The sequence below is a fragment of the Azorhizobium sp. AG788 genome (genome assembly GCF_004364705.1).
In the GTDB taxonomy this organism is placed as follows: Bacteria; Pseudomonadota; Alphaproteobacteria; order Rhizobiales; family Xanthobacteraceae; genus Azorhizobium; species Azorhizobium caulinodans.
Window position 1 is genome coordinate 277,531 of the sequence record NZ_SOBM01000001.1, and the last position, 57,671, is coordinate 335,201.

General features: G+C 69.2%; 46 protein-coding genes, 2 tRNA genes and 1 riboswitch (2 of these 49 only partly in view). Of the genes, 33 read left to right on the forward strand and 15 right to left on the reverse strand.

Annotated elements, in window-relative coordinates; all coding sequences use genetic code 11:
* A protein-coding gene (cbiE, locus tag DFO45_RS01310; protein WP_133863827.1) for a precorrin-6y C5,15-methyltransferase (decarboxylating) subunit CbiE crosses the window boundary here: on the reverse strand, positions 1-59 show its 5' end (the start). It extends 1,183 nt beyond the left edge of the window; only the first 59 of its 1,242 coding nucleotides appear in the window; it begins with the start codon at positions 57-59; its stop codon lies off the left edge, out of view.
* Positions 60-90: 31 nt separating this feature from the next.
* On the opposite strand from cbiE, the gene DFO45_RS01315 reads away from it, so the two are divergent.
* Positions 91-873: a cobalt-precorrin-6A reductase gene (locus DFO45_RS01315; protein WP_133863450.1), complete on the forward strand. Its 783-nt coding sequence runs from the start codon at positions 91-93 to the stop codon at positions 871-873.
* Here the strand turns inward: DFO45_RS01315 and map are convergent.
* From map to DFO45_RS01355, 8 genes are all read right to left on the reverse strand, one after another.
* On the reverse strand, positions 870-1,625 hold the full coding sequence (gene map / locus DFO45_RS01320; RefSeq protein ID WP_133863451.1) for a type I methionyl aminopeptidase: 756 nt from the start codon (positions 1,623-1,625) through the stop codon (positions 870-872). The two genes, DFO45_RS01315 and map, sit on opposite strands and share 4 nt — an antisense overlap.
* Before the next feature lie 27 nt (positions 1,626-1,652).
* The gene (locus tag DFO45_RS01325; protein ID WP_133863452.1) at positions 1,653-2,405 is read right to left on the reverse strand and encodes a precorrin-3B C(17)-methyltransferase; all 753 of its coding nucleotides are present in this window, start codon (positions 2,403-2,405) and stop codon (positions 1,653-1,655) included.
* Complete coding sequence (locus tag DFO45_RS01330) at positions 2,402-3,136, reverse strand: precorrin-2 C(20)-methyltransferase (protein ID WP_133863453.1); 735 nt, start codon at positions 3,134-3,136, stop codon at positions 2,402-2,404. Before DFO45_RS01330 ends, DFO45_RS01325 begins: the two co-directional genes overlap by 4 nt.
* Positions 3,133-3,771, reverse strand: a complete 639-nt coding sequence (locus tag DFO45_RS01335) for a precorrin-8X methylmutase (protein WP_133863454.1) — start codon at positions 3,769-3,771, stop codon at positions 3,133-3,135. The genes DFO45_RS01330 and DFO45_RS01335 overlap by 4 nt, the downstream gene beginning before the upstream one ends.
* Positions 3,768-5,111, reverse strand: a complete 1,344-nt coding sequence (cobG, locus tag DFO45_RS01340) for a precorrin-3B synthase (protein ID WP_133863455.1) — start codon at positions 5,109-5,111, stop codon at positions 3,768-3,770. The genes DFO45_RS01335 and cobG overlap by 4 nt, the downstream gene beginning before the upstream one ends.
* Before the next feature lie 393 nt (positions 5,112-5,504).
* Positions 5,505-9,335, reverse strand: coding sequence for a cobaltochelatase subunit CobN (gene cobN / locus DFO45_RS01345; RefSeq protein ID WP_133863456.1), 3,831 nt, complete (start codon positions 9,333-9,335; stop codon positions 5,505-5,507).
* 3 nt (positions 9,336-9,338) lie between these two features.
* On the reverse strand, positions 9,339-10,367 hold the full coding sequence (gene cobW, locus DFO45_RS01350) for a cobalamin biosynthesis protein CobW (protein WP_133863457.1): 1,029 nt from the start codon (positions 10,365-10,367) through the stop codon (positions 9,339-9,341).
* A 21-nt stretch (positions 10,368-10,388) separates the two neighbouring features.
* A complete protein-coding gene (locus tag DFO45_RS01355; protein ID WP_133863458.1) occupies positions 10,389-10,778 on the reverse strand; it encodes a DUF1636 domain-containing protein in 390 nt (129 codons plus the stop codon).
* Between the two features lie 92 nt (positions 10,779-10,870).
* Positions 10,871-11,109: riboswitch (cobalamin riboswitch) on the reverse strand.
* 155 nt (positions 11,110-11,264) lie between these two features.
* On the opposite strand from DFO45_RS01355, the gene DFO45_RS01360 reads away from it, so the two are divergent.
* Complete coding sequence (locus DFO45_RS01360) at positions 11,265-11,513, forward strand: type II toxin-antitoxin system Phd/YefM family antitoxin (protein WP_133863459.1); 249 nt, start codon at positions 11,265-11,267, stop codon at positions 11,511-11,513.
* Between the two features lie 5 nt (positions 11,514-11,518).
* Positions 11,519-11,977 (forward strand): PIN domain-containing protein, encoded by a 459-nt coding sequence (locus DFO45_RS01365; RefSeq protein WP_133863460.1) that lies wholly within the window; start codon positions 11,519-11,521, stop codon positions 11,975-11,977.
* Between the two features lie 21 nt (positions 11,978-11,998).
* On the opposite strand, the gene cmk is transcribed toward DFO45_RS01365, so the two are convergent.
* Both cmk and aroA read right to left on the reverse strand, forming a co-directional pair.
* Positions 11,999-12,619 carry a (d)CMP kinase gene (gene cmk, locus DFO45_RS01370; RefSeq protein ID WP_133863461.1) on the reverse strand — a complete coding sequence of 207 codons (621 nt, stop codon included), beginning with the start codon at positions 12,617-12,619 and terminating at the stop codon, positions 11,999-12,001.
* 10 nt (positions 12,620-12,629) lie between these two features.
* A complete protein-coding gene (gene aroA, locus DFO45_RS01375; protein WP_133863462.1) occupies positions 12,630-14,003 on the reverse strand; it encodes a 3-phosphoshikimate 1-carboxyvinyltransferase in 1,374 nt (457 codons plus the stop codon).
* A 169-nt stretch (positions 14,004-14,172) separates the two neighbouring features.
* Between aroA and DFO45_RS01380 the strand changes: the two genes are divergently transcribed.
* From DFO45_RS01380 to DFO45_RS01450, 15 genes are all read left to right on the forward strand, one after another.
* The gene (locus tag DFO45_RS01380) at positions 14,173-14,577 is read left to right on the forward strand and encodes a TIGR02300 family protein (protein ID WP_012172450.1); all 405 of its coding nucleotides are present in this window, start codon (positions 14,173-14,175) and stop codon (positions 14,575-14,577) included.
* Positions 14,578-14,718: 141 nt separating this feature from the next.
* A tRNA-Ala gene (locus DFO45_RS01385) sits at positions 14,719-14,794 on the forward strand.
* Positions 14,795-15,009: 215 nt separating this feature from the next.
* Positions 15,010-15,085, forward strand: a tRNA-Ala gene (locus DFO45_RS01390).
* 158 nt (positions 15,086-15,243) lie between these two features.
* Entirely contained in the window at positions 15,244-15,864 is a 621-nt protein-coding gene (locus tag DFO45_RS01395) for a ribonuclease D (RefSeq protein ID WP_012172449.1), read from the forward strand.
* A gap of 207 nt (positions 15,865-16,071) precedes the next feature.
* Positions 16,072-16,794, forward strand: coding sequence for an LPS export ABC transporter periplasmic protein LptC (gene lptC / locus DFO45_RS01400; protein ID WP_012172448.1), 723 nt, complete (start codon positions 16,072-16,074; stop codon positions 16,792-16,794).
* On the forward strand, positions 16,791-17,387 hold the full coding sequence (locus tag DFO45_RS01405) for an LptA/OstA family protein (protein WP_012172447.1): 597 nt from the start codon (positions 16,791-16,793) through the stop codon (positions 17,385-17,387). The genes lptC and DFO45_RS01405 overlap by 4 nt, the downstream gene beginning before the upstream one ends.
* 167 nt (positions 17,388-17,554) lie before the next feature.
* A complete protein-coding gene (lptB, locus tag DFO45_RS01410) occupies positions 17,555-18,400 on the forward strand; it encodes an LPS export ABC transporter ATP-binding protein (protein ID WP_012172446.1) in 846 nt (281 codons plus the stop codon).
* A gap of 63 nt (positions 18,401-18,463) precedes the next feature.
* Positions 18,464-20,008 carry an RNA polymerase factor sigma-54 gene (rpoN, locus tag DFO45_RS01415; RefSeq protein WP_133863463.1) on the forward strand — a complete coding sequence of 515 codons (1,545 nt, stop codon included), beginning with the start codon at positions 18,464-18,466 and terminating at the stop codon, positions 20,006-20,008.
* A gap of 364 nt (positions 20,009-20,372) precedes the next feature.
* The gene (locus DFO45_RS01420) at positions 20,373-23,876 is read left to right on the forward strand and encodes a hybrid sensor histidine kinase/response regulator (RefSeq protein WP_133863464.1); all 3,504 of its coding nucleotides are present in this window, start codon (positions 20,373-20,375) and stop codon (positions 23,874-23,876) included.
* Between the two features lie 286 nt (positions 23,877-24,162).
* On the forward strand, positions 24,163-24,390 hold the full coding sequence (locus tag DFO45_RS01425; RefSeq protein WP_012172442.1) for a hypothetical protein: 228 nt from the start codon (positions 24,163-24,165) through the stop codon (positions 24,388-24,390).
* Positions 24,391-24,718: 328 nt separating this feature from the next.
* Entirely contained in the window at positions 24,719-25,513 is a 795-nt protein-coding gene (locus tag DFO45_RS01430; RefSeq protein ID WP_133863465.1) for a CPBP family intramembrane glutamic endopeptidase, read from the forward strand.
* Positions 25,514-25,632: 119 nt separating this feature from the next.
* Positions 25,633-26,403, forward strand: coding sequence for a CPBP family intramembrane glutamic endopeptidase (locus DFO45_RS01435; protein ID WP_133863466.1), 771 nt, complete (start codon positions 25,633-25,635; stop codon positions 26,401-26,403).
* A gap of 73 nt (positions 26,404-26,476) precedes the next feature.
* Positions 26,477-27,247: a bifunctional demethylmenaquinone methyltransferase/2-methoxy-6-polyprenyl-1,4-benzoquinol methylase UbiE gene (gene ubiE, locus DFO45_RS01440; RefSeq protein ID WP_012172439.1), complete on the forward strand. Its 771-nt coding sequence runs from the start codon at positions 26,477-26,479 to the stop codon at positions 27,245-27,247.
* 34 nt (positions 27,248-27,281) lie between these two features.
* Positions 27,282-28,850, forward strand: coding sequence for a 2-polyprenylphenol 6-hydroxylase (ubiB, locus tag DFO45_RS01445; RefSeq protein ID WP_245517916.1), 1,569 nt, complete (start codon positions 27,282-27,284; stop codon positions 28,848-28,850).
* 89 nt (positions 28,851-28,939) lie between these two features.
* Positions 28,940-29,869 carry a hypothetical protein gene (locus DFO45_RS01450; protein WP_245517917.1) on the forward strand — a complete coding sequence of 310 codons (930 nt, stop codon included), beginning with the start codon at positions 28,940-28,942 and terminating at the stop codon, positions 29,867-29,869.
* A 95-nt stretch (positions 29,870-29,964) separates the two neighbouring features.
* On the opposite strand, the gene DFO45_RS01455 is transcribed toward DFO45_RS01450, so the two are convergent.
* On the reverse strand, positions 29,965-31,539 hold the full coding sequence (locus tag DFO45_RS01455; protein ID WP_166657023.1) for an adenosine deaminase: 1,575 nt from the start codon (positions 31,537-31,539) through the stop codon (positions 29,965-29,967).
* A gap of 483 nt (positions 31,540-32,022) precedes the next feature.
* Here DFO45_RS01455 and DFO45_RS01460 point away from each other — a divergent pair, with 483 nt between their 5' ends.
* The 6 genes from DFO45_RS01460 (at position 32,023) to cobT (ending at position 41,540) form a co-directional block, all read left to right on the forward strand.
* Positions 32,023-32,943, forward strand: a complete 921-nt coding sequence (locus tag DFO45_RS01460; protein WP_133863468.1) for a GGDEF domain-containing protein — start codon at positions 32,023-32,025, stop codon at positions 32,941-32,943.
* Positions 32,944-33,053: 110 nt separating this feature from the next.
* Positions 33,054-34,256, forward strand: a complete 1,203-nt coding sequence (coaBC, locus tag DFO45_RS01465) for a bifunctional phosphopantothenoylcysteine decarboxylase/phosphopantothenate--cysteine ligase CoaBC (RefSeq protein WP_133863469.1) — start codon at positions 33,054-33,056, stop codon at positions 34,254-34,256.
* Positions 34,257-34,357: 101 nt separating this feature from the next.
* The gene (gene murJ / locus DFO45_RS01470) at positions 34,358-35,896 is read left to right on the forward strand and encodes a murein biosynthesis integral membrane protein MurJ (protein WP_133863470.1); all 1,539 of its coding nucleotides are present in this window, start codon (positions 34,358-34,360) and stop codon (positions 35,894-35,896) included.
* Positions 35,897-36,049: 153 nt separating this feature from the next.
* Positions 36,050-37,243: an efflux RND transporter periplasmic adaptor subunit gene (locus DFO45_RS01475; protein ID WP_208299721.1), complete on the forward strand. Its 1,194-nt coding sequence runs from the start codon at positions 36,050-36,052 to the stop codon at positions 37,241-37,243.
* Positions 37,244-37,256: 13 nt separating this feature from the next.
* The gene (locus DFO45_RS01480; RefSeq protein WP_012172430.1) at positions 37,257-40,436 is read left to right on the forward strand and encodes a multidrug efflux RND transporter permease subunit; all 3,180 of its coding nucleotides are present in this window, start codon (positions 37,257-37,259) and stop codon (positions 40,434-40,436) included.
* A 75-nt stretch (positions 40,437-40,511) separates the two neighbouring features.
* A complete protein-coding gene (cobT, locus tag DFO45_RS01485; protein WP_133863472.1) occupies positions 40,512-41,540 on the forward strand; it encodes a nicotinate-nucleotide--dimethylbenzimidazole phosphoribosyltransferase in 1,029 nt (342 codons plus the stop codon).
* Positions 41,541-41,591: 51 nt separating this feature from the next.
* Here the strand turns inward: cobT and DFO45_RS01490 are convergent, their stop codons facing one another.
* Positions 41,592-42,650, reverse strand: coding sequence for a HAMP domain-containing sensor histidine kinase (locus tag DFO45_RS01490; protein ID WP_133863473.1), 1,059 nt, complete (start codon positions 42,648-42,650; stop codon positions 41,592-41,594).
* 146 nt (positions 42,651-42,796) lie between these two features.
* Here DFO45_RS01490 and DFO45_RS01495 point away from each other — a divergent pair, with 146 nt between their 5' ends.
* The 5 genes from DFO45_RS01495 to DFO45_RS01515 all read left to right on the forward strand — a co-directional run bounded on the left by DFO45_RS01495 (position 42,797) and on the right by DFO45_RS01515 (position 51,315).
* On the forward strand, positions 42,797-43,333 hold the full coding sequence (locus tag DFO45_RS01495; RefSeq protein ID WP_133863474.1) for a thermonuclease family protein: 537 nt from the start codon (positions 42,797-42,799) through the stop codon (positions 43,331-43,333).
* A gap of 207 nt (positions 43,334-43,540) precedes the next feature.
* Positions 43,541-44,347 (forward strand): hypothetical protein, encoded by an 807-nt coding sequence (locus DFO45_RS01500; RefSeq protein WP_133863475.1) that lies wholly within the window; start codon positions 43,541-43,543, stop codon positions 44,345-44,347.
* Positions 44,292-45,797 (forward strand): DNA polymerase Y family protein, encoded by a 1,506-nt coding sequence (locus tag DFO45_RS01505; RefSeq protein WP_133863830.1) that lies wholly within the window; start codon positions 44,292-44,294, stop codon positions 45,795-45,797. Before DFO45_RS01500 ends, DFO45_RS01505 begins: the two co-directional genes overlap by 56 nt.
* A gap of 369 nt (positions 45,798-46,166) precedes the next feature.
* Positions 46,167-49,622 (forward strand): error-prone DNA polymerase, encoded by a 3,456-nt coding sequence (locus tag DFO45_RS01510; protein WP_133863476.1) that lies wholly within the window; start codon positions 46,167-46,169, stop codon positions 49,620-49,622.
* A gap of 511 nt (positions 49,623-50,133) precedes the next feature.
* The gene (locus DFO45_RS01515; protein WP_133863477.1) at positions 50,134-51,315 is read left to right on the forward strand and encodes a thiolase family protein; all 1,182 of its coding nucleotides are present in this window, start codon (positions 50,134-50,136) and stop codon (positions 51,313-51,315) included.
* A 21-nt stretch (positions 51,316-51,336) separates the two neighbouring features.
* Here DFO45_RS01515 and DFO45_RS01520 read toward each other — a convergent pair whose 3' ends face one another.
* Entirely contained in the window at positions 51,337-52,599 is a 1,263-nt protein-coding gene (locus tag DFO45_RS01520) for an EAL domain-containing protein (protein WP_166657024.1), read from the reverse strand.
* Positions 52,600-53,023: 424 nt separating this feature from the next.
* Positions 53,024-53,938: a LysR substrate-binding domain-containing protein gene (locus DFO45_RS01525; protein ID WP_133863479.1), complete on the reverse strand. Its 915-nt coding sequence runs from the start codon at positions 53,936-53,938 to the stop codon at positions 53,024-53,026.
* 132 nt (positions 53,939-54,070) lie between these two features.
* Here DFO45_RS01525 and DFO45_RS01530 point away from each other — a divergent pair, with 132 nt between their 5' ends.
* The 4 genes from DFO45_RS01530 to allB all read left to right on the forward strand — a co-directional run.
* Complete coding sequence (locus DFO45_RS01530; RefSeq protein WP_133863480.1) at positions 54,071-54,826, forward strand: cysteine hydrolase family protein; 756 nt, start codon at positions 54,071-54,073, stop codon at positions 54,824-54,826.
* On the forward strand, positions 54,823-55,896 hold the full coding sequence (locus DFO45_RS01535; protein ID WP_245517918.1) for an ABC transporter substrate-binding protein: 1,074 nt from the start codon (positions 54,823-54,825) through the stop codon (positions 55,894-55,896). The genes DFO45_RS01530 and DFO45_RS01535 overlap by 4 nt, the downstream gene beginning before the upstream one ends.
* A 63-nt stretch (positions 55,897-55,959) precedes the next feature.
* Positions 55,960-56,751: an SDR family NAD(P)-dependent oxidoreductase gene (locus DFO45_RS01540; protein ID WP_133863481.1), complete on the forward strand. Its 792-nt coding sequence runs from the start codon at positions 55,960-55,962 to the stop codon at positions 56,749-56,751.
* Positions 56,752-56,761: 10 nt separating this feature from the next.
* Positions 56,762-57,671 carry the 5' portion of an allantoinase AllB gene (gene allB, locus DFO45_RS01545; RefSeq protein WP_133863482.1) on the forward strand. Its footprint extends 527 nt past the window's final position, so 910 of the gene's 1,437 nt are visible here — the first part of the coding sequence; its start codon is at positions 56,762-56,764; the stop codon falls past the right edge of the window.

A 57,671-nucleotide genomic window follows, 5' to 3' on the forward strand; every position in this document is an offset into this window, starting at 1 on the left:
TCCTCACCGATGCCGACGATGGACAGCCAGGGCCGTGCTGCGGCAGTGTCGCCCGCCATGTCAGGTCCCTCGCTCAGCCAAGCCGCATCCATGCCGCGTCACATCCTCATCCTTGGGGGGACAGGGGAGGCCCGGCGTCTCGCCGCGCGACTCGCAGGCGAGAAGAACCTCCATCCCATTGTGTCGTTTGCGGGCCGCACCGAAAACCCCGCGCAGATGCCTGTCCCCGTCCGCGTGGGCGGCTTCGGCGGTATCGAGGGGCTGCGCGCCTATCTCGCCGCCGAGCGTATCGCGGCGGTGATCGACGCCACCCATCCTTATGCGGCTCAGATGTCCCGCCACGCTGCGGCGGTCTGCGCGTCTTTGGGCGTGCCGCTCCTCGCCCTTCGGCGGCAGCCCTGGACGCCGGTCGCCGGCGATCGCTGGCGAGAGGTGGAGGACGTCGCGGGCGCCCTTGCGGCGCTGGGTGAGACACCCCGCCGCGTCTTCCTCGCGCTGGGCCGCAACGAGGTGCGCGCCTTCGAGGCGGCGCCGCAAAATGCCTATCTGGTGCGCAGCGTCGATCCGGTGGAGCCGCCGCTGGCGGTGCCCCACGCCGATTATGTGGTGGCGCGGGGCCCCTTCACCGTCGAGGGCGATCTGGACCTGCTGCGCGACCATCGCATCGAGATCATCGTCGCCAAGAACAGCGGCGGCCCTGCCACCTACGGCAAGATGGAAGCCGCCCGCGCGTTGGGCCTCGAGGTGATCCTGCTGCGCCGGCCGGACGTGCCCGATGTGCCGGCGGTGGAGACGGTGGAAGAGGTGGCGCACTGGCTCGCGACGATGAACACGCCCGACGCCTGGAGCCGCACCCATCGACGCGCGCGCTAGTGCCCCGGCATGGTCAGCACCAGCGGGCCGTTGCGGGTGGCGACCACCGTGTGCTCGTACTGGACCGTGAGCGCGCGAGGCTCGCTATAGAGCGTCCACGGATCGTCCTCGACATTTTCGGCGAGGGTCGCGCCGAGCGACAGGAAGGGCTCCACCGTGAACACCAGCCCTTCCGTGATAATACGGCGATCGGAGGCATCCGGCCAGGTGGCGATTTCGGTGGGCTCCTCGTGCAGCGAGAGGCCGACGCCGTGGCTCGCGAGGTTGCGCACCAGCGTATAGCCGTTCTTCTTGGCAAAGGCGCCCACAGCCTGGCCGATGCCCGCCAGCGGGCGGCCCGGCGCCACCTGCCGCAGGCCCGCCCACATGGCGCGGCGTCCGTCGCGGCAAAGCTTCTCCACCGCCCGCGTCACCGGTGGCACGGCGAAGGAGGCGCCGGTGTCGGCGAAATAGCCGTTCTTGTGCGCGGAGACGTCGATGTTCACGAGATCGCCGGGCCGGATGGCGCGGTCGCCGGGAATGCCGTGGGCGACTTCCTCATTGATGCTGATGCAGGTGGCGCCGGGAAAATCATAGACCGTCTCGGGCGCCGACTGCGCGCCGGCGGCCTCCAGAAAGGTCCGGCCGATCCCGTCCAGCTCGCGGGTGGTGATGCCGGGCTCGATCGCCTTGCTCATCGCCTCCAGCGCCTCGGCGCAGATGCGGCCGATCTCCTGCATTGCCTTCAGCTCGTCGTCATTCGACAGCGTCATGGCCTGTCCTTTCGCATCAGCCCTGCATCATCGCGCCGAACGCGGCGAATAGACGAGGGGGGACAATCCCGGCCGTGTCACCACCCGCGTTTCGGTCGAGCCGATGATGACGCAGGTGGCCATGTCCGCGATGCTCGCGTCGGCATCCGCGAGCGTGGCGAGGGTGGTGCGCTCGTCCGGCCGGCCGGCGGCGCGGCCGAAGATGACGGGCACGGTTCCCGGCAGCACTTCGCGCAGCAGGTCGAAGGCGGCGCCGAGCTGCCAGGGGCGGGCCTTGCTGATGGGGTTGTAGAGCGCGATCACGAAGCCCGCCTGCGCCGCCGCCTTGAGGCGGGCGGTGACAAGCTCCCACGGCTTCAGATTGTCGGAGAGCGAGATGGCGCAGAAATCGTGGCCCAGCGGCGCGCCGATGCGCGCGGCCACCGCCAGCATGGCGGTGACGCCCGGCACCACGGAAAGCTCCACGGCCCGATAGGCGTCCGGCCCCTTTTCCACCGCCTCGCAGACCGCCGCCGCCATGGCGAAGACGCCGGCATCCCCGCCGGACACCATCGCCACCTGCGCGCCGGCCACTGCCCGGTCGAGGGCCGCGCGGGCGCGGTCCAGTTCCTCGCGATTGTCGGAGGCATGGCGCACCTGCCCCGGCCGCTCCGGCGCGCGGGCGAGATAGGGGCCGTAGCCGAAGAGTTCGTCCGCCGCCTCCAGCGCGGCCACGGCCTCCGGTGTCATCTGCTGGGCGGCGCCGGGGCCGAGGCCCACCACGGTGAGCGACCCGCTCACGCGGCGCGCTCCCAGCCCGGCACCAGCACGATGGCGAAATAGGGCGCGCGGTCGTCATTGCGCTCGGCGAGCGGCACCACATAGCTCTCCGCCATGGTGCCCCGCTCCACATAGAGCGCGCGGGGCAGGCGGCCCGCGGCGGCGAGCGCGCGGCGGATCTTCGGCAGGTTGCGGCCCACCTTCATGATGACGGCGGCATCCGCCTCGCTGAGGCGGCGGGCCAGCTCCGGCTCGTCCAGCGTGCCGGGCAGCACCATGAGCACATCATCGCCCTGCGCGATGGGCGCCCCCGCCTGCGACCAGCAGCCGGACATGCCGGTGACGCCGGGAATGACCCGCGTGGGAAAGCGGTGGGCGAGGCGCACATGCAGATGCATGTAGGAGCCGTAGAAGAGCGGATCGCCCTCGCTCAGCACCGCCACATTGAGCCCGGCCATGAGGCGCTCGGCCACGCGGGCGGCGGATTCGTCATAGAAGGCGCCGATGGCGAGCTTGTAGGCCTCGTCATGCCGGTGAATTTCCGTGGTCACCGGATAGAGCAGGGGCAGTTCTTCCGCCCCTAGGCGGAAGTGGGCGCCGGCAATGGCGCGGGCGTGGCTGTTGTTGCCCGCCTTGGCGAAGTGGGCGATCACGTCCGCCTGCTCCAGCGCGCGCACGGCCTTGAGCGTCATGAGTTCGGGATCGCCGGGGCCGACGCCGACGCCGATGAGCTGTCCGATGGCGGCGTTCACAGCCCGGCCCTCGCGAGTGCGTTGATGGCGGCGGCGGTGATGGCGCTACCGCCGAGCCGCCCGCGCACGATGGCGAAGGGCACGCCGCGCGGGTTCTCCGCCAGCGCATCCTTCGATTCCGCCGCGCCCACGAAGCCCACCGGCATGCCGAGGATGGCGGCGGGCTTCGGCGCGCCGGCATCCAGCATCTCGAACAGGCGGAAGAGGGCGGTGGGCGCATTGCCGATGGCCACCACCGCGCCCTCCATCCGATCGCGCCAGAGTTCCAGCGCGGCGGCGGAGCGCGTGTTGCCGATCTCGGCGGCGAGCGCCGGCACCCGTTCGTCACGCAGGGTGCAGATGACCTCGTTGTTCGCCGGCAGCCGGGCGCGGGTCACGCCATGCGCCACCATCTGGGCGTCGCACAGGATGGGCGCGCCCGCCTGAAGCGCCGCGCGGGCGGCAGCCACGAAGCCGGGGCCGAAGACGAAATCGCGCGCCGCTTCCACAAGGCCGCAGGCATGGATCATGCGCACGGCCACGTCCGCCTCGTCGTCCGAGAAGCGGGAGAGGTCGGCCTCGGCGCGGATGATGGCGAAGGAGCGTTCGTAGATGGCCGTGCCGTCGCGCTCATAATCGAGAGGCGAGGGGCTCACGGGGTGGACTCCAGCACGGCGGGTGACAACAGCAACGGCTCCAGCGACGAGGACGGCAGGCCCGCCAGCGTCTCGACCATGCGCGCACCGGGCGTGTGAGCCGCGTCGAGCGCGCCGGCGAGGCGGGCGAGCGTGGGAAGAAGCGCCTCGACCGTGATCTGCGGCCGGATTGCATCCCCCGCTCTGCCCTCTCGCACGAGCGCCACCCGATTGTCCATGGCGTCGGCGGGCAGGCCGACGAGGGTGAGGTTGGCCGGCGCAGGATGCGCGCACCCTTTGGTACAGGCGGAGATGTGCACCTGGAGCGAGCCATCCAGCGCCTTGCCGAGCACGTGCGCCACCTCGCCCGCAATGGCGCGGGCGGGAATGTAAGCGGAGGCGCAGGCTGGCGCTCCAGGGCACGCGGCGACGAAACGGCGGGGATCATCCGCCTGGATCAGGCAGCCGAGGCGTTCGGCGGCCGCGCTGAAGGTGTCCACGCCCTCGGCCGACAGGCCGGTGGCGATGAGGCCATGGTCGGGTGCAGGCCGCAGGTCGCGGGCGCCCGCCGCCTCGGCGGCAGCGGTGAGCCGTTCGATATCGTCCGCGTGCAGCGCGCCGAAGGGCAGGCCGATGCAGCAGGCTGTCGAGCCGTCCTTCAGCGCGAAGAGGCCGATGGGGCTCGTCTCGCGCATGGGGCGGGGCGGAGCATCGGTGGCCGGGGGCAGGGCATCGGCCATGCGCGCGGCGGGGCCAAGCGCCGCGAGGCGCTCCAGCAGGCCGCGCACGAGGTCCGGCGCATCGCGTCCCCGCACGCTGCCGAAGGGGAGCGCGCGCGCTGCATCTCCCGCAAGGGAAACGTCCCACATCTTCTCGCCCTTGCCGGGACGGGCCACCAGCCGCACGTCGGTCTTGAAGGCATCGAGGCTCAGCGCCCCGCCGCCATCCACCACCACGGAGACCTTGGCGCCAAGCCGGGGCATGAGGTCCGCCGCCATCTCATGCAGCCGGGCCGCCATCAGCCGGGCATCGACTGCCTCCGTGGCGTCGATGCCGGAGAGGGGTGAGACATCCACCGGCAGGCCGGTGCGGGGCGTAATGCCGAGCCGGTCCACGGCGGCATTGAGGGGGCCGACGCTGTCCTCGGTCAGGCCACGCAACTGCACGCTGCCCTTGGCGGTGATCTCGATGATGCCATTGCCATACGCGCGGGCGGCGGAGGCCAGCCCGCGCATCTGGGCGAGCGTGAGCCAGCCCTCCGCCGGCACGAGCCTCACCAGCAGGCCGTCGCCGGTGGCCATGGGTGCCGTGAGAGCCGGGCAGATGCCCCGCCGGGTCGGGGGCCTAGGAGATGTGGACATGGTCACCTGCCCTGCCGCCGGGCGGTGCGGCCTGAGGAACTGTCATGGGCCGCGTACGGGGGCCGCGCGGTGGGATGGCTGAATCCCTCCGCACGGTGTTTGCGGGCGATGTCAGGTTGAAATGCGAACGCGCATCCGGCGCCGTGCGGGAGAACCCTCCCCCCTTGCGGGGGAGGGCAGGGAGGGGGGTAATGCCCTCTCCGCTGCGAGTCTTTCGTGCTGGAACGCGCCGCGTGAGGGCACCGCGCGGGCCGCCTTCCGATGTGCGGGCGCATCTGCCCCCGCCGTCATACCCCCCTCCCCAGCCCTCCCCCGCAAGGGGGGATGGGGCTGGGTGCGCGGGGGGGAGAGGGCGCGAGGTTGGCGTGCGGTGAGGCGAGGCGAGGTCGTGCATCATTCCGCCGCCTCCGCTCTCAGCGCATCGAGATCGGCGTCGATGTCGTTGCGCCGGGGGTGCCAGAGGCCGCGACGGCGGGCGTCGGCGAAGCGGCGAGCCATGGAGGTGGCGGCGGCCGGGTTCTGCGCCAGGAGGAAGGCGCGCACCTTTTCGTCCCGCAGATAGGCGCCGTGGAGCGCGTCGATGAGCCGGTCGGGCACGCGGCCGGTGGTTTCGGCGAAGGCGATGAGGCGGTCCACCGTCTCCAGAAGCTCGGTGGCGCCGCGCGGACCGTGGCGCATCTGGCCGGCGATGAAGACCTGCGACACCCGTCCATGGACGATGCGCGAGAGCGCGGTGGCGAGGTCGCGCGCCTTGGGACGGGCGGGATCGCTGGTGTCCAGCACGATGAGGTCCACCGCGCGGCCGAGCTTTTCCGCCGCCGCCGCGAAGCCGCCGATGAAGGCCGAATCCGCGCCGCCATCCAGCAGATCGCGGGCCGGATCGTCCGCCCCATGGAGCAGGCCGTCGGCGGCGGCGACCCGCGCGGCGAAGGCGCCGGGGGCGGGGCGGGCGGTGCCGTCCGGCCCGCCATAGGCATAAGAGGCGTGGTCGAGATAGGCGGCGCCGAGATCGGCGCGGTCGGAGAAGGCGCCGCGCGCCAGCTGGTCCTCCATGCCCGCGCCATAGGCGCCCGGCGCGGCGCCGAAGATGCGCGGGGCTTCGCCCGAGGCGGCGAGCGGATTGTCGTCGCCCTCGTCCGTGCGGGCGGCCACCGCGCGGGTGGCGGCGTCAAGCAGGGCCACCTGCGCGGGGAAGATGTCGCGAAACAGGCCGGAGATGCGCCACGTCACATCCACGCGCGGCCGCCCCAGTACGGCGGGGGGCAGCACCTCGATGCCGGTGACGCGCCCGGTGGCGCCATCCCATTGCGGACGGCAGCCCATGAGCGCGAGCCCTTGCGCGATTTCCTCGCCCCCGGTGCGCAGGGTGGCGCTGCCCCAGAGGTCGATGACGAGCGCACGGGGATAATCCCCGTGCTCCTGCAGGAAGGCGCGCACCACCTCATCCGCCGCGAGGCGGCCGAGGTCCATGGCGGTGGGGGTGGGAATGGCGCGCGGATCGGCCGTCGAGAGATTGCGCCCCGTGGGCAGCACGTCACGCCGCCCCCGGCTGGGCGATCCGGCCGGACCGGCGAGCACATGGCGGCCATCGAGGGCCGTGAGGAGCGCGGCCCGCTCCGCCGCGCCGCTTGCCGCGCGGGCGGCGTCCGCATCGTCCTGACCGAAGATGTGGAGCCCGTCCTTCACGGCGAGATCCTTCACATCGCACAGCCAGGCGTCGATCTGGCGCAGCGCCGCATCGGGGTCCGCATCCGCCGGCACGCCGGCCATGGCGGAAAGGCCGGTCTCGGCGGCAGTTTCGACGATCAGGCGGGCGAGACGTTCCCTGCGGCGGCGGTCGAGGCCGTCCGCCTGCGCATATTCATCCACCAGCCGCTCCAGCCGCTGCTCGGCCTCGGAGAGGCTCGCGCTGGCGAGGGGCGGGGGCAGGTGGCCGAGGGTGACGCCGGCGATCCGCCGCTTGGCCTGTGCCGCCTCGCCGGGATTGCTGACGATGAAGGGATAGATGACCGGCAGCGGCCCCAGCAGGGCCTGAGGGAAGCAGGCGGGGGTGAGGGCCACGGTCTTGCCCGGCAGCCATTCCAGCGTGCCATGGGCGCCCATATGGACCAGCGCATGGGCCCCGAAGCGCTGCCGCAGCCAGAGGCCGAAGGCAAGCAGCGCGTGGCGGGGCGGCAGTGCCGGATCGTGATAATCCGCCCGCCGGTCCAGCGACGCGCCCCGCTCCGGCGCCAGGGCCACGAGCGCGTTGCCGAAACGCGCGGCGCGGAAGACGAAGGCGCCGTCCCGCACGTCCGCATCCGCCTCGGGCGGCCCCCAGGCGGCATGAATTGCGGCCTGCGTCTCAGCGGGCAGGGCGGCGAGGGCGGTGGCGTAGTCCGAGAGGACGTAGGTCTCGCGGGCTTCCTCCAGCCGATGCAGCAGGGCTGCGGCATCGGCGGGGGCTTCGGATACGGCGTAGCTCTCGGCGCGGAGCGTCTCGATGAGGCGGCGGGCGCTCTCGGGCACGTCGAGCCCCACCGCATAGCCGGTGCGGCCGGGCACGCCGGGATAATCGGGCATGAGCAGCGCCAGCCGCCGCTCCGCGCGCGGCGTGCGGGCGAGGCGCACCAGTGCCGCCGCCCGGTCCGCGGCGTGCGCGATGCCGGCCGCATTGGGGGCATTGCGGGCGGCGGCGAAGGCGAGATCGTCGGCGGGCGGGGTGAGCGACTTGAAGGAGATGGCCCCCGCCAGCACGCGCCCGTCCAGCTCGGGCAGCACCACATGCATGGCAAGGTCCGCCGCCGCGAGGCCGCGCGCGCTCTCCGCCCACGCTTCCTCGGCGGTGGTGGCGGGAATGACCTGAAGCACCGGCGGGCCGCCGGGGGCAAAGAGATCATCCGCATCCCCAGCCGCGAAGGCGGTGGCGGTGAGGATGACATCCGGCCGCGTGTCGGCGATGGCCTGCCGCACGAAGGCGCGGGCGGCGGGGTCCTTCAGGCTGGAGAGAAAGAGTGGGACGGGCGTCACCCCCCGCGCGCACAGCGCCCCCGCCAGCGCGTCGATGGGGGCGACGTCTCCGGCGAGCCACATGGAGCGGTAGAACAGCAGCAGGGCGCGGGGGCGCGCGCCATGTTGGGGCGAGGGCTCGTCGGTTGTGAGATGCTCGGCGTTGTATGGGGGGGCGGGCGTTCTACCCCCCTCCCCAGCCCTCCCCCGCAAGGGGGGAGGGGGTGGGGTGTGCGAGGACGAGAGGGCGTTCTTTGAGTCGCAAGCAACATCCGCAGCGCCCGGCATGTCGGCGGCGGCGGCCTCTCCCATTTCACCCTCTCCCGCTTGCGGGGGAGGGCAGGGAAGGGGCGACGCGCGCAGCGCGGCGGTGGGTGCGAGGCTTGCGGGCGGTGTGTCGTCCGAGGGTGTGATGCCCCCTCCCCAACCCTCCCCCGCAAGCGGGAGAGGGGGCAGGTCGTGCGGGGAGGGAAGGGCGCGCCCAGAAACTGCCGGGGCAGGTGGAACGTTTCCCGCTTGGGCGCCGATAAATGCCGCAGCGCCCGTCATCTCGGCGGCGGTGCCCTCTCCCATTTTACCCTCTCCCGCCTGCGGGGGAGGGCAGGGAGGGGGCGACGCGCAGCGCGCGGCGGCGTGTGCGTCATCCACCGGCGCCCGTAGCACGCCCGCCAGATCCACGGCTCCGACGCCGGGCCGGTAGAAGGCGGCGGGGGGCACGGGCGTGGGCGCGGCGGGCTCGGGCAGGGCATGGCCGGCGATGCGGGCGAGGCGCGTGAGCACGCCGGCCATGTTGGCGGGGCCACCCTGGCGGAAGCCGGCGAGTATCACTGCCAGCTCGGCCGCATCGATGGTCGAGAGGGCGGCGAGGCGCGGGTCGTCCTGGTCCTCGCCGGGCAGCAGCGCCAGGGCGATGTTCTCGCGCCGGGCCAGTTCGGCGAGGCGTTCGGCGCCGTAACGCCACCAGTCGAGGCCGCCCAGCAGGCGCACGAGGATGACCTTGGCGTGCCGGGCCGTGCGGTCGATCCACAGATCCACCGACATGGGATGGCGCAGGTCCTTCAGCCGGGCGAGGCGCAGCGTGGGCAATCGCGCGCGGTCCTGCCGCCAGGCGGCGGCAAGGGCCAGAAGATCGCTGTCGGTGAAGGACAGCGCCACCACCTCGGCCGGAGGCAGGCGGAGATCCACGGGCTCCGCGAGGTCCTCGATGCTGGCCGATGTGGTGGCGAGGATATGCATGGATCAGCCGAGCAGCGCCCGCTCCACCGCCGCGCGGTCGAAGCCCTTGAGGCCGATCACCACGAGGGCGCCGCGCCGGGCTTCCTCCGCCTTCCACGGACGGTCGAAATGGTGCGACACGCGCGGGCCAACGCCCTGCACCAGCAGGCGCAGGGGCTTGCCAGCGACCGCCGCGAAGCCCTTCACCCGCAGCACGTCGGGGGCTTCGGCAGCGGCGGTGACGCGGGCGGCCAGCGCCGCCGGATCGGTGATCTCGGGAATGGCCACGACGAAGCTGTCGAAATCGTCGTGATCGTGGTCCAGTTCGTCGTCGTGATGGGTCTTGCGGTTCTCGATCTCGTTCTCCACCGCAAGGCCGAGGCCGAGCATCACGCTCGGGTCCACCTTGCCGCCGGCGGCCCGCACCACGCTCACCGCGCGGGGGAGCGCGGCGGAGACGCGCGCGCCCGCGGTCTCGGCGGCGGCGGCGTCCAGCAGGTCGGATTTGGAGATGATGACGAGATCGGCGCAGGCGATCTGGTCCTCGAACACCTCTTCCACCGGGTCGTCATGGTCGAGGCTGTCGTCGGCGGCGCGCTGGGCGTCGAGGGCGTCCATGTCATGGGCGACGCGACCTTCCGCCAGCGCCGGGCCATCCACCACCGCCACGACGCCGTCCACCGTCACCCGGCTCTTGATGGCCGGCCACTGGAAGGCCTGCACGAGCGGCTTGGGAAGCGCGAGGCCAGAGGTCTCGATGAGGATATGGTCCACCTCGCGGGCGAGGATCTGGTCCAGCGCCGGCACGAAGTCGTCCGCCACCGTGCAGCACAGGCAGCCGTTGGAGAGCTCGACGATATTGTCCTCCGGGCAGGCCTCGATGCCGCAGCCTTTGAGGATTTCGCCGTCAATGCCCACATCGCCGAACTCGTTGACGATGACGGCCAGCTTCCGGCCGCCGGCATTCTCCAGCAGGTGGCGGATGAGCGTGGTCTTACCGGCGCCGAGGAAGCCGGTGACGATGGTGCAGGGAACGCGGGTGAGCGAGGTCATGAAAGCTCCGAAAACATGAGATCAGGCGGCGGGCGGCGCCAGCGGCGGGATGCGGGCCACCATGCCGCGCTTCAGCGCGTCGGGCCGGCCCCGCCACGGCAGCAGGCCGTCGGTGGAGGTGAGGAAGAGGCGGGCCCCGGCGAGAAGATCATCCGCCGCTTCGGCGGAGAGGTCGCCGAAGACATAGGACCAGCCGTCGCGATGGGTGAGGGCGGCGCTCAGCGCGCGTTTGCAGTTGGCGAGGCACTTCACCTCGCGCACCACGATGTCGGTCTCCCCTGCGGCGCGCACCTGCGCCAGCAGGTCGGCGCCGGCGGGCGTCGCGTCGGCCGGGGCATCGGGGAGGCGGCAGGTGGAACAGACGTAGAGCGTCACGGCCGGCGGTCCGGAGCCGGCGGCCCGTTCGGGCATTAGAGTATCGTGCTGCTGCAAGGCACGGGGTCCATGGGTGCAGCTGGCCCGCGAGGGCCTTTTAAAGGGCGCATGGCCAGGGCACCCCGCCCGGCGCGTTCCTCATCAATGGCAGGTCTCCTGGCTTGCGGGTCACGGTCCTGTGCCGCCTTCCCGGCGCCGGATGTCTCCGGGCGTCCAGTGGCTCGTGGCACCGACTCACCGCCTACAGTTGCGGGGGCAGCTGCGGTTGACGGACCTTGGCGCCTGAAGGCGCCGGGCCGCTTCGCATTCCCTTTTCACCCGGCAGGGCAGCACGCGCCCGACCGGGACCATCGATGGGGCCACTAAAGGGCCGGGGGGCGGGGAAGTCAAATGGGGGAGGCCGGGCGCGTCCGTCTCGGGACTGAGGCTTGGGCTTGTCCCGGCTTTGCGTCAGGGGCGCTCGGTCGTAATATGACTACCAGTGGTCATATTGCGGAACCTGGACGCGGGAGGCATCGAGCCATGGACGAGATCCAGTTGCGGACGGCCAAGGAGAACTTGTCCCAGTTCGTCGATCAGGCGGTGGCTGGAGAGCCGGTGGTCATCACCCGCCACGGAAAGCCGCAGGTGGTGCTGGTGTCGTGGGAGGAATGGAACCGGGTCAGCCGGTCCGTCCCGTCCTTCGGCTGGCTGCTGGCCCATCCTCCGGCGGGCATCGAGGACGTCCCCGTGCGCACGGGGCGGCGGTCGCGGCGCCTGCCGGACCTCTAGCCGCCATGACCGCGACCCGTGCCGCCGGCTATCTGCTCGACACGAACGTCATCTCCGCAGCCTCGCCCCGGCAGGCCCCGCATCACGCGGATCTGGTCGCATGGCTGGTGGCGAACGGGGATCGCCTGTGGTTGTCCAGCATCTCCGTCATCGAGATCGTCGCTGGCATTGCGGCGGCCGAGCGCAAGGCCACGACCCGGCAGGTACCGGAACTGAAGGTCTGGCTCTCGGCCATCGAGGCCTATTATGCGGATCGCATCCTGACCATTGATCCGGCGGCGGCCCATGAGATCGGGCGCTTGCTCGAACACGCAACAGCCACGGGCCATAATTGCGATTTCGAGGACATTGCCATTGCCGGCATCGCCCGTTCGCGCGGGCTCATCGTCCTCACCCGCAACGTTCGAGATTTTGCGCCCCTGGGGGTCGACATCCACGACCCGTTCGCCGCGCTGCCGGATTAAGTTGCCTGAGCCTTCAGCCCCTCACCCCCGCGCGCGCTCCACGATGGCGAGGGCCGCCGCGAAGCTGTCCTCGATGCCGAGGTGCGAGGTGTCGAGCAGCACCGCATCGCTTGCCATCACTAGCGGGGCGGCGGCGCGGGTGCTGTCGCGTTCGTCACGTTTGTGAATGTCGGCGAGCACCGCTTCATAGGAGGCGAGGGGATCGCGGGCGGCGAGTTCCTTGAAGCGCCGCTCGGCGCGAACCTCGGGCGAGGCGGTGACGAAGAGCTTCACCGTGGCATCGGGGCAGATGACGGAGCCGATGTCGCGTCCGTCCAGCACCGCGCCTTCCGGCCGGGCGGCGAAGCGCCGCTGGAGGTCGACGAGGGCTGCCCGCACACCAGGCCGCGCGGCGACCACGGAGGCCGCCTCCCCGATGGCCCCGGTGCGCAGGCTTTCGGGATCGAGCGTCGTCACGTCGAGGGTGCGCGCGGCTTCCACGGAGGCGGCTTCATCCTCGAGCTTGCCCGCAGCGAGGCAGATGGCGCCGACGGCGCGATAGAGCAGGCCGGTGTCCAGATGCGCAAGGCCCAGATGCCCGGCAATACGCTTGCCGAGCGTGCCCTTGCCGGAGGCGGCGGGGCCGTCGATGGCGATGATCATGGCCGCCCCGTCACGCGATGATGGCGCCGAGGCCGGCCATCATGGGCATGAAGGTGGGGAAGGAGGTGGCGATGAAGCTCACGTCATCCACCTTCACGCCGGCGCGGGAGGCGAGGCCCAGCACGAGGAAGGACATGGCGATGCGGTGGTCCATGTGGGTGGCCACCGGGCCGCCGCCCTCCACGTCCGGCGCGCCGGTGACGATGAGGTCGTCGCCCTCGATGCGGTGGGTGACGCCGCAGGCGGCAAGCCCGTCCGCCACGGCCGCGAGGCGGTCGCTTTCCTTCACGCGCAGTTCCGCGAGGCCCTGCATCCGCGTCTCGCCCTCGGCAAACGCGGCGGCGACGGCGAGGATGGGATATTCGTCGATCATGGCCGGCGCGCGCTCCGGCGGCACCGCCACGCCCTTCAGCTTCGAATAGCGCACCCGCAGGTCCGCCACCGTCTCGCCACCCTCGGTGCGCTCAGCCAGCGTCTCGATGCTGGCGCCCATTTCCTTGAGCGTGGTGATGAGGCCGGTGCGCAGCGGGTTCATCATCACGTCGGTGATGACGATGTCGGAGCCGGGCACGATCACCGCCGCCACCAGCGGGAAGGCGGCGGAGGAGGGGTCGGAGGGCACGTCCACGGGGGCGGCCTTCAGCTCCGGGCGGCCCTTCAGCGTGATGCGGCGGCCGTGGGCACCGTGCGGTTCGACCGAAACGTCGGCGCCGAAATGGGCGAGCATCCGCTCGGTGTGGTCGCGGGTGGCCTCGCGCTCCACCACCACCGTCTCGCCCGAGGCGGCAAGGCCCGCCAGCAGCACGGCGGACTTCACCTGTGCGGAGGGGACCGGCGTCTCATAGGTGAAGGCCTTGAGATCGGTGACGCCTTCAAGGCGCATGGGCAGGCGGCCGCCCTCGGCTTCCTCCACCAGCTTCACGCCCATGGCGGCCAGCGGATCAAGCACGCGCTTCATCGGGCGCTTGCGCAGGCTGGCGTCGCCGTCGAACGTCGCCTGGATGGGATTTCCGGCCACCGCGCCCATCATGAGGCGCACGCCTGTGCCGGAATTGCCGAAATCGAGCGGCGCAGCCGGCGCCTTGAAGTTTCCGACGCCCACGCCTTCCACCCGCCACTGGCCGGGCCCCGTGCGCTCCACCGTGGCGCCCAGTGCGGCGCAGGCCTTGGCGGTGTTCAGCACGTCCTCGCCTTCGAGCAGGCCGGTGATGCGCGTCTCGCCACGGGCGAGGGCGCCGAAGATGAGGGCGCGGTGGGACACGGACTTGTCACCGGGCACGCGCACCTTGCCGGAGAGGCCGGGGGAGGGCAGGCCCGTCGCGGGCTTCGGGTCGGACCCGTGGCCGTGCGCGGAAAGGGACGGGGAGCTCTCGACCTGGGACATGGGGGCCTCATGCGGGCGCCGCTGGCGCGGCTGTTCGTTCATCCGGCGGCCCGTCTAACACAGGCCGGCGGGGGCTGCCACGCGGCCGAATCGGATTTCGCCTTGACAGGGCACGGCCCTTTCGCCAATGGAGCACCCTCCCTGTATATGAGCGCCGAGGATCTTTGCCGTGGCGAAGCCTGAACTCGGAACCAAGCGCGTCGATCCCGTGACCGGCCGCAAGTTCTATGACCTGAACAAGGATCCCATCGTCTCTCCCTTCACCGGCGAGACGTATCCCCGCTCTTACTTCGAGCCGCAGCCGCGCGCCGGCAGCCGCGCCGAATCGCGCGCTGCCGTGGCCGCCGACGATACCGACACCGATGATGTGGCGGACGTCGAGGTCATCAGCCTCGAGGAAGCCGACGAGGAGACCACGGGCGCCAAGGCCATTCCGGCCGCTGACGACGTGGATGTGGACGAAGACATCGACGCCGATGGCGACGACGATACCTTCCTCGAAGAAGATGAAGATGATGGGGATGACGTCTCCGATCTCATCGGAGAGGGCCTCGAGGACGACGAAGAGGCTTGATGTCGTCTGCGGCCTGTGCTTAAAGGCCGCTCTCGCTCGGGACGGGTTCTTGTCCCGGGCACCCGCCGCCGGCCATCCCGGCAGGCCAAGTTCTTGAGATCGATGATCTTTTGATCCTTGGTTTGCAGCCTGCGGCACAGTGGGGCCATAGCTCAGTTGGGAGAGCGCTTGAATGGCATTCAAGAGGTCGGCGGTTCGATTCCGCCTGGCTCCACCAAATCAAACCTGTGGGTTTCCCACAAAAGGTCTTCCGGTAAACATCGGATCGGCCTTATAGGAACCCGGCGCGAGCGAAACGCGCGGCTGTTGTTTCTGCGGATCTTTTCAAAGATCCGCCCGTAAGAACCAAAAGTTCTTGCGGTTCCCGTCCCGGGACTTCCCGGCGGTCTGATCGGTCTTCGGGCCCTGAATGATCGCATCCCGTGGCGCTGTGGGGTCATAGCTCAGTTGGGAGAGCGCTTGAATGGCATTCAAGAGGTCGGCGGTTCGATTCCGCCTGGCTCCACCAAATCTCCAGCCTTCCTGAAATTCCGACCGTTCTACAGATGCATCCATTCGGGTAGCAATTTTGCCCGTCGCGGTGCCCGCGCATCCGGCTCCATGTTGCCAGCCGGAGCCGCGCTCCATTACAAGCCGCGCAACCTTCCATTTCCGGAACCGCCGTCCATGACCATCCGCCTGCACCGCGGCGACCTGCCCGACAGCTTCCAGCCCGCCCCGGTGGTTGCCATCGACACCGAGACGCTCGGCCTGAAGCCTCACCGCGACCGCCTCTGCGTGGTTCAGCTCTCGAACGGCGACGGCACGGCCGATGTGGTGCAGATCCCAGCCGGCGCCACGGCGGAGAGCGCGCCCAATCTGGTGCGCATGCTGGCCGATCCCAATGTGGTGAAGCTGTTTCACTTCGGGCGATTCGACATCGCGGTGCTGCTGCACACCTTCGGCGTCACCACCGCTCCGGTGTTCTGCACCAAGATCGCCTCGCGCCTGACCCGCACCTACACCGACCGGCATGGCCTCAAGGATCTGGTGCGCGAGCTGCTCGGCGTCGATCTGTCGAAGCAGCAGCAGAGCTCCGACTGGGCGGCCAGCGAGCTCACCGACGCCCAGCTCGCCTATGCCGCGTCGGACGTGCTGCACTTGCACGCGTGCAAGGAAAAGCTGGAGGCCATGCTGGCCCGCGACGGCCGCACTGCGCTGGCCGCCGAATGCTTCAAGTTCCTGCCGGCGCGCGCCGCGCTTGATCTCGCGGGCTGGCCGGACGAGGACATCTTCGCTCATTCGTGAGCGCAAACGGTGGCCGGGTGCAGGCGCATCCGGAGGCCGCAGCCTTGCGCCGGGCCTGCCGCGGGCCATATGCCCGCAGTGGATGCGAAGCACAAAGTGTGGCATGCATCGCACTTGAGAAAGACTCCACGGTCGCGGGGGCGTGCGCGGCAGAGGGGTGGTCAGACCCACAGGGCGACGGCGGATGCCGGTGTCCCAGAGTGAGCCATGAACAGACACGTGCCGCCAGACGATTTCGAACGCCCGGATGTCGCGAGCTTCGCGGTGCGGGCTGCGCCGGACTTCCGCAAGGCGACGCGCCACAGCGCGCGCGTGCGGCTGGTGAAGCGCGTCCTGCCGGTGCTCATTGTCGTGGCGCTGGTGCTGATGGTCAGCATTCCGCTGCTGCGCAATCTCACCATGACGATGGAGCTGCCGTTCGATCTCGGCCGCCTCAGCCTCTCGGGCACCCGCCTCACCATGGAGGCGCCGAAGCTCTCCGGCTTCACCGACGACAACCGCGCCTACACCATCACTGCCGGTTCGGCGGTGCAGGATGTGACCAAGCCGGACCTCATCGGCCTCACCGATGTCTTCGCCAAGATGGAGCTGGCCAACAAGGGCTGGGCCACGGTGAAGTCGCGCACCGGCTCCCTCGATACCAAGACCCAGTTCATCACGCTCTCGGACGGTGTGGACCTCGCCACCAACAGCGGCTATGCCGGCCAGATGCAGGATGCGGGCGTGGACGTGAAGGCGGGAACCGTCACCACCGACCATCCGGTCGTGCTGACCTATATGGACGGGCGGCTTGTTGCGGATAAGCTGCAGATCACCGATCGCGGTGGCCGCGCCTTCTTCGATGGCCACGTCCAGCTCGATTTCCGCCTGTCCAGCCTGCCGAAGAGCGAGCCCGTTCCGCCCGCGCCAAAGCCGATTGTGAAGCAATGACCTTCCTGTCCCTCCGCCTTGCGGCGGCCGCCTGCGTCCTCTCCCTCGCCGTGCCTGCGCTTGCGCAGCAGCCGGCCGCCAACAGCGGCCCGCCGAACGCGCTTCAGGGCTTCGCCCGCAACCGCGACGAGCCCATCCGCATCAATTCCGACACGCTGGAAGTGAAGGACAAGGAGAAGCAGGCCACCTTCTCCGGCAAGGTGGTGGTGGTGCAGGGCGACACCACGCTCCACTGCCCGCAGCTTGTCGTTTATTACGACGGCGACGTGGCGGCCGGCGTCCAGGGCGGCGCTCCGTCGGATTCCAGCAAGATCCGCAAGCTCGAAGCCCTCGGCGGTGTCGTGGTTCAGACAAAGGACCAGACGGCGACCGGCGATACGGGCGTGTTCGAGATGAAGACCAACACCGTCACGCTCACCGGAAAGCCGGTGGTGCTCACCCAGGGCCCGAACGTGGTCCGCGGCCAGAAGCTGGTGGTGGACCTCACGACCGGCGTCTCGAAATTCGAGGGCGGGCGCGTGGATATGCTTCTGACTCCTGGCAGCATGAAGCAGCCGGGCGCCCCCGGGCAGCCGGCGCAGCCGAGCCGCTGAGGCCGGTCGGAGGCTGTCGTCCGTCTGTCATCGACGGTCTGCCGAGCCTCGTCCCAACTGACTTTGCGTGAATGGGCCGCATGTCGGCCCATTTTTTGCATGTTGCATTGCGCGGCGCCGTGGGAGGCATTACAACCGAGGACAGGGGCTGCAATCCGGAGCCCGGGATGAACGTCCTGTCCATGTTCGGTAGAAACGCCACGCGCGAAACATCCAGTCCCGCCGCCACCGCCGGCCGCTATGCGGACGAGGGCGACTGGGAGGGCGACGACCACCAGCCCGCCACTGCGGAGGGCTCGCTGGCCGCCTTCGGCCTCGCCAAGTCCTATGGCGGTCGCAAGGTGGTGCGCGATGTGAGCCTGGACGTGCGCCGGGGCGAGGCCGTCGGCCTCCTCGGCCCGAACGGCGCCGGCAAGACCACCGTCTTCTACATGATCACGGGCCTCGTGAAGGCCGATCAGGGCCGCATCGAGCTCGACGGCCATGACGTGACGCCCATGCCCATGTACCGGCGGGCGCGGCTCGGCATCGGCTATCTGCCGCAGGAAGCCTCGATCTTCCGCGGCCTGTCGGTGGAGGACAATATCGGTGCGGTGCTGGAGATCACCGAGCCGAACAGGAAGCGCCGCGCCGAGGAACTCGACGCGCTGCTCGAGGAATTCAAGATCACCCACGTGCGCAAGTCGCCCTCCATCGCCCTCTCGGGCGGCGAGCGCCGGCGCGTGGAGATCGCCCGCGCGCTGGCGAGCCGCCCGGCCTTCATGCTGCTGGACGAGCCCTTCGCGGGCATCGACCCCATCGCCGTGGGCGACATCCAGGCGCTGGTGCGCCATCTGACCACCCGCGGCATCGGGGTGCTCATCACCGACCATAATGTGCGCGAGACGCTGGGCCTGATCGACCGCGCCTACATCATCCATTCGGGCACCGTCCTCATGGAGGGCGACCCGGAGTCCATCGTCGCGAGCCCCGATGTGCGGCGGCTCTATCTCGGCGAAGAGTTCCGGCTGTGAGCACGGCGCTGCGCCTTCCCGCCTCGGCGAGGGCGCGGCGCGCGAGCGGGGAGGGCTGACGTCATGGCGATGAGCCCAAAGATGGAGTTCCGCCAGAGCCAGTCTCTGGTGATGACGCCGCAGCTGATGCAGGCCATCAAGCTGCTGCAGCTCTCCAATCTCGAACTGGTCGCCTATGTGGAGGCCGAGCTCGAACGCAATCCGCTGCTGGAGCGGGCGAGCGAGCCGGAGAGCCCCGAGCACGATCCGCCGAACCCGCAGGAAGAGGCACCCGCCCCGCCTGACAGTGGCGCGCCGGTGTCCGGCGACTGGATGGAAAGTGACATGGGTTCGAGCCGCGAGGCCATCGAGACCCGGCTGGACACTGACCTCGGCAATGTCTTTCCCGATGATGCGCCGGCCGAGCGCATCGGCGCGGGCAGCGGCAGCGGCTCGTCCATCGAATGGGGCTCGGGCGGCGACCGGGGCGAGGACTACAATCCGGAAGCCTTCCTCGCTGCCGAGACGACACTGGCCGACCATCTGGAAGCCCAGCTCTCCGTGGCGGAGCCCGATCCGGCGCGCCGCCTCATCGGCCTCAACCTCATCGGCCTCATCGACGAGACGGGCTATTTCTCCGGCGACCTCGATGCGGTGGCCGAGCAACTGGGCGCCACCCACGATCAGGTGGCCGATGTGCTGCGCGTCATCCAGACCTTCGAGCCGTCCGGCGTCGGCGCACGGTCGCTCAGCGAATGCCTGGCCCTGCAACTGCGGGACAAGGATCGCTGCGATCCCGCCATGCAGGCGCTGCTCGACAATCTGGAACTCCTCGCCCGCCACGACCGCAACGCGCTGAAGCGCATCTGCGGGGTGGACGCGGAAGACCTCGCGGACATGATCGGCGAGATCCGCCGCCTCGATCCGAAGCCCGGCCTTGCCTATGGCGGCGGCGTGGTCCATCCGCTGGTGCCGGACGTGTTTGTGCGCGAGGGCTCCGACGGCAGCTGGATCGTGGAACTGAATTCCGAGACGCTGCCGCGCGTGCTGGTGAACCAGACCTATCACGCGACGGTGGCCAAGGCGGCGCGCTCGGCCGAGGAAAAGACCTTCCTCGCGGACTGCCTCCAGAGCGCCTCCTGGCTCACCCGCTCGCTGGACCAGCGGGCGCGCACCATCCTGAAAGTGGCGAGCGAGATCGTGCGCCAGCAGGACGCCTTCCTCGTGCACGGCGTGCGGCACCTGCGCCCGCTGAACCTGCGCACGGTGGCGGATGCCATCGGCATGCACGAATCCACCGTCTCGCGGGTGACCTCGAACAAGTACATCTCCACACCGCGCGGGGTGCTGGAGATGAAGTTCTTCTTTTCCTCCTCCATCGCCTCCTCGGGCGGCGGCGAGGCCCACGCGGCGGAGGCGGTGCGCCACCGCATCAAGAGCCTCATCGAGGCCGAGAGTGCGGACGACGTGCTGTCCGACGACACGCTGGTGCAGAAGCTGAAGGACGACGGCATCGACATCGCCCGCCGAACGGTCGCGAAATATCGCGAGAGCATGAACATTCCATCCTCCGTCCAGCGCCGTCGCGAAAAGCAGGCGCTGCGCAGCGACGCCGCCGCCGCCGGCTGAGGTGCGAAGATGACCGATCACGAATGTGAAATCCGGTCCTTGGATGGTGGTTGGGAGGCCGTCGGGGTCGAGGAGGCCTTGGGCTTACCGTCCAGCCTTCTCAAGCGTTGTCCTGAATGCCACGGACGGGTCCGGGTGCATCGGGCCAGCGTGAACGGCATGCGTGCGCATTTCGAGCACATGGAGGCACACCGCGGGTGCTCGCTGTCCCGGGGCGTACCATTCTCCGGTGTTTCGTCCCCGCATCCCGTAGCTCTCGACTGAGGTCAGTCTGGGGCGACGACGGTAGCGCTGGACATGCCCCGGCCGGTCGAGCGACCCTGACGTCAAACAACAAAGCCGGCCTGCGTCCGGACGGGAGGACATGCTTCAGGCCTGGGTCGTCATCATCCTCGCCTTCGCCTATATCGGCTGCCTCTTCGCCGTGGCGAGCCTGGGCGACCGCTGGGGGCCGGGCAAGGCGCTCACCGCCGCGCGGCCCTTCATCTATGCGCTGTCGCTGGCAGTCTACTGCACGTCCTGGACCTTCTACGGCTCGGTCGGCCTTGCCACCGCGCAGGGCTATGACTTCCTGACTATCTATGTGGGGCCGGTGATCGTCATCACGCTCGGCGCGCCGGTGCTGATGCGGGTGGTGCGCCTGGCCAAAGCCCACAACATCACCTCTATCGCCGACTTCATCGCCGCCCGCTACGGCAAGCATCAGGGCATCGCCGCTCTGGTGGCCCTTGTCGCCGTCATGGGGTCGATCCCCTATATCGCGCTCCAGCTTAAGGCGGTCTCCGCCTCGCTGCTGGCGGTGCTGGGGCATCTGGCGGGCGGGCCCATGCGCCTGCCGGTGGGCGGCGACATGGCGCTGTTCGTTGCCTTCACCATGGCCGTCTTTGCCATCCTCTTCGGCACCCGCCATACGGATGCCACCGAGCATCAGGATGGCCTGATGCTGGCGGTGGCGACCGAATCCCTCGTCAAGCTCATCGCCTTCCTCACCGTCGGCGTGCTCGTCACCTTCTTCATCTTCGATGGCCCGTGGGAGCTGTGGTACGCGAGCCTCGAGAGCGGGGCGACCACACCCTTTCAGCACGGTATGTCGCTGGAAAACTGGGTGACCATGACGGTGCTCTCCGCCGGCGCCTTCATGCTGCTGCCGCGCCAGTTCCATGTGGCGGTGGTGGAGAACAAGAGCGAGGCGGAGATCCGCCGGGCCCGCTGGCTGTTCCCGCTCTACCTCGTCCTAATCAACCTCTTCGTGGTGCCGCTGGCGCTGGCCGGCATGACCATGTTCCCGCTGGCGACCGTGGACAGCGACGTCTACGTGCTCGCCGTGCCGCTGGCCTCCGGGCACGAGGGCTTTGCGCTGCTCGCCTTCATCGGCGGCCTTTCGGCGGCGACCGCCATGGTCATCGTGGAATCGGTGGCGCTCGCCATCATGATTTCCAACGATCTCGTGGTGCCGCTGCTGCTGCGCCGTCGGGTGAGCCGCACGACCGAGGGCACCGCCAGCGCCAGGGACATGTCCGAGACGCTGCTGCTGGTGCGGCGGGCGGCCATCTTCTGCATCATGCTGCTTGCCTATCTCTATTACCGCACCACGGGCGACGTGCAGCTGGCGCAGATCGGCCTGCTCTCCTTTGCTGCGGTGGCTCAGGTGGGGCCGGCCTTCGCCGCCGGCCTCATGTGGCAGCGGGCGACCGCCAAGGGCGCGGTGGCGGGCATTCTGGTGGGCGTTGCCGCCTGGGCCTATACGCTGCTGCTGCCGAGCCTCGTGGATGCGGGCCTTGTCGCCCGCGACATCGTGGAGGCCGGGCCGCTGGGGCTCAGCTGGCTGCGGCCGACCGCGCTGCTGGGTCTGGAGGCGACGCCGCTCGCCCATGGCGTCGCCTGGAGCCTTGCCCTCAACACGCTGGCCCTGCTGGCGGTCTCCTTCTTCACCCGGCCCAGCGACATCGAGCGCGTGCAGGCGGGGCTGTTCATCTCCGACGCGCAGGCGCTGGTGCGGCCCGCCTTCCGGCGCTGGCGCTCGGCGGTGAGCACGGAAGAGCTCATCGTGACGGTGGCACGCTATCTCGGCGAGGAGCGCACGCGCTCGGCCTTCGCCACCTTCGCCGTGGAGCAGGGCATCAAGCTCGATCCGCTGCGCGAGGCCGACGCGCATCTGGTGCGCTTTGCTGAGCATCTCCTGGCGTCCGCCATCGGTGCGGCGTCGTCGCGCCTCGTGCTCTCGCTGCTGCTGCGAAAAAGGGCGGTTTCCACCAAGGCGGCGCTGCAACTGCTGGACGATGCCTCCGCGGCCATCCAGTACAATCGCGAGCTGCTCCAGAGCGCCATCGACCACGTGGGTCAGGGCATCGCCGTGTTCGACCGCGAGGCGCGCCTCGTGTGCTGGAACCGCAGCTTCGGCGCCATGCTGGACCTGCCGCCCGAATGCTATGCCATCGGCGTTCCGCTCGCCGACATCCTCGCCCATGCCCTGCCGGAGAGCGAGGCGGCCGAGCCCGTCGCCCGGCTCGGGCGCTATGTGGCGGCGACCGGCGCGGTGCTGGAGCGCCTCACCCAGCGCGGGGCGGTGATCGAGGTGCGCTCCGACCCCATGCCGGATGGCGGCATCGTCGTCACCTTCACCGATATCACTGCCTCCGTGGAAGCCGAGATGGCGCTGGAGCGCGCCAACGAAACCCTGGAACGCCGCGTGCGCGAGCGCACGGAACAGCTCGAGCGGCTCAATCAGGCGCTGGAGAAGGCGAAAGGCGAGGCGGAGGAGGCGAACCTCTCCAAGACGCGCTTCCTCGCCGCTGCCAGCCACGACATCCTCCAGCCGCTGAATGCCGCCCGCCTTTATGTGACGAGCCTCGTGGAGCGCACGAAGGGCGGGGAGGGCGCGCGCCTCGCCACCAACATCGACGCCTCGCTGGAGGCGGTGGAAGAGATCCTCGTCGCGCTGCTGGACATCTCGCGCCTCGACAGCGGCGTCCTGAAGCCGGAGTTTGCGCCCTTCCGGCTGGACGACGTGCTGAAGCAACTGGAGCTGGAATTCGCCCCGCTGGCGCAGGAAAAACAGCTCAAGCTCACCTTCGTGCCCTGCTCGCTCACCGTGCGGTCGGATCGGCGCCTGCTCCGCCGCCTGTTGCAGAACCTCATCTCGAACGCGGTGAAATACACCCCGCGCGGCCGGGTGCTGGTGGGCTGCCGCCGCCGCCGGGGCAAGGTGCGGGTGGAGATCATCGATACCGGCCTCGGCATTCCCCGCTCCAAGCACAAGCTGGTGTTCCAGGAGTTCCAGCGCCTCGACCAGGGGGCGAAGGCGGCGCGGGGCCTCGGCCTCGGCCTCTCCATCGTGGAGCGCATCGGGCGCGTGCTGGACCATCCGGTGGCGCTGCGCTCTGCGGCGGGGCGGGGCTCGGCCTTCACCGTGGACCTGCCGGTGGCGGTGCCGCTGCCCGAAGAGCATTCCGAACCGGCGCCGCAGCCGCGCATCGCCGCCCCCCTCGACGGCCTCACCGTGCTGGCCATCGACAACGAGCCGGCCATCCTCGACGGCATGGAGACGCTGCTCTCCGGCTGGGGCTGCCATGTGATCAAGGCGGCGGACGTGGCCGGGGCGCTGGAGGCGCTGCATGCGGCGAAGCTGCAACCGGACTTCGTGCTGGTGGACTACCATCTCGACGCCGGCCACGGCATCGAGGCGGTGATGGCGCTGCGCTGGAAGCTGGGCAAGCTCCCCGCCGCCCTCATCACCGCCGACCGCACGCGCAAGGTGCGCGAGGCCGCACGTGCGGCCGACATGGCGGTGCTCAACAAGCCGCTGAAGCCGGCGGCCCTGCGCGCCCTTCTCGCCCAGTCCCGCCTTGCGCGCAGCGCCGCGGAATAGGGCCGAACGCGGCGGCGCCGGCCGAAGAAGACCCGTTGATATGCCCGCCGCCCGGCGCGCGGCGTCCCGCCTTTCCGGCTCCACCTGTGGCCCAAACTCCACATCGCACGATGGACGCGGGATGATCCCGCTTCTTCCCCATCCCCGCCCCAATCGCGCCCTCATCGGCTGTCTTTCTTGTCCTGCGCCGGAACTGAGGGGGTGAGAGCCTCTCTCGCAGGTTCAGGCGAAGAAGAATGTCGGCAATGAACTGGCGTTCACATTCCATTAACCTTGCGGGGATGCCATGACTTTTACCATTCATGTGCCCGTCTTCCCGATGCGGAAGGAAATCGAGGCGCGTAAAGCCCGCAAGCAATCCTTTCTGTTCAGCATGGCCAGCCTGGCCCGCGGCGAGCGCAAGCGCTCTCGGGATGCGGACGGCTACCTCGCCATGGAAATGCTGCCGCTCGACGAACTGGAGGGCGTGCGCCGTCCGCCGGCGAAGAAGCCCAAGGGCCGCACCGACGCCTGACCCGACCGGGACGGGCGACGGCGCCCCTCCCGAAGCCGGCCTTCGCCCCTGCGGCCGGATGGCTTCGCAGAGCCTCTACGCGCCTAGGCCGAGCCCAGCGCAGGTATGCGCCTCACTCCTCACGAGAGGTCTAGCGGTCTCTACGCCTCACACGTCTGGCGCGCGGTGCGCAGCCTGTGCCTTGACAGCGGTGGGGTGTAATCTGATATATTTGCAATCCTGAGCGGTGTCGTGGCGGGGGCGCGGCGCCGACAGCCGAGCGATTCAGCCTTGCCGTCGCTCATCATCTGACGCTTGTCCCGGGGCTCCCATTCAGTGGACAGAGCCGATGAGCGTCGAGGCCAATTTCCAGACCGCGCGATCCCGATTGCCCCTCCTGCGGCGCGGCCCGGCTTGGGTCATCGGGGTGCAACTCGTTTCCCTCGTGGCGGCGTATCTGCTCCCGGCTCTGGTGGTCGAGCTCGGCGCCGCCATGGTGCGAGGTGCCCTAGGGCTCAGCATCGAGCCGACCGCTCCGGCCGAGATCGCGGCTTATGAACGCTGGATGGACGTCCTCGTCATTCCGGCCGTCGGTCTCGGGCTGCTGGCCTTCGGCTGGTGGCTCGCCCGTGTCGCGTCGGCTCAGGGCGTTGGGCCTGACACCGCCGTGCTGGTTCGCCGGCCCTGGGTCCGGCGCCTTGCCGCGGTTGGTCTCGCCGGCCTCGCGGTGGCGCTTCCGATCGCGGTCTGGGGTACGGCAGCGCCCCAGTGGGAATCTTGGCTGCGCGACCTGCATCGCCATGCGGGGCCGGATGTGGCCCTGCGCTGGGGCGAGGGCCTGTTTCTGCTGGGCATTCTGGTGATCTGGCCCCTCGGCGAGGAGCTGTTCTTTCGGGGATGGGTCTGGAACGCCCTGCGCGGCTTCTGGTCACAGCCGGTGGTGATGGGCGTGACCGGCTTCATCTTTCTCGTCGCGGCGGCCTCCGCGAACCCGGAAGACATGCTCGTTCTGTTGCCGTCGACGATCGCCTTCACCGTCGCCCGAGCGCTCGGCGGCCTGAGGTCTGCCATCCTCTGCCACCTTGTGTACGTTTGGGCCGCCGTGATTTGGGTGCTGTCGAGCCTGATCGTCGTGCGGTTTTGACCAAGTAAGCGTCTGATTTTTAGAGCCGTTCATCATCCTGCGGCGTCGGCGTTTCCGGGCCGGTGCCGTCCTCTTGCCCTGCGCGGCCTGTCACCGCCGTTGCCTGCCGGAGAGCGGACATGACCCTCCACACCACCGCCGCGCCGGCGGCGCGCCCGCCGTTTCTGCGGCGCGGTCCCTTCCGGGCGCTGCTGGTCCTCGCCCTCGCTACGGTCGCGGCCCTCGTTGTCACCTTCGGCGGCATCTCCGTTGGGGTCGGCATGGTGCGGGCGGCCCGCGGGGAGGGGCCGCTGCCCGTCGATCCTTTCGCGCGAGAGGCCCTGCTCATGTGGATCAGCGTCCTCGTGCTGCCCGTTCACGGCATTGTGCTCGGCCTCCTCGGCGTCCTGCTCGCCCGCGTCACCGGCGAGGGGCGCGTGATGCGCGGTCTGGGGCCGCTGCGCATCCGGCGGCCGCTGGCGGTCGTCGCCTTGGCCGGCCTGGCATTCGCCGTCGCGGTGATGACCGAGCCTGTGGCCTCGGGCGCGTTCCGCCTTCTGGGGGGGCTCGCGCTCGGCGCCGCGCTCGACAGCAGCTGGTGGTGGCGGGGGGGCGAAATCCTCGTGCTCCTGAGCCTCGTCGTCATCATGCCGCTGGGCGAGGAATTGTTCTTCCGGGGCTGGATCTGGGAGGAACTGCGCCGCTGGTGGCGCCCGCCTGCGGTGATGGTGGCGACCGGGCTCGCCGCCCTGCTTGCCCACGGCCTTGGCGATCCTCGTGGCCTCCTTCTCGTGCTCCCTGCCGTCGTCGCGCTGGCGCTGGCCCGACAGATCGGCGGCGGCATCGGCGCCTCCCTTCTGTGTCATGTCGTCTATAATCTCGGGGGCTGCGGGCTGGTGCTGCTGCAATAGGGCACTGCGCCGCTTGGCGTCCCGCGACGCGATCCGATAAGGTCGCGCCGAAACTGATCCGCCGGGACGCACCATGCAACGCTCCGATACCGACGCGGCCGAAACCCATTTCGGCTACCGCACCGTGCCCTTGGGCGAGAAGCAGACCCTGGTGGACGACGTCTTCCACAAGGTCGCCAAGCGCTACGACATCATGAACGACCTCATGTCCGGCGGCCTGCACCGGGCGTGGAAGAATGTCCTCATCTCGAAGCTCCGCCCGCCGCAGGGCGACCGGCCCTTCCGCCTGCTGGATCTCGCCGGTGGCACCGGGGATGTGTCCTTCCGCGCCGTGACGGCGGGCGGCACCGGTACGCGGGCCGTGGTGGCGGACATCAACACCGAGATGCTGGCGGTGGGGCGCGAGCGCGCCGAGAAGCGCGGCCTCTCCGACAAGGTGGATTTCCGCGAGGCCAATGCGGAAGAACTGCCCTTCGAGGATGCGAGCTTCGATGCCGTGACCATCGCGTTCGGCATCCGCAACGTGCCGCGCATTCCGCTTGCCCTCTCCGAGATGCGGCGGGTTCTGAAGCCGGGCGGGCAGGCGCTGGTGCTGGAATTCTCCAAGGTCGACGTGCCGCTGCTCGACAAGATCTACGAATTCTATTCCTTCCGGGTGATCCCGGAACTGGGCAAGCGGGTCGCGGGCGATGGCGAGCCCTATCAGTATCTGGTGGAATCCATCCGCCGCTTCCCCGCGCCGGACGTCTTCGCGCAGATGATGCGCACGGCGGGCTTCGCGCGGGTGACCGCGACCCCGCTCACCGGCGGCATCGTCTGCCTCCATTCGGGTTACCGCATCTGATGGCCGTGCGCGGCCATCGCGGAAAGGGACCGGCGTGATCCTCGTTCTCATCGACGCCGCGCGCCTCGCGCGCGCCGGCTATGTGCTTGCCCGCGAGGGCGTGCTGAGCCTCGTGAGCCCGGCCATGGTGCCGCCGCTCGCACGGCCCGGCCTGCGCCTTGCGCGCCTCATCGCCCGCCCCGATGCCGGCACGCGGGCGGCGCGCCTCTCCGCCGCGCTGAGCCGCCTCGGCCCCTCCTATGTGAAGCTCGGCCAGTTCCTCGCCACCCGGCCGGACGTGGTGGGCGCGTCCGTCGCCCGCGACCTGGAGGTTCTGCAGGACCGCATGCCCGCCTTCGGGCAGACGGTGGCCGAGCAGACGGTGGTGGACGCCTTCGAGCGGCCGCTCTCCGAGGTCTATGCGGAATTCGGTCCGCCCGTGGCCGCCGCCTCCATCGCCGAGGTGCACAAGGCGGTGGTGGTGGAGCGCGACGGCACCCGCCGCACCGTGGCGGTGAAGATCCTGCGCCCCGGCATCGAGCGGCGCTTCTCCGCCGACGTCGCCACCTTCCGTCGCATCGCCGCTTTCGCCGAGAAGATCTCCGCCGAGGCCCGGCGCCTGCGGCTCACCACGGTGGTGGATACGCTCGGCCGATCCGTCACCATGGAGATGGACCTGCGCCTCGAGGCCGCGGCCTATGCGGAGCTGGCCGAGAATGTGAAGGACGATCCGGACGTCCACGTGCCGGCAGTGGACTGGGACCGTTCCGCCCGCGAGGTGCTGACCACCGAGTGGATCGACGGCATCAAGCTCTCCGACCGCGCCGGGCTTGAGGCGGCGGGGCACGATCTCCAGAACCTCGCCCGCATCGTCATGCAGTCCTTCCTGCGGCAGGCCATGCGCGACGGCTTCTTCCATGCCGACATGCACCCCGGCAATCTGTTCGTGGATGCGGAAGGCCGTCTCGTGGTGGTGGACTGCGGCATCATGGGCCGCCTCGGCCTCAAGGAGCGGCGCTTCCTCGCCGAAATCCTCTACGGCTTCATCACCCGCAACTGGCGGCGCACGGCGGAAGTGCATTTCGAGGCGGGCTATGTGCCCTCCCACCATTCGGTGGAGGACTTTGCCCTCGCCATCCGCGCCATCGGCGAGCCGATCCATTCCCGCAGTGCCGACCAGATTTCCATGGCCCGGCTGCTCTCGCTGCTGCTGGAAGTGACCGGCCTCTTCGACATGAAGACCCGGCCCGAACTGCTGCTGCTGCAGAAGACCATGGTGGTGGTGGAGGGCGTGGCGCGCGGCCTTGATCCGCAGCTCAACATGTGGACCACCGCCGCCCCGGTGGTGGAGGACTGGATCGCCCAGAACCTTGGCCCCGTGGGCCGTCTCCAGCAGGCGGGCTCCGGCATCGGCGAGGTGGGCCGCTTCGTCCTCGATGCACCGGCCCTGCTCACCCGCGCCGGCCGCGTGGTCAGCCAGCTCGACGAAGCCACCCGCAACGGCCTCCACCTCTCCCCCGAGACGCTGGAGGGCATCGGCGCCGCCGAAGCCCGCCGCGCCTTCTGGGGCAATGCGGCCCTCTGGGTGATCGCCATTGCGCTGCTGCTGTTGGCGCTGAAGTGAGGGCTCGGCTGCTGGTCTGATGGATCTCAAAGGGGAGCTCGGCCGTTGTCGGAGACGTCAACCGGCCAAGCTTCGAAGGGAGACCTGTCTTGACCAGCCAAGCCGCCCCGCCTGCCGCGATCGCAACCAAAGGCAAGCGCCCCGCCACGCGGCTCTACGCGATCCTGGCCCGGGATGCGCGAACCGGCGTCGTCTTCCGCCGCGGGCCGAGCCGGCAGGTGCAACTCATCCGCTGGGATCTGCGCGACGATACGTTCGAGCATGGGCAATGGTTCAAGGGCCGCATCTATGAGCGGCGTTGCGACCTCTCGCCGTCCGGCAAACTGCTGCTGTATTTCGCGGCGACCCATCGGGCGCCCTATTACACCTGGACGGCCTTGTCCAAGCCACCCTTCTTCACCGCGCTCGCCCTCTGGCTCAAGGGAGATGCGTGGGGTGGAGGCGGCATGTTCGAGGATGACGAGACGGTGCTCCTCAACTATCTCCCGGACGGTGACACCCCCAGTTTCCCGCTGGCCGAAGGCTTCCGGCTCAAGCCCGGAATGCAGGTGAAGCCATGCGGTCAGTGGTCGGGGCGCGGGGAGGACGAGCCTCTCAACACCCTGCTGCTGGAGCGGGCCGGCTGGCGTCTGGTGGAGCGGGGAGAGGGCGAGGCGCGCGGCCTGAAGGCCCCGGAAATTTATAAGTTCAGCAAGCCGCAGGTGCGGGAGAAGGACGGCCCCGGCGGGCGGCGTCTCCAGATGCTGCTGCGGGTCGTCGGCCGCGCCGGGAAGCCCTTCTACGGCCTCGATTACCGCGTGGTGGATCGCGAGGGCGCGGTGCTGGTTGATCTGCCCGAGACTGACTGGGCGGACTGGGACGGCGGCGATCTTGTGTTCGCCCGCGCCGGCTGCCTCCACCGGCTGCGCAAGAGCCGCTTCCGCGATTATGCGGATAAGGGCGAAGACGCATTCCTGCGCCTCCATGACTTCAGTGATGCGCGCTTCGCGCCGCTGGAGGCGCCTTACGCAGCGTGGTGAGCCGGGATGTGATCAGGGCTGTCCTCGCTCCCGAGACGTACGGACACTCCTTACATCCCGCAAATGGCACATTCGGTGGAAGGCCGTCGCCGCCCTCACCACCCCGCCGGCAGCATCGCCCGCGCCACCAGCCGGGCCTTGGTCGGGAGCGGCAGGTCGCCCGCCACCTTGCGCTCGAAGGCGAGGAACGCGCTGTCGAGGCGGCCGAGCTGCCACTGGCGCTCGTCCAGCGGCAGGAAGGCATGGGTTATGGCGGCCCGGGCCATGGCCTTCAGCTGCCCATAGCCAAGCCCCTGATCGCGGGCGGCGCGGAAATATTCGTTCGTGAGGTCGATGCGCGAGACGCCGGCATCGTCGGTTGAGAGCACCACCGGCACGCCGGCGGAGAGATAGGTGCGGATGGGATGCTCGGGGCCGCGCACGCCGAGGATCACGTCGGAAGAGGTGAGGGCGATCTCCACCGCCACATCCTTGCGGCGCATCTGGGCGAGGAGGCCGTCCATGTCGCGCTCGAAGGCGATGGCGGTGCCGTGGCCGATGCGGCGGGCGCCGGCCACCTCCACCGCCTCGCGGATGTGGAAGGTGAGGTCCGGCGGCGGCACCAGGCCGAGCCACAGTTCGCCCGCATGGAGCGCCACCGGCACGTCATGCCCGGCGAGGGCGCCGATCCAGCGCATGTGCATGCGGTAGTCGCGAAGTGAAATGCGGTAGTCCTCCGGCCCCACATAATTGAGGCCCGCCACGATACCGGGTGCCGCCCGGACGAGGGCGGCGGCATGGGCGGTCTGGACGAAGACCTCGGCCGGCGGCGCGTTGCGGTTCACCTGCGCGATGAAGCGGTAGGCGACGGTGCAGCCCGGCTTGCCCCGGTCGCCCGCGCAGCCGCGCAGGGCTTCGATGCGGGCCACGAGATCCTTGAGCTGGGCCGCGCGGGCCGAAACAAGATCGGCAAGGCCGGCGCCCTTCACCGCCTCCAGCAGCGGGGCGGGATCGCTCTGGCCGTCGATGCCGCCGGCGGCCGCCGGGCTCGCCAGCAGCGCCTGCGCCAGCCGGCGGCGGTCCTCACCCTCGAAGAGCGTGACCATGAATTCCGCATACTGGACCTGCTCGGCCTCATACTGGCGCAACTGGTCCACCACCATCTCTGCGGTGGCGCGGGCGGTGCTGTCCCATTCCGGGCCGCCGGTGGCGGCATTGAACTTGCCGAAGGTGCCGAAGAACTGGTCGTGGCCGGAAGGGACGGCGAGCGTGGGCACGAACCAGCGGGTGGACAGGGCATTCACCAGCAGGTCGTAGGTGGTCTGGCCCCGGCCGCCCGCCACCGCTTCGGCGAGCGGCACGAGGGCGGGGTCGGTGCCGCACGGGTGATCGGCAGGCGCACCGGCGGGGCGGGGCAGCAGCGTCCAGTCGGCGCGGCGCAGGCACAGGCCGTCGCGCACCGCAACGCCGATGAAGCGCTCCGCATAGACGGCGCCCGACAGGTGGGTGTGGAGGTCGCCGCCCTTGGGCATGCGGGCGAGGAAGGCGCGCATGCGGGGAAGCTCGGCGCGCAGCGTCTCGAACTGTCCGGCGGTGAGGGTGGCCGGCAGGTCGCGGGTCACGAAGGCAAGCCGCACCACGAGGGCGGCGGCGATGAGGACGAAGGCGGCAATCGCGATGCGGCGGCGCACGATCAGGGCTCCGGATGGATCTCGGCGGCAGGGGGGGCCTCGCGCGCCCCGCGAATCGCGGGCCCGCTGAAGCTTCCGATGCTGCATCCTTCTACCTGAAATTTCGTCCGGCGGTCTTCGCACCCTGAGTACGCCGTGGCCACCCGCGCCGCCAGCATGGAAGACGGTTGAAAGAGTAGAGCGGGAAGGGGCCGTCGCGGATCGCACCAGGATGGGACGATCCGCCGATGCGCCCATGTGTTGGCGCGCCACAATGCCGCGCGGGCCTGCGACGCGGGCGGCGCTCGGTTTCAAGCCATCTTGGTACTTGTCCCGATTGCGGGGCTTATGGCTTTTCGCTACCTCCTCCTCAGATGTCGGAAGTTCGGCGCATCGGCTGTCACGGTATTCCGGGCAGCCCGCAAGCAGGTCCGGCGAAAATACTGGTTTTCAGGCGCTCATCAACCGTTGCCGAGCGCGTCCCTGTTCTTTCACGAGTGAGCCATGATCGCGTCCCCGCCCGATCTGATCGCAAAACTGGCGCTCTATTCTATAGACGCCATCGCGGACATGATCGTCTGGGCCGACCGCGAGGGCCGCTATGTGTGCGTCAACAAGGCGGCGCAGCGGCTCCTCGGCTATACGGAGGAGGAGTTCCAGGGGCGCCGGGTCTGCGACGTGGACCCCCTGTTCGACGAGGCCCGCTGGCAGGAGCACTGGGCGGAACTGGAACGGCTCGGCTCCGTCACGCTGGAGACGGTGAACACGACCAAGGACGGCGTCGATGTTCCCGTCGAGGTCACGGCCAATCTGGTTTCCGTGGACGGGCGGCTGTTCAACTGTTCCATCGTGCGCGACATCACCGAGCGCCGGCGCAACGAGGCCGAGCGCCGGGCGCTGAACGAGCGCATCTACCAGCTCAGCATCACGGATGGGCTCACCGGCATCAGCAACCGCCGGCGCTTCGACGAGGCGCTCGCGAGCCTCGTGGCCCAGCATGCCCGCTCGGGCAAGCCGCTGTCCGTGATCCTGATCGACATCGACCACTTCAAGGCCTTCAACGACCATTACGGCCACCTGAGCGGCGACGACTGCCTGCGGCAGGTGGCGGCAGTCATCGCGTCGCTGATGCGGGGCGAGAGCGACCTAGCCGCCCGCTTCGGTGGCGAGGAGTTCGCCTGCGTCCTGCCCGGGCTCGACCTTGCCGGTGCGGCGAGCGTGGCGGAGCGGCTGCGGTCCGGTATCGCGGGGCTGGGCATTCCCCATGCCAAGGCCGACGGTGGTCACGTGACAGCCAGCATCGGCGCCGTGTGCTGCGAACGCCCCATGGCGCAGACCTCCCACGGCCTGTTGGCGACGGCGGATGCCTTGCTCTACCGCGCCAAAGGGGAAGGGCGAAACCGCGTGGCCGTCGCCCGCCTCTGAACCCGGCGTGATCCAGCCCTTTGCCGCCGGGTGCGCCTGAACGCGAATTCCGGTAGAGGACTGCCTGTGCCCGATGTGCGCATCGGGCCGGCGCCGCGAGGGAGACCGCCATGCTGCACGATCGCCGCATCCTTCTGATCATCGGCGGCGGGATCGCCGCCTATAAGTGCCTCGATCTGATCCGCCGCCTGAAGGAGCGCGGCGCCAGCGTGCGCGCCATCATGACCTCCGCCGCCCAGCATTTCGTCACGCCCCTTTCGGTGGGCGCGCTGACCGGCGAACGGGTGTTCACGGACCTGTTCGACCTGACCGCCGAGCATGACATCGGCCACATCCGCCTCTCACGGGAAGCCGATCTCGTGGTGGTCGCCCCCGCGACCGCCGATCTCATGGCCAAGGCGGCGAACGGGCTGGCGGACGATCTCGCCTCCACGGCGCTGCTGGCCACCGACAAGCCGGTGCTGTTCGCCCCGGCCATGAACCCGCGCATGTGGAGCCATCCGGCGACCCGCCGCAATGTGGCGCTGCTGAAGGAAGACGGCGCCGCCATCGTCGGCCCCAATGCCGGCGCCATGGCCGAGCGGGGCGAGTTTGGCGAGGGGCGCATGGCCGAGCCGCTGGAAATCCTCGCCGCCATCGAGGCGCGCTTCGAAACCCACCCGCAACTGCTCAAGGGACGGCGGCTCCTGGTCACCTCTGGGCCGACGGTCGAGCCCATCGATCCGGTGCGCTATATCGCCAACCGGTCTTCCGGCAAGCAGGGCCACGCCATCGCGGCGGCGGCGGCGGCGGCCGGGGCGGAGGTGGTGCTGGTCTCCGGCCCGGTGCAGGTGCCCGATCCCCGCGGCGTCACCGTCATCCGTGTGGAGCGGGCGCGGGAGATGCTGGCGGCGGTGGAGGAGCATCTGCCGGTGGATGCCGCCGTCTTCGCCGCGGCGGTGGCCGACTGGCGGGTGGCCGGCGAGGCGGACCGGAAGATCAAGAAGGGGCCGCAAGGCACGCCCGATCTCCAGCTCACCGAGAATCCGGACATCCTTGCCACCATCTCGCACCATTCCACCCTGCGGCCCCGTCTCGTGGTGGGCTTTGCCGCCGAGACGGAGAATGTGGTGCCGAACGCCCGCGACAAGCGCCTGCGCAAGGGCTGCGACTGGATCGTCGCCAATGACGTCTCGCCCGCCACCGGCATCATGGGCGGGGACGCCAATACGGTGCATCTCGTCTCCGGCGAGGGCGTGGAGGACTGGCCCTCCGCCAGCAAGGCGGAGGTGGCCCGCCGCCTCGTCGCCCGCATCGCCGGGGCGCTGGCCTGACGGTGCCGCATTTGCGCCTCACGCGTCTTTAGGGTCACCGAAACCTCCCGGTGGGATGATGCCCGCCGGCCGCAGCGCCTGCCGCCTTCAAGGACCTCCGCATGTTCCGCAACATCCTCTCGGTCGGAGGCTTCACGCTGCTCTCGCGCCTCGCGGGCTTCATCCGCGACGTGGTGATGGCGGCGGTGCTGGGCGCAGGGCCGGTGGCGGATGCCTTTCTCGTCGCCTTCCGGCTACCGAATCACTTCCGGGCCATCTTCGCCGAGGGCGCCTTCAACGCCGCCTTCGTGCCCACGTATGCCAAGCTGAAGGAACAGGACGGCATTCCGGCCGCCCGGGGCTTTGCCGATGAGGTGCTGACCGCCATGGCGATGGTCCATGGCGTGCTGCTGGTGCTGGTGCTGGGCTTCACGCCGCAGTTCGTCGGCCTGCTGGCGCCGGGCCTCGCGGAGGACCCGCAGCGCTTCGATCTGGCGGTAACGCTGACGCGCATCACCTTTCCCTATCTGGCGCTGATCTCGGTGGCGACGCTGATCTCCGGCGCCCTGAATGCCTCCGGGCGCTTCGCCATGGCGGCGGCCTCCCCCATTCTCCTCAATGTCTGCATGATCGGCACGCTGCTGGGCGGCGCGCTGTTCCCGACGGTGGGGCATGCGGCGGCCTGGGGCGTGCTCGTCTCCGGCGTGCTCCAGATGCTGCTGGTGGGCTGGGATGCGGAGCGCAGCGGCATCGGCCTGAGATTCGGAACGCCCCGGCTCGATCCCGGCACGCGGCAGTTCCTGAAGGCCCTCGGCCCGGCCATCATCGGCTCGGCCGGCGTGCAGATCGCCTTGTTCGCGGACACGATCATCGCCACCTTCCTGCCGGCGGGCGCGCTGTCGGCGCTCTATTACGCCGACCGCATCAACCAGTTGCCCATCGGCGTCGTGGCCATCGCCATCGGCACCGTGCTGCTGCCGGAGATGGCCCGCCGCCTTGCTGCCGGCGACGAGGAGGGGGCGGCGCGGGCGCAGGCCCGCTGCGTGGAACTCGCCGTGCTGCTGGGCCTGCCCTTCGTGGTGGCGGCGCTTCTTATTCCCGATCTGACCATGCGCGCCCTGTTCGCGCGCGGCGCCTTCACCCGCGGGGATGCGATGGAGGCGGCCGCGACCCTTCAGGCCTATGGCGTCGGCCTCATCGCCTTCCTGGTGGTGCGGGCCTTCGTCTCGCCCTTCAATGCGCGCGGCGATACGGCCACCCCCATGCGCGCGTCGCTGACGGCGGTGGGCCTCAATGTGGCGCTGAAGTTCGCCCTCATGGGGCCGCTGGCGCAGGTGGGCCTCGCCCTCGCCACCGCCATCGGCGGCTGGATCAATGTGGGGCTGCTGATCTGGTTCGCCCGCCGGCGGGGCTTTCCCATCGGCGACGAGCGCCTGTTCGGCCATCTCGTCCGGCTTTTGCTGTGCGGCGTCGTGCTCGCCGTCGTGCTTGAGGTGGGTGTGTGGGGCATGGGCCGCCTCACCGAAGGCTTGGCCGGCTCTCGCGACGAAGTGATCTTTCTCGCCGTCGTTCTGGCCGGCGGCCTCGCCTATCTCCTTGCCGTTGCGGCATTTCTGGGCAAGGGCTTCGTGCTGGGCCTGGCCGGCCGCCGCCGCACCTGAGACCGGCGTTCCGCATCTGATGCGCCCGCGGGGCATTTTGCATTGCAGGAAGCTGTGCTATCGACCGTTCCCGAAGGAATGGCTCGTCAGTTGCGGGAGGCGTCGTTCCGAGAAATTGACCGCCCCTCGCGGCGCTCTGTTGGAGCTCCCTTGATGTTTGTGTTGCCCCGCCTTCCGCTCAAGGCTCTCGGTGCAGTCTCCCTTCTTTCGCTTGCCGCCTGTGGCCAGCCGCAGCAGCAGCAGGGTGCCCCGCCGCCGCCTCCGGCCGTGACGGTCGCCAAGCCGCAGCCCAAGACGATCACCGACTATGATGAGTATGTCGGCCGTTTCGTGGCGATGGATGAGGTGAACGTGCACGCCCGCGTGTCCGGCTATCTCTCGGAGATCCAGTTCACCGACGGCCAGCTGGTGAAGAAGGGCGATCCGCTGTTCACGCTCGACCAGCGCCCGTTCAAGATCGCGCTCGATCAGGCGAAGGCGAACCTCGCCCAGGCGCAGGCCAATCTCGATTATGCGCAGACCGACCTTGAGCGCGCCAAGACGCTGCTCCAGGACCGCAATTCGACGGCCATCTCCAAGCAGACCTTCGACCAGCGCACCCAGACCGAGCGGACCGCCGCCGCCACGCTCCAGGCGCAGGAAGCCGCCGTGGCCTCGGCCCAGCTCGATCTCGAGTTCACGCAGCTCACCGCACCCATCTCCGGCCGCATCGGCGACCGGCGCGTGTCGGTGGGCAACTATGTGATCGGCGCCAGCGGCGGCACCCCGACCCTGCTCGCGGTGATCGTGTCGCAGGATCCGATCCGCTTCGAGTTCACCTTCGATGAAGGCTCGCTGCTGCGCTACAAGAACAGCGGCACGGGCGCCAACGACGGCGCGCCGGTGGACCTCAAGCTGCTGGACGAGAAGACCTTTGCCCATCACGGCAAGATGGACTTCCTGAACAACGTGGTGGACACCGCCACCGGCACCATCCGCGGCCGTGCCGTGTTCGCCAATGCGGACGGCCTGTTCAAGCCGGGCATGTTCGCCCGCATCCGCGTGGCCGCCAGCAAGCCCTATGAGGCACTGACCGTTCCCGATACCGCCATCGGCACCGAGCAGGTGCGCAAGTTCGTCTATGTGGTCGGCCCCGAGAACACGATCGCCATGAAGTTCGTGGAACTCGGCCCGGTGGTGGACGGCCGCCGCGCGGTGAAGTCCGGCCTCACGGCGGACGATGTGGTGGTGGTGAACGGCCTGATGCGCGTGCGTCCGGGCGTCAAGGTGACCCCGCAGGAAGAAAAGCCCGCTGCTCCGGCTCCCGCCGGCGCCCAGAACGGTAACGCCGCCACCCCGGCGAAGTGAGGAGCGATCCCCCATGCGCTTCTCTCATTTCTTCATCGACCGGCCGATCTTCGCCTTCGTCATCTCCATCGTGGTGATGCTGCTGGGCGGTGTGTCCTATCTGCGTCTGCCCGTGGCGCAGTATCCGGACATCGCCCCGCCGGTGATCACCGTGAGCGGCCAGTATCCCGGCGCCAGCGCCGAGACGGTGGCCGACACGGTGGTGGCGCCGATCGAACAGCAGATCAACGGCGTGGAGGGGATGCTCTATCTCTCCTCCAACTCCTCCGCGGACGGCCGCTTCACCATCTCGGTGACGTTCGACCTCGGCACCAATCTCGACATCGCGCAGGTGCAGGTGCAGAACCGCGTGGCCATCGCCTCGCCGCGCCTGCCCTCCGAAGTGCAGCAGATCGGTGTCGTCACGGCGAAGAGTTCGCCGGACATCCTGATGGTCGTCAGCCTCTATTCGCCTGACGGATCGCGCGACGGCCTGTTCATCTCCAACTACGCCAACGTCCAGATCAAGGACGTGCTCTCGCGCATCGACGGCGTCGGCTCCATCACGGTGTTCGGCAGCCGCGACTACGCCATGCAGGTGTGGCTCGATCCGCAGCGCCTCCAGACGCTGAACCTCACCGCCGCCGAGGTGGTGAGCGCCCTCCAGTCGCAGAACATCCAGGTGGCCTCGGGCGTGCTGAACCAGCCCCCGGTGTCCAATCCGGGTGCGTTCCAGATCGCCGTGCGCACGCTCGGCCGTCTGTCCACGCCCGAGGAGTTCGGCAACGTCGTCATCAAGCAGACGGCGACCGCGCTGGTGCGCCTGAAGGACGTGGCAAAGGTCGAGATCTCGGCGCAGGACTATTCGTCCACCTCCTATCTCGACAAGTACAACTCCATCGCGCTTGGCGTCTTCCAGCGTCCGGGCTCGAACGCGCTCGCCACCGGCAATGCGGTGGTGGCCAAGATGGCCGAGCTCGGCAAGGTGTTCCCGGAAGGGCTCAAGTACGGCATCTACTACAACCCCACCGAGTTCATCTCGCAGTCGGTGGAAGCGGTGATCCACACCATCTTCGAGGCCATCATCCTCGTGGTGATCGTGGTGGTGCTGTTCCTTCAGACCTGGCGTGCGGCGATCATCCCGATCCTCGCGATCCCGATCTCGCTCATCGGCACCTTCTTCATCATGAAGCTGTTCGGCTTCTCGCTGAACAACCTGTCGCTGTTCGGCCTCGTGCTGGCCATCGGCATCGTGGTGGACGACGCCATCGTCGTGGTGGAGAACGTGGAGCGCAACATCGCCTCCGGCCTCTCGCCGCGTGACGCCGCGTACAAGACCATGGACGAGGTGGGCGGCGCGCTTGTCGCCATCTCCCTGGTGCTGTCGTCGGTGTTCGTGCCGACCGCCTTCATCACCGGCATCTCGGGCCAGTTCTACCAGCAGTTCGCGCTGACCATCGCCGGCTCGACGCTGCTCTCGCTGCTGGTCTCGCTGACCCTCTCGCCCGCCATGTGTGCGCTGCTGCTCAAGCCGCATGCCCATGGCGAGCAGCGCGTGGCCTGGTACGCCAAGCCCGTGGTCGGCTTCTTCAACATCTTCAACCGCGGCTTCGAGGCGCTGGGCAACGGCTATGCGGCTGTGGTCTCCCGCCTCGTGCGCATCGTGGCGCTGGTGCTGATCGTCTATGGCGGCATCGTCGCCTTCGGCGGATATCTCTTCACCTCGACGCCCCAGGGCTTCATCCCCGATCAGGATCGCGGCTACCTCATCGTCGCGGCCCAGCTTCCGCCCGGCTCCTCCATGTCCCGTACGGAAGAGGTGATGACGCGGGCGGCGGATCTGGTGCTCGGCACGCCGGGCGTCGCGCACATCGTGAACATCGTCGGCTTCTCGGGCGCCACCTTCACCAACGCCCCGAACGCCGGCGCCATGTTCGTGATCCTGGAGCCATTCTCCCAGCGCGGCGGCGATCCCACCCGCACGGCCACCGCCATCCAGCGGCAGCTGTTCGGCAAGCTCGCTTCCATCCAGGATTCGCTGCTCATCGTGGTGCAGCCGCCGCCGGTCAACGGCATCGGCAACGCCGGCGGCTTCCGCATGATGATCGAGGACCGGGACGGCCAGGGCCCGCTGGCGCTGCGCAACGCGGTCTATGCGATGATGGGTGCGGCGGCGCAGACGCCGGGCCTGCAGCAGGTGTACTCGCTCTTCGAGACCTCGACCCCGCAGATCTATCTCGATATCGACCGCGCCAAGGCGCAGATGCTGCAGGTCAATGTCTCCGACGTGTTCAGCGCGCTGCAGAGCTACATCGGCTCGACCTATGTGAACGACTTCAACCTGTTCTCCCGGACGTTCCGCGTTCAGGTGCAGGCGGATGCCCCGTACCGCAAGGAGGTCAAGGACATCCTGAGCATCCGGGTGAAGAATGCGAACGGCGACACGGTGCCGCTCGGCTCCTTCACCACGGTTCAGGACATCTCCGGTCCCTACCGGCTGCCGCGCTATAACCTCTATACGTCGGCGGAACTCGACGGCAGCCCGGCCCCCGGCTACTCGCAGGGTCAGGCGATCGAGATCATGCAGCAACTCGCCGCCAAGGTGCTGCCGCAGGGCTTCGCCTATGAGTGGACGACGCTCGCCTACCAGCAGCAGCGGGCCGGCAACACCGCCATCTTCGCCTTCGGGCTGGGCGTGGTGTTCGTCTTCCTGGTGCTGGCGGCGCAGTATGAAAGCCTGACGCTGCCGCTGGCCGTGGTGCTCATCGTGCCCATGTGTCTCGTGGCAGCGCTTGGTGGCGTCATCCTGCGCGGGATGGACAACAACATCCTGACGCAGGTGGGCTTCATCGTGCTCATCGGCCTCGCCGCCAAGAACGCCATCCTCATCGTCGAGTTCGCCAAGCAACTGGAGGACCAGGGCATGGGGCGGCGTGAGGCGGCGGTGGAAGCGGCCCGGTTGCGTCTGCGCCCGATCATCATGACCTCGCTCGCCTTCATCCTCGGCGTGGTGCCGCTGGTTTGGGCGACGGGCGCCGGCGCCGAGCTGCGCCAGGCGCTCGGCACGGCGGTGTTCTCGGGCATGATCGGCGTGACCTTCTTCGGTCTGATCTTCACGCCGGTCTTCTATGTGCTGGCCCGCTGGATGGCGTCGCTCGGCTCGGGTAGGAAGTCCCACGACCCGGCGCACGATCACCCCGCCCCGGCGGAGTGACGGCACCACCCCTCTCAGAAGCGGCGCCGGTCTTCCGGCGCCGCTTTCGTTTCAACGCCTGATCGCCGAGTGCCCATGTCCGCTCCCACTCACACCGGCCTGCCTTTCGACGACATCCGCCAGCTCGTCTCCACCATGCCCGGCCCCGATGCCGCCGCACGGGAGATGGCCGAGGCCCGGCAGTCGGACCTCCTGAAGCCGCCCGGCGCGCTGGGGCGACTGGAAGAGATCGCCATCCACCTCGCCACCTGGCAGGCCAAGGGCATGCCAACCGCCGACCGGCCCATGGTGGCGGTGTTCGCGGCCACTCACGGCATCGCCGAACGGGGCGTCTCGCCTTATCCGGGCGCGGTGACGAAGCAGATGGTCGCCGCCTTCACGGACGGCAAGGCCGCCGTGAACCAGATCTGCGCCAGCTTTGATGCGGGCCTGCGGGTGTTCGACCTCGCCCTCGACCTGCCGACGCCGGACATCACGCAGGATGCGGCGCTGGACGAGCGCGCCTGTGCCGCCACCATCGCCTTCGGCATGCAGGCCATTGCCGGCGGCGCCGACGTGCTGGCGCTGGGCGAGATGGGCATCGGCAACACCACCATCGCCGCGGCGCTCTGCCACGCCCTCTATGGCGGCACGCCGGAGGAGTGGGTGGGCGCCGGCACCGGCGCCACGGGCGACATTCTGGACCGCAAGGTGGCTGCCGTGCGCGAGGCCATCGCCTTCCACGGCGCGGCCTTGTCCGATCCGCTGGAGATCCTGCGCCGGGTGGGTGGGCGCGAGGTGGCGGCCATGGTTGGTGCCATCCTCGCCGCGCGGATCGAGCGCGTGCCGGTGGTCCTCGACGGCTATGTGGTGACGGCCGCCGCCGCCGTGCTGCACGCCATGGACCCGAGCGCCCTCGACCATTGCCTTGCCGGCCACGTCTCGGCCGAGAAGGCCCATGCGCGCCTCTTGGAAAAGCTGGGCCTCAAGCCCATCCTCGATCTCGGCATGCGGCTCGGCGAGGGCTCGGGCGCGGCGCTGGCGCTCGGCGTCGTGAAGGCGGCGGTTGCCACCCATCGCGGCATGGGCACCTTCAGCGACGGCGGCGTCTCCAACAAGGCGTAACAGGCGGTCCGCCCAGATGCATCCATCTGGGCGGCGAGGCCGGCCTTGAGGCTATTCCGCCGCCAGCAGGGGCGTGGGTGTGGTTCCCTCCGCCGCCGCGAGCGTGCGGGAGGCAGGGAAGGAAAGGGTGGCCCGCGTGCCGCCCGTGGCCCGTTCCGTCAGATCCAGCCGCGCCTCGTGCATCTGGGCCAGCGCCCGCACGATGGCAAGGCCGAGGCCTGCGCCCTGGCCGCTCGCCGGATCGAGCCGGCTTTCACGGTGGTGGGCCGAGAGGGCGAGGGGCAGCTCGGCGTCCGCCAGCCCCGGCCCGTTGTCTTCCACCGCGCAGAAGGGCGCGCCCTCCGCATCGCTGTCCACGAACAACTCGACGGTGCCGCCGGCGGGCGTGAATTTCACCGCGTTGGCCATCAGGTTCAGCACCATCTGGCGCACCGCGCGTTCGTCCGCCCACAGGCGGGGGCGGGCATTGAGGGTGACGATGAGCGTGATGTCCCGTTCCGCCGCTCCGAGCCGCATCATGTGCGCGCAGTCCTGCGCCAGGGCGCCGAGGTTCACCGCCGTCTCCAGCACCTGCCGGTGGCCGGTCTCGATGCGGGCCAGATCGAGGATGTCGTCGGCCAGCGCCAGCAGATGGCGGCCCGAGGCGTGGATGTCCTGCGCATAGTCGCGATAGGCGGCGTTGGCGTGGGGGCCGAGCACCTCCTGCGCCATCACTTCGGAAAAGCCGATGACCGCGTTGAGCGGGGTGCGCAACTCGTGGCTCATCTCGGCGAGGAAGCGGGACTTGGCCTGATTCTCCGCCTCGGCGGCGGCGGTGCGGGCGGCCTGCGCGTGAGCCTCCGCGCGGCGGGCGGCCGAAAGGCGTCCCAGCGTGCGGCCGAGGGTGAACAGCTCGATGGCGGCGAACAGCAGTGGGGCGGCGGCGAGCCACAGCAGCGAGGCGCGCAGCCGCGCCAGCAGCAAGGCGACGACGAAAACCGCCAGCGCGCCGGCCAGCCAGCGCACGGAGCGGCGCGCCTCGGCCAGGGCCTCGTCGAATCCGCGGCCTTCGGCTGCGCGCCCGCTGTGCGGGGCGGCGCCGGCGGCGCGATCCATCGGGGCCTGCGTCATGCGCGCGAACCTTCTGCGCCGGGGTCGTGGCGCGCTTTGGCCAGACTCCGATCTTCCATCCGACTCCTGCTTGAGCAGGGTTGATGAATGGTTAACGCCAGCGTCACGGATTGACGAGTCGCACCGGAATCCGGCACTGCCGCCTTATGCGCCTGCATCCGTTCTCCCGGACCGATCTTGTGCTGGCCGGGGCGCTCCTCGCCGGCCTGTTCGTGCTTGCCGCCGTCCTGTCCGAGCGCTGGCGGGGCGGCGGCGAGCGGGAGGTGAGCGGCCCCCCCTTCGTCGTGGACGGCGACACGCTGGACGTCCGCGGCCAGCGGGTGCGGCTTGCCGGCATCGATGCGCCCGAACTGCATCAGACCTGCGGCGAGGAGGGCCACCTCTGGAACTGCGGCGAGATGGCCCGCATCGCCCTCCAGGCGGAGGTGGATACGGGCGCCGTCCGCTGCCGGGGGCGGGCCTTCGACATCTACCACCGCCTGATCGCCACCTGCTTCGTCGGCGATGTGGACATCGGGGAGCAGATGGTGAGCTCGGGTCTCGCCATTGCCGATGGTGCCTATCGCGCCACCGAGCTGGAAGCGCGGGTGACCCGGCGCGGCATCTGGTTCGGCCCTTTCCAGCGGCCCGTGGACTGGCGGGCGGAGCACCCCAGAGGCACCGCCGACAAGGCGCATCCCTAGAGCACGCGCCGATCAGATTGCATCGCAATCTGATCGGATCCCGCATTCTCTTCCTTGAGTTTAGAGGGCGATTCACCGAGCGGATTGATTCAATCCGCTCGGATCGCGCTCTAGGGTTCTGCATGGAGGTGCTGCGGCCGATGCGAGTCGGAGCGGCTTGACTCTCGCGCGCAGGAGGGAGAACGTAGAACAAAACAGGAACATGAAATGAGCGCGACGGCGGAACAGCTCCGGGCGCTTCGGCAGGAGGTGGCCGGGCTTGAGCGATGGACAGGTCAGGGCGCGGCCAGGCGCGTGCCGCTCGGCCATGCGGAGGTGGATGCCGCGCTGGGCGGCGGGCTGGAGACCGGTCGGCTGCACGAGCTCTTCTCCCGCGCGGCCGGGGACGTGGGTGCGGCGGCGGGCTTTGCGGCCATGCTTGCGGCCCGCTTCGGCAGCGGCGTCTTCTGGCTGCGGCAGGAACAGGCCGGGCGGCAGGGCGGGGCCCTGCATGGGCCGGGCCTTGCGGAGATCGGGCTCGATCCCGCGCAACTGATCCTCGGCGTGCTGGAGGACCCGCTGGCGGTTCTGGCGGCGGCGGGCGAGGCGGCCCGCTGTCCGGGCGTCGGCAGCGTGGTGGTGGAGCTTCACGGCATGCCGCGCGCCCTTGATCTCATCGCCACCCGCCGTCTGGCGCTGGCGGCGGAGGGCTCCGGCGCCAGCGTGCTGCTGCTGCGGATCGGGGGGGAGGCCCGCCCGAGCGCCGCCTGGACCCGCTGGAGCGTCAGTGCGGCGCCCTCCGCGCCGCTGGAGGCGGGGGCGCCGGGGCATCCGGCGCTCGATCTGGAACTGACACGGCAGAAGAGCGGCCCGCCCGGCGGGCCATGGCGGGTGGAGTGGGATCGTGATGGAGCAAGCTTCCGGACGTGGAGCGGGGGAGGGGCGGCGCTATCTGGCGCTCCACTTCCCCCTGCTGCCGATGGATCGGCTGCGCCGCCTCGGCGTGCCGTCCTCCCCCTGCGGCGCCTCGGCTGAGCCGCCCTTCGCGCTGGTGGAGAAGGAGCGCGGCGCCCTGCGCCTCGCCGCCGCCAATAGAGCTGCCTTGCGGCTCGGCCTCACGCCCGGTCTTGCCCTTGCCGATGCGCGGGCGCGCGTGCCGGACCTTCTGGTCGAGGAGCATGCGCCCGAGGCCGACCGGCGGTTTCTGGACCGGATCGCTGAGGCCTGCGACCGCTATACGCCCATGGTGGCGGTGAACCCGCCCCACAGCCTCATCCTCGACGTGACCGGCGTCCCCCACCTGTTCGGGGGCGAAGGCGGTCTCAAGGCGGACGCCGCCCGTCGCATGGCGGCGGCCGGTCTCACCGCGCGCCTTGCCTGCGCCGGCACGCCGGAGGCGGCGCTCGCCCTCGCCCGCTTCCACCGCGGCCCCCCGCTCATGGACGCGGCGTCCGAGGAGGCGGCCGTGCGAGCCCTGCCCGTGGCAGCACTCGATTTGCCGCCGGAAACCGAGACGGCCTTGCGCCGGGCGGGCCTCAACTGCGTGGGCGACATCGCCCGCCGTCCCACTGCGCCGCTCACGGCCCGCTTCGGGGCGCAGGCCACCTGGCGCCTCGCCCGGCTGCTCGGGCGCGTGGACAGCCGCATCACGCCCCGCCGGGCGCCGCCCGCGCTGCTCTTCTCCCATCCCTTCGCCGAGCCCATCGGCCGCATGGAGCATGTGATGGGCGTGCTCGGTGAACTGGCGCAGCGCGCCGCCACGGAACTGGAGGCGCGCGGTCTCGGCGGGCGCAGCTTCGAGGCGCGCTTCTATCGCAGCGACGGCGAGACCCGCACCGTGCGGATCGAGACCGGCGCGCCGGTGCGCGACCCCGCCGTGGTGATGCGTCTGTTCGCGTTGCGTATCGAGGCGCTGGCGGACCCGCTCGATCCCGGCTTCGGCTTTGATCTGGTGCGCCTCGCGGTGCCGCAGGCCGAGCCTTTTTCGCAGGCTCAGGGCGGCCTTGACCGGGAGGAGCAGGGCGAAGACCTCGGCGCGCTCGTGGATCGGCTGAGCATGCGCTTCGGCCGCGCCCGCTTCCGCCGCCTCGTGCCGCGCGACACCCATATTCCCGAGCGGGCGGTGGCGGCGGTGCCGGCGCTGGCTGCCGCGCCGGAGAGCTGGGCTGCGCCCGAGCCGGAGGAGCCGCCGCAGCGACCCCTCTATCTCTTCCGTCCGCCCTTGCCCATCGAGGTGCTGGCGGAGGTGCCGGACGGCCCACCCTTGCGCTTCCGCTGGCGCGGCGGCACCCATGACGTGGCCGCCCAGGAGGGCCCCGAGCGCATCGGCGAGGAATGGTGGCGCGACATCTCGCGGCCCGAGACGCCCCGCGATTACTACCGTGTGGAAGACAAGGGCGGTCGCCGCTTCTGGATCTTCCGCCATGGTATCCACGAAGGCGGCCGCGCCCCGCCCCTCTGGTATCTTCACGGCCTTTTCTCTTGAGGCTGCGGGCATTGTGATCGTTCGTGTATCCCTGATCGAGCGATCATCAAATCCCGCGGCTGACCTCAACCTGTCAGCCAAGCCCCGTCCGGACAAGCCGTGCAGGGGGGATCTGAGCTCGTTGCAGCGACCCCACCAGCAGACGGTGTCCTCTCCTTTCCGTCATGGCCGGGCTTGTCCCGGGATCCGCGGGAGGCGACCAGGAGGGACTTTGCGCGAGCGGCCTGGAGGCAATTCCAGTCGCTCGCACAAGTGGATTGAAGCGGATGCTGAGGACAGGCCGGGGCCTCGCGGGCGGTGCCATGCGCGATCCGGGCGGACCGTGCGCGCCTAGGGCGCATCGAACCAACGACGGAAAGGAGGAGACCCATGAGCAGCTATGCGGAACTGGCGGCGGCCACCAACTTCTCCTTCCTGCACGGCGCCTCCCATCCTGCCGAGATGGTGGCGCGGGCGATGGAACTGGGCCTGACGGGCATCGGCATTGCCGACCGTAACACGGTGGCGGGCGTGGTCCGCGCCTATGCGGCGGTGCGCGATGCGCCGGAAAAGGCGCGGGCGGCGCTGGCGGCGGCCAAGGAGAGGAGGGGCGAGCTGCCCGAACTGACGGAAGCAGAGCTAGCCGCCTGCGAGGTGAAGCTGAAGCTCGCCGTGGGCACGCGCCTCGTCTTCGCCGATGGTACGCCGGACATCATCGCCTATCCGGAGGACCGCAAGGCCTGGGGGCGCATCACCCGCCTCCTCACGAGGGGCAACCTCAGGGCCGTGAAGGGCGGCTGCATCCTGAGTTTCGAGGATCTGCTGGAGCATCTGGAGGGGCTGCTGCTCATCGTGATGCCGCAGAGCACGGCCGCCCCGCAGGAGGCTCACCGCGCCCCCGTGGGCTATGACTTTGCGGATCAGGAAGAAGCGAAAGACGCCCCGCCTGAAGCGGGCGGAGATCCCGAGGCGTCCGGTGTGCGCTCCTTCAGCCATCTTGCTCTCGTGCCACCGCCCGCGCCGACGCGGCCGGAGGGGCTGGAGGCGGTGCTGGCACGGCTCGCCACCGAAGCGCCGGGGCGGGTATGGCTGGGAGCGGCGCTCCACCGGCGCGGCAGCGATGGCCGCCGCCTCGCGCGCCTGCGCCGCCTCGCATCTGCCGCCCGTGTGCCGCTCCTTGCCACCAATGATCCCCTGTACGCGAGCGAGGACCGGCGCCCGCTGCACGATGTGCTCACCTGCATCCGCGACGGCACGACGCTGGAGGCTGCCGGCCGCCGGCTGGAGGCCAATGGCGAGCGCCACATCCGCACGCCGAACGAGATGGCGCGCCTGTTCCGTGCCTGCCCCGAGGCGCTCCGGGAGACGCAGCGCCTGCTGGAGCGCATCGGCTTCTCGCTGGGCGATCTGAAGTATGAATATCCCCATGAGCCGGTGCCGGAGGGCTGGGCGCCGCAGGACTGGCTTGAGCATCTGGTCACGGAAGCAGCGCACGCGCGCTATGGCGCCGTGCTGCCGGAGAAGGTGAAGGCGCTGCTGGCGGAGGAATTCGCCCTCATCCGCCAGGAGAAATTCGCTTATTATTTCCTTACCGTGCATGACCTCGTGCGCTTCGCCCGCGCGCAGGAGCCGCCCATCCTCTGTCAGGGGCGAGGCTCGGCGGCCAATTCCATCGTCTGTTTCCTGCTCGGCATCACCTCGGTGGATCCCGTCCAGTACAATCTCCTCTTCTCCCGCTTCGTCTCGGAGGATCGGGGCGAGCCGCCCGACATCGACGTCGATTTCGAGCACGAGCGGCGGGAGGAGGTGATGCAATATGTCTATCGCCGCTATGGCCGCCACCGGGCCGGTATCGCCGCCACCGTCATCCATTATCGCGGCCGCAGCGCCGTGCGCGAGGTGTCGAAGGTGCTCGGCCTCACCGAAGACGTTTCGAGCCGCCTCGCCGGCCTCGTCTGGGGCAGTCATTCCGGCGACATGGATGCCCGGCGCATGCAGGAGGCGGGGTTCGATCCGGACAATCCCGAGATGGCGCGCCTGCGCTTCATTCTCGAGCCGCTGCTCAGCGCGCCCTTTCCCCGCCACCTCTCCCAGCATGTGGGAGGATTCGTGCTGACGCAGGACCGGCTGGACGAGACCGTGCCTATCCACCACGCTGCCATGGCCGACCGCAGCTTCATCGAATGGGACAAGGACGACATCGACGTGCTCGGCCTGATGAAGGTGGATGTGCTGGCGCTCGGCATGCTTACCTGCATCCGCAAGGCTTTCGAGCTGATGCGTGCGCACGGCCTCGGTGAGAAGACGCTGGAGGTGGACCTCGCCTCCGACGATGAAGCCGTCTATGACATGCTGTGCAAGGGCGACAGCATCGGCGTCTTCCAGGTGGAGAGCCGGGCGCAGATCAACATGCTGCCGCGCCTGAAGCCCCGCAAGCTCTATGACCTCACCATCCAGGTCGCCATCGTGCGGCCCGGCCCCATCGAGGGCGAGATGGTGCATCCCTATCTGCGCCGGCGCGCCGGCCTTGAGGACTGGGCCTTTCCCTCGCCAACGCCGCCGCATCCGGCAAATGAACTGCACGATCTGCTGGGCGAGACCTATGGCGTGCCGCTCTTTCAGGAACAGGCGATGAAGCTCGCCATCGTCGCAGCCGATTTCACGCCCCGTCAGGCCAATGGCCTGCGACGGGCCATGGCCACCTTCCGCAACCCCGGCACCATCCATAGTTTTCGCGCCATGATGGTGGAGGGCATGGTGCGGCGGGGCTATACGCGCGACTTCGCCCTGCGCTGCTTCAAGCAGATCGAGGGCTTCGGCAGCTATGGCTTTCCGGAGAGCCACGCCCTCTCCTTCGCGCGCCTCGTCTATGTCTCTGCCTGGATCAAGTGCCACCATCCGGCGGTGTTCGCCTGCGCCCTGCTCAATTCCCAGCCCATGGGCTTCTATGCCCCGGCGCAGATCGTGCGTGATGCGCGCGAGCATGGGGTGGAGGTCCGCCCCGTGGAGGTCAATGCCAGCGAATGGGACAATACGCTGGAACCGGCCTCGAACGGGCGGCTCGCCTTGCGCCTCGGCTTCCGGCAGGTGGAAGGGTTTCGCGAGCTCTGGGCGGCGGAGATTGTCGCTGCCCGCGCCTCGGGCCCCTTCTCCAGCGTGGAGGACCTCGCCCGCCGGGCGCATCTGCCGCGGGCCGGTCTGCGGCTCCTGGCGGATGCCGATGCCCTGCGCTCGCTCGGACTGGGGCGCCGGGACGCCTTGTGGGAGGTGCGGCGCACGCCGGAGGGGGAATTGCCGCTCTTTGCCGCCGCCCGTGCGGGGGAGCTCAAGGCGGAACGGGATCTTCCGCTGCCGGCCATGTCGGCGGCCGAGCAGGTGGCGGTGGATTATCAGACCACGCGCCTCTCCCTGAAGGGCCACCCCATGGCCTTCCTGCGTCCGCTGTTCGCCGAGCGCGGCGTGCTCAGCAGTGCGCAGACAGCGGCGGCGCGGGCGGGCGCGAAGGTGCGCACCGCCGGCATCGTGCTCATCCGCCAGCGGCCGGGCAAGGGCAACGCCATCTTCGTGACGCTGGAGGACGAGACCGGCATCACCAATGTGCTCATCTGGGCGCGGCTGTTCGAGACGCTGCGCCTGCCGGTGATGGCCTCCCGCCTCATGCTGGTCCATGGGGAGGTGCAGCGCAGCCGCGAGGGTGTGGTGCATCTCATGGCCAGCCATGTGGAGGATTGCACGCCGGTGCTGGACGGCCACTTCTTCGACAGCACGGCGGGTGCCCATCCGGTGCATCGGGCCGCCCATCCCCGTGATGTGCGCATCCTGCCCCGCTCACGGGACTTCCACTAGGGCAACCGACCAACCCCGCCGCCTTCGGGGGCGCGAGGGACATCGAGATCGCGCGTGCTGCCCCGGTTGGGCGGCGCCTGCACAGGCTGTGTGTGCGCGAAACTCTGGACCTCCTTGATGCGCGGGTATATACGCCTATCTGACAGAAAGTGACGCACGCCGAGGCGTGGACGGCCGTCGCGGTGCCGAACGGCTTGCGTTTGTCGTTTGGCGCGGGGGTTGGCCAGGCGTTGCCATCGGATGCGCCAACCGGTTGGCCCGTGGTGTCCGTGCTCCATCGGCAGGCAAGGAAAGGAAGAGTCTGCACAGCTCATAAGGGTATATGCCCGCTCTGATGTGGCTCGCCGGCTCCGTTCGGCTTCCAGACGGCTGAGCGCGCGCGCCTTGCCGGAGCGAAGCTGCTGCCCGATCGGCCGCTGTGCAGCGGCCCCCACCAACGCCGCCGGGCCACCCCCGGTCGTTCCATCCCGCCGTGCCGAAAGGCGCGCTCCGGCCATTGCAAGAGGTCCTCATGACCCGAGACATCGTCATCGCCCATCCGGTCCGCACCGCCGTCGGTGCCTATAACGGCACGCTGAAGGGCACGCCCGCCACCGACCTCGGCGCCGTGGTGGTGCGCGAAACCGTGCGTCGCGCGGGGCTGGATCCGGCTGCGGTCGGGTCCGTGGTGATGGGAAATGTCATCCAGGCGGGGAACCGCATGAACCCCGCTCGGCAGGCTTCCACCCATGGCGGGCTGCCCGTGGAGGTGCCGGCCATGACCGTCAATCGGGTCTGCGGCTCCGGCGCGCAGGCCGTGGTGACCGCAGCGCTGGAGATCGCCTCCGGCCTCCATGATGTGGCGGTGGCCGGCGGCATGGAGAATATGGATCGGGCGCCCTACCTCATGGATGGCGGCCGCTGGGGTTATCGGATGGGCCCCGCCCAGATCCTCGACAGCATGCTGACGGACGGGCTGAATGACGCCTTCTCCGGCTCCCATTCCGGCTGGCACACGGAAGATCTCGTCGCGCGGTCCCAGATCACCCGCGCCGAGCAGGATGCCTTTGCGGCGCGCTCGCAGCAGCGCTTCGCGGCGGCCCAGGCCGAAGGCCGGTTCACCGAGGAGATCGTCGCGGTGGAGGTGAAGGGCCGGAAGGGCATCGAGCTTTTCAGCGTCGACGAGGCGCCGCGCCCCGACACCACGGTCGAGACGCTGGCCAGGCTGCGGCCCGCGTTCCGGCCCGAGGGCACCATCACGGCCGGCAATGCGCCGGGTCTCAACAGCGCCGCTGCGGCCATGATCGTCGCCGAGCGCGCCTTTGCTGAGAAGAGCGGCCTCGTGCCCCTCGGACGGCTGGCCGGCTTCGGCATTGCGGGCGTGGAGCCGGGTCTCTTCGGCCTCGGTCCGGTGCCGGCGGTGCGCAAGGCGCTCCAGCACGCCGGCTGGTCGCTCGGCGACATCGAACGGATCGAGATCAACGAGGCCTTCGCCGCCGTACCCATCGCGGTGGCCCGTGAGCTTGGTCTGCCGGAGGACATCGTGAATGTGGAAGGCGGGGCGGTGGCCCATGGCCACCCGATTGGTGCCACTGGCGCGATCCTCGTGACGCGCCTGCTCCATGCCATGAAGCGTGACGGCGTGAAGCGCGGCATGGTCACCCTGTGCATCGGCGGCGGCCAGGGCATCGCGCTGGCGCTCGAAGCGGCGTGACGGCTTGAGGCGGCGCCGACTCTAGTTCGTGGAGGCGGCCGATGCCGCCTCTGCGAGCTTGTTGAACTGGAAGACGGGCATGGCCTTGCCGAAGAGATAGCCCTGGAAGCCGTCGCAGCCCCATGCCTGAAGGAGCCGATATTGCTCCTCGGTCTCGACGCCCTCGGCCACGAGAAACAGGCCCAGCGTGCTGCACATGTCGATCAGCAGGCGGACAATGGCGCGGTCCTGTTCCTCGGACGCCATCCTGCTGACGAAGGTCTTGTCGATCTTGATCTCGTCCACCGGCAGGTTCCTCAGCATGTGCAGCGAGGAGTAGCCGGTGCCGAAATCGTCCAGGGACCAGCGCAGGCCGACGTCCCGCAGGGCGCTCATCTTTTCGGCGGCCACGTCCGGGTCGCGCACGAAGAGGCTTTCGGTCAGCTCGAGCTTGAGCCGGGAGGGATCGGCTCCGGTGTGGGCGAGGATCTCTCTCACCCGCGGCACGAAATCGGGCTGGCGGAATTGCGACGCGCTGACGTTGACCGAGATCGTGAGGTCGCGGGTCGCGGGGATCTCGGCCCACAGCGCCAGTTGCGCGCAGGCGGTTCTGAGAACCCAGTCGCCCAGAGGCACGATGAGGCCCGTTTCCTCGGCGAGCGTGATGAACTTTGCGGGGGGAATGATGCCATGGTCCGGATTGAACCACCTCAGCAGCGCCTCCGCCCCGAGGATCTGGCGGGACGGGTCGACTTGCGGCTGGTAATGCAGGCGGAAGTCCCCCCGGGCGAGGGCCCGCCGCATCTCGCCTTCGAGTTGGTGGTAGGTGGCCATGTCCACCTGCATCAAGGTCAGCACGACACCGAGCGCGATCACCGCCGTTATGGCGTTGACCCACATGCCGACGTATCGAACGCCCTCGGGCGCCATCAGGTCAGGATGGCTGACGCCCATATCCGAACACTGGAAGACGATGAACAGCACGAAGTAGAGGCAGGGGAGGAAATATCTCAGATAGGCCCGCTCCTGCGAGAAAATGAAGAAGATCCCCACCCCAATGGGCAGCAGGAAAAGATGCGTTGATCTCTGAATGTCCCCGAGCGGGGCATCGATCAGGCAAAGCCACGTGACGAAGGGCAGAAGCGCGTGGGCGATGAAGATGGCGGCCGCGCGGGCATGATCGAGGAATATCAGGGCAAGCGCGGGGATGGCGAGGGCACTCAGCGCCAGATGGACCGCCATCATGACCCAGTGCCCGTGCAGCCCGTAAAAGACGCTCCAACCGCCGCCCAGCGCCACGAACACGCCACTTCCGAAAAGCAGGAGGGAGCGAACCCGTCTGTGCCGGCGCTGTTCCGGAGACCAGTCAAAGACGGAATTGCGTTTCATGGTCTCGGCCGTTTGCAGGGGAATTTCCGCCAGGTGCGGGCAGGTGGCGCCTTGGCCACGCCTGGAGGGGGAGCAGATGTGATCCGGATTTATTCGTTCGGGCCCCCGCCTGAAACAAGCGGAGCTGAAGAACTGGATCCGTCGCCTTGATTCACGCGCACGAATTCATGAGGCAACGCATGTTGTCAATATCTGGGTGCGCTTTGTCCTTCATTTCTGGCCTGCACACCTTTCCGTGCCATGCCGAGCCCTTGTGCCGTAGCACTTTTCTGCAGAGAGCCGCTCGCGCGTTGCGCCGGGCTGTTTGCGGGCAAGTGAGGGGCGCGCACGATCCGCTGTGTCAGGATGCCAAGGCTTCCGCGCGCTGGCGGAGCACGCCGGAGAGGTGCTCGGCGAACTGCGCGCCGGCGAGCGGCAGGTTGCGGCCCCGCAACTGGCCGAGCACAAGATCGGCGCCGGGCAGGTCCCGTTCGTCCACGGGGCGCACAACCACACCCGGCGGCATGGCTTCCGGTTCCGCGCCGATCTCGATCTGGAACGAGATCATGCCGCAATGGACCACGAGCCCCCGCAGCAGTTCGAAGGAATTGGCCTCCGCCGCCACCGAGAAGCGCAGGCCCGAGCGCGACAAGCGCTCCTCGATCATCTGCCGTCCTCCGGTGGAGAGTTCGGACAACGCCAGCGGATAACCCGTGCAGTCGGCGAGCCGCAGCTTCGGCTTGCGGGCGAGGGGATGGTCCGCCGGCATCAGCGCCACCAGCCGCTGCGGCAGGGTCATGAGCGGGCGCAGGCGGCCGATGAAGGCCGGGCGAAAGACGAGGACGAGGTCCACTTCATAATCCACCAGCAGGGTGATGGCGTGCTCGTGGTCGGCCACCATCACCTCGAAGGTCATCAGCGGATAGCGCAGGCGAAAGGCGGCGATCTGCTGGGGGAGGAAATCGTGCGCCAGCGCCTGGCTGCAGGCGATGCGCACGGTGCCGCGCCGCAGCCCGCGCAGATCCTCCAGTTGCGAGCGCATGCGGTCGGCATCATTGAGTTGCTCGCGGATGTAACTCACGAACACCTCGCCGGCCGCCGTGAGGCTGACGCCGCGTGCCCGCCGCTCCAGCAGCTTGAGGCCCAGTTCCTCCTCCAGATCCATGATGCGCCGGTTGAGGGCCGAGGGCGTGACATTGAGCCGGGCCGCCGCCCCGCGGATGGAGCCGGTGCGGGCCACTTCGTCCATGTAGCGCAGGAATCTGAGATGCCGCATGCCGTCTCCACCGGTTCGTAGCCATTTGGGCTACAATGCGTGGAATATTCGGCAATAGATAGCATCACTCCACCGTGCGTAGTCTCAAGGGGTTCGGGAGCGCCGCCTCCCGCCAGCCGCGAGCCGCGCCCCATGACCTCCGCAGGTTCAGTCCCCGCAGGCCTTTCCACGCTCAGCTTCGCGCGCCCGGTCCCCGCGCCGCGCCCGGTGGCCGTTCCGGCAACGCCGCAAGACGCGGAGGTCGACCTCGCGCGCACGGCCCTCGTCATCGTGGACATGCAGAACGACTTCCTGCATCCGGACGGCTGGTTTCCCCGCCTCGGTGTCGATGCGGCACCGCTTCTGGCCATCGTGCCGCGCCTGAAGGCGCTGGCGGCGGCGGTGCGCGCCGCCGGACTGCCGGTGATCTTCGTCAACTGGGGTGTGCGGGCGGACCGGGCGGAACTGTCCGCACCCCTCCTCGCCAAGGCTGGCGACAGCGGCCGGCGGCCGGTCTATGGCGATCCGTCCGCCTCGGGACGCGGGCGCATCCTCGTGGAAGGCGACTGGGGGGCGGCCACCATCGACGCGCTGGCGCCCGAGCGCGGCGATCTCGTGGTGCACAAGCACCGGCTCTCCGGTTTCCATGACAATGAGTTCGACTCGATCCTGCGCAACCGCGGCATCGACACGCTGCTGTTCAGCGGCGTGAACATCGACCGCTGCGTCTTCTCCACGCTCTGCGACGCGAGCTTCCGCGGCTACGGCTGCCTGCTGGTGGAGGACGCCTGCGCCACCGTGTCCCCGGCCTATGTGTCGGACGCCATCCTCTTCCTCGTGCGCCAGCTTTACGGCGTCACGCTCGCGAGCGATGCCCTCATCGCCGCGCTCGAAGCCCAGCCTCAATGACAACCCAGAACCAGACGGGTACCTTCCAGATGACATTCGGAAAACTGACGCGCCGCCTCGCTCTGGGGCTCGCGCTCGGCATGGCGTCCAGCGCCTTCGCTGGCCTGCCCGCGCTTGCTGAAACCAAGATCAAGATGGTGCTGAACTGGAAGTATCAGGGCCCGCAGGGCATGTTCTTCCTGGCGCAGGACCGGGGCTACTTCAAGGCCGAGGGTCTCGACGTGACCTTCGACCAGGGAAATGGCTCCGGCGCCGCCGTGCCGCTGGTGGCCAACGGCACCTACGACATGGGCTTCGGCGACGTGAACGCGCTGATCGAGCTGGTGGCCAAGAAGCCGGAGGGCGCGCCGGTCGCCGTCTACATCATGTTCAACCAGCCACCCTTCACCATCGCGGTGAAGGCGGACAGCCCCATCAAGATGCCGAAGGATCTGGAGGGCAAGACGCTGGGTGGTGCGGCGAATGACGGCGCGCTGAAGCTCTTCCCGGCCTTCTGCAAGCTGGCCAAGATCGACTGCTCCAACATCAAGATCACCAACATGCAGCCGAACCTGCGCGAGCAGATGCTCATGCAGGGGCAGGTGGATGGCGTGTTCGGCTATGTGAACACCATCCGCTTCTCGGCCAAGCTGATCGGCGTCGATGACGACAAGCTGCGCTACATCAATTTCGGCGACTACGGCATGGATCTCTATTCCAACGGGATCATCGTGTCCGCCGATCTCGTGAAGAACAATCCCGAGGCCATCAAGGGTTTCCTGCGTGCGCTGAACAAGGGCATGATCGATGCGCTGAAGGACCCGGACGCCGCCGTGGCGGCGGTTGCCAAGCGTGAGCCGCTGATCAAGGTGCCGCTGGAGAAGGAACGGTTCGACGCCACGCTGAAGGCGGAGATGAACCATCCGGAGATCGCCAGGATCGGTCTTGGCAACGTGGACCCCGTCCGCCTGCAGCAGTCCATCGACATCCTGGTCGATGCCAACAAGCTGCCCTCCACGCCCAAGGCGAGCCAGATCTTCGATCCTGCCTTCCTGCCCCCGGTCGCCGACCTGCCGAAGAAACTGTTCTGAGCACCGGCAAGCCTTCGCGCCGCTCCTCAAGGGAGCGGCGCCCAACAACAACGGACATCCAAAATGGATCTCAAGCTCAAGGATCGCGTGGCGATCATCACCGGCCCCGCCAAGGGCATGGGCGCCGCCATCACCCGCGCGTTCGCCGAGGAGGGCTGCAAGCTGGTGCTGATCGGCCGTGACACCGCCGCCATCGCCCCCATCGCCGACGAGGTGCGCGCCCGGGGCGCCGAGGCTATCGTGCTGCCGTGCGACCTTACCGATGCCGCCGCCTGCGAGACGGCGACCGCGCGGGCGCTGGACGCCTTCGGCACCGTGGACATCCTCGTCAATGTGGCCGGCGGCTCGGGCCCCATCGGCAAGACGGGTGTGGAGACGACGCCGGAGGAGTTCGACGAGATCGTCACGCTCAACATGAACGGCTGCTTCCACACCATGCGCGCCGTCCTGCCGACCATGATTGCCCGGCGCTACGGCAAGATCGTCAATGTCGGCGGCACCTTCGGCATGCGCGGGCGGGCGGGCCGCATGGCCTACTCGGCCTCCAAATGGGGCCTGCGCGGCATCACCAAGAGCTTCGCGCTGGAGGTCGGGCCGCACAACATCAACGTGAACTGCGTCGAGCCCGGCATGGTCGACGGCCCGCGCTTCCGCGACAAGGTCTGCGCCGACATGGCCAGGAAGCTCGACATCACGCTGGAGGAGGCGATGGCCCGCCACGCGGCCGACTATGCGCTGCGCCGCGTGACCACCGACGAGGACGTGGCCAATGCCTGCCTGTTCCTCGCCAGCGACGTTTCCCGCCAGCTCACCGGCATCGACATGCCGGTCGATGGCGGCTGGGCCATGCTCTGAGGAGGGCGACATGAGCGAACCTGCGGATCTCGTCATCCACGGCGGCCGGATCGTCTCGCCGGAGACGGTCCTGGAGGCCTCCATTGCCGTGCGCGGCGGCACCATCGTCGCGGTGGGCGCGGCGGACGCCATGCCGGAGGCGAAGGAGACCTTCGATGCTTCCGGCCTGCACATCCTGCCCGGTGCCATCGACGTGCACGTGCACTTCCGGGACCCCGGCTACACCCACAAGGAAGATTTCGAGAGCGGCACGGCCGCCGCGGCCTTCGGCGGCGTGACCACCGTCTTCGACATGCCCAACACCATCCCCACGGTGGCCGATGGCGAGACCCTGAGGGCCAAGCACGCCATTGCCGCGTCAAAGGCGCATGTGGACTACGGCCTCTATGCGGTTCTGGGCGAGGATACGATCGGGAAGGTGCCGGAGCTGATCGAGGCCGGAATCATCGGCTTCAAATGCTACATGGGCAACACCTTCGGCCGCATTCCCTCGCCCTCCACCGGGGCGATGCTGGAGGCCTTCGAGGTGGTGGCGCCCACGGGCAAGCGCATCTCCCTCCATGCCGAGACAAATTCGGTGATGGAGCGCCGCCAGCAGCGCCTCACCGAAAGCGGGCGCACCGATCCGCTTGCCCATCTGGCCTCCCGTCCCGCGGTGGTGGCGGTGGAGGCGGTGGCCCGCGCGGCGATCCTTGCCGAATGGACGGGCGCGCGCATCCACATCCTCCACATCTCCTCCGCCGCCGAACTGCGGCCGCTGCGCGATGCCAAGGCGCGCGGTGTGGACATCACGGGCGAGACCTGCCCGCACTACATGATGCTGGGCGAAGCGGATTATGCCCGCTGCCGGGGCGTGATCCGGGTCAATCCGCCGGTGCGCGAGAGCGCCAATGACGAGCCCCTGTGGGCGGCCCTCATCG

Excerpts from the sequence above, each read along its gene's own strand:
- DFO45_RS01405 (WP_012172447.1), top strand. The coding sequence starts at position 16,791 with ATGACCTTCCTGTCCCTCCGCCTTGCGGCGGCCGCCTGCGTCCTCTCC.
- lptC (WP_012172448.1), top strand. The coding sequence starts at position 16,072 with ATGAACAGACACGTGCCGCCAGACGATTTCGAACGCCCGGATGTCGCG.
- DFO45_RS01355 (WP_133863458.1), bottom strand. The coding sequence starts at position 10,778 with ATGCCCGAACGGGCCGCCGGCTCCGGACCGCCGGCCGTGACGCTCTAC.
- lptB (WP_012172446.1), top strand. The coding sequence starts at position 17,555 with ATGAACGTCCTGTCCATGTTCGGTAGAAACGCCACGCGCGAAACATCC.
- DFO45_RS01505 (WP_133863830.1), top strand. The coding sequence starts at position 44,292 with ATGGATCGGCTGCGCCGCCTCGGCGTGCCGTCCTCCCCCTGCGGCGCC.
- DFO45_RS01435 (WP_133863466.1), top strand. The coding sequence starts at position 25,633 with ATGACCCTCCACACCACCGCCGCGCCGGCGGCGCGCCCGCCGTTTCTG.
- DFO45_RS01460 (WP_133863468.1), top strand. The coding sequence starts at position 32,023 with ATGATCGCGTCCCCGCCCGATCTGATCGCAAAACTGGCGCTCTATTCT.
- cobW (WP_133863457.1), bottom strand. The coding sequence starts at position 10,367 with ATGACCTCGCTCACCCGCGTTCCCTGCACCATCGTCACCGGCTTCCTC.
- DFO45_RS01535 (WP_245517918.1), top strand. The coding sequence starts at position 54,823 with ATGACAACCCAGAACCAGACGGGTACCTTCCAGATGACATTCGGAAAA.
- cmk (WP_133863461.1), bottom strand. The coding sequence starts at position 12,619 with ATGATCATCGCCATCGACGGCCCCGCCGCCTCCGGCAAGGGCACGCTC.
- cobG (WP_133863455.1), bottom strand. The coding sequence starts at position 5,111 with ATGTCCACATCTCCTAGGCCCCCGACCCGGCGGGGCATCTGCCCGGCT.
- DFO45_RS01420 (WP_133863464.1), top strand. The coding sequence starts at position 20,373 with ATGCTTCAGGCCTGGGTCGTCATCATCCTCGCCTTCGCCTATATCGGC.
- ubiE (WP_012172439.1), top strand. The coding sequence starts at position 26,477 with ATGCAACGCTCCGATACCGACGCGGCCGAAACCCATTTCGGCTACCGC.
- DFO45_RS01510 (WP_133863476.1), top strand. The coding sequence starts at position 46,167 with ATGAGCAGCTATGCGGAACTGGCGGCGGCCACCAACTTCTCCTTCCTG.
- DFO45_RS01530 (WP_133863480.1), top strand. The coding sequence starts at position 54,071 with ATGACCTCCGCAGGTTCAGTCCCCGCAGGCCTTTCCACGCTCAGCTTC.
- DFO45_RS01360 (WP_133863459.1), top strand. The coding sequence starts at position 11,265 with ATGGACGAGATCCAGTTGCGGACGGCCAAGGAGAACTTGTCCCAGTTC.
- DFO45_RS01525 (WP_133863479.1), bottom strand. The coding sequence starts at position 53,938 with ATGCGGCATCTCAGATTCCTGCGCTACATGGACGAAGTGGCCCGCACC.
- cobN (WP_133863456.1), bottom strand. The coding sequence starts at position 9,335 with ATGCATATCCTCGCCACCACATCGGCCAGCATCGAGGACCTCGCGGAG.
- DFO45_RS01515 (WP_133863477.1), top strand. The coding sequence starts at position 50,134 with ATGACCCGAGACATCGTCATCGCCCATCCGGTCCGCACCGCCGTCGGT.
- map (WP_133863451.1), bottom strand. The coding sequence starts at position 1,625 with ATGACGCTGTCGAATGACGACGAGCTGAAGGCAATGCAGGAGATCGGC.
- coaBC (WP_133863469.1), top strand. The coding sequence starts at position 33,054 with ATGCTGCACGATCGCCGCATCCTTCTGATCATCGGCGGCGGGATCGCC.
- aroA (WP_133863462.1), bottom strand. The coding sequence starts at position 14,003 with ATGTCCCAGGTCGAGAGCTCCCCGTCCCTTTCCGCGCACGGCCACGGG.
- DFO45_RS01425 (WP_012172442.1), top strand. The coding sequence starts at position 24,163 with ATGACTTTTACCATTCATGTGCCCGTCTTCCCGATGCGGAAGGAAATC.
- DFO45_RS01490 (WP_133863473.1), bottom strand. The coding sequence starts at position 42,650 with ATGACGCAGGCCCCGATGGATCGCGCCGCCGGCGCCGCCCCGCACAGC.
- DFO45_RS01540 (WP_133863481.1), top strand. The coding sequence starts at position 55,960 with ATGGATCTCAAGCTCAAGGATCGCGTGGCGATCATCACCGGCCCCGCC.
- DFO45_RS01395 (WP_012172449.1), top strand. The coding sequence starts at position 15,244 with ATGACCATCCGCCTGCACCGCGGCGACCTGCCCGACAGCTTCCAGCCC.
- DFO45_RS01315 (WP_133863450.1), top strand. The coding sequence starts at position 91 with ATGCCGCGTCACATCCTCATCCTTGGGGGGACAGGGGAGGCCCGGCGT.
- DFO45_RS01480 (WP_012172430.1), top strand. The coding sequence starts at position 37,257 with ATGCGCTTCTCTCATTTCTTCATCGACCGGCCGATCTTCGCCTTCGTC.
- DFO45_RS01500 (WP_133863475.1), top strand. The coding sequence starts at position 43,541 with ATGAGCGCGACGGCGGAACAGCTCCGGGCGCTTCGGCAGGAGGTGGCC.
- DFO45_RS01495 (WP_133863474.1), top strand. The coding sequence starts at position 42,797 with ATGCGCCTGCATCCGTTCTCCCGGACCGATCTTGTGCTGGCCGGGGCG.
- DFO45_RS01475 (WP_208299721.1), top strand. The coding sequence starts at position 36,050 with ATGTTTGTGTTGCCCCGCCTTCCGCTCAAGGCTCTCGGTGCAGTCTCC.
- cobT (WP_133863472.1), top strand. The coding sequence starts at position 40,512 with ATGTCCGCTCCCACTCACACCGGCCTGCCTTTCGACGACATCCGCCAG.
- rpoN (WP_133863463.1), top strand. The coding sequence starts at position 18,464 with ATGGCGATGAGCCCAAAGATGGAGTTCCGCCAGAGCCAGTCTCTGGTG.
- DFO45_RS01430 (WP_133863465.1), top strand. The coding sequence starts at position 24,719 with ATGAGCGTCGAGGCCAATTTCCAGACCGCGCGATCCCGATTGCCCCTC.
- DFO45_RS01365 (WP_133863460.1), top strand. The coding sequence starts at position 11,519 with ATGACCGCGACCCGTGCCGCCGGCTATCTGCTCGACACGAACGTCATC.
- murJ (WP_133863470.1), top strand. The coding sequence starts at position 34,358 with ATGTTCCGCAACATCCTCTCGGTCGGAGGCTTCACGCTGCTCTCGCGC.